Below are 47,659 nucleotides of genomic sequence, written 5' to 3' on the forward strand. Positions count from 1 at the left end.
TCTCTAAGGTAGGTTGCTCACGTGTTACTCACCCGTCCGCCACTAAGATATCCTAAGTAAACTTAAAATATCTCCGTTCGACTTGCATGTGTTAAGCGTGCCGCCAGCGTTCGTCCTGAGCCAGGATCAAACTCTTTATTAAAGTTGTATATATCAGAATGTTTCCATTCTAAAATATCTGATCCAGTTCATAACGCTTGCGTTATTACTTCAAAGTGTTTTTTAGTCTTTTCTTGACTTTTCTTCTTTTACAAAGAAATCTCAAGGGTCGTTACTTTTTCTTATTCGCATTGTTCAATTTTCAAGATGCTGTTCCATACTCTCTCTTCCGAGACAGCTTTAATATTATATCACTTTCTCAACTGTTTGTCAAGTGCTTTTTTGAATTTTTTCAAAAAAGTTTTTTGTGATATCCGTCATTCGATCGTACTCCCGTGCTGTATCACCAGTCTTATCGTTTGTCTCTCGTCCGACAGCTTTTATATTATAACACTCTTTTTCACCTTTGTCAACTAAAAGAATATGAGGCTTTCTCTTAATATTTTAGTCATAATTGCCAATCAGGTTCCGAGCTTCCCCAGCCAGAACCACCTTATCGAGAAAAGCACCGCCAGAGCTACCATAACTCCAACTACTATAAGGTTCTTTTTTATCTGCTCGGCGAAGTCGAAGTTCTTTGGATTTTTCGGATCGTAGATTATTGTATGCTTCGAGCCGATCTTAAATGGCTCTGAAAAGCCCGCTTTGTCCTCGAATTCGTAGACCTTATCGCCGTTTCCGAAGCGCATTTTATGAATGTAGTCGTTCTGTCGCTTTTCGCGGACAGAAATGACCTCCGCTTCTGTCTCAATACCGTTCTTTTTCAGCAGCAGGAGCTTTCCAAGATAGATAAGTCCAACTATGGCGATAATAATTCCTATGCTTGCCCATATTATGTATTTCATGTTTCACCTCATATTATTCAAAAAATCCTCTGTCCTCGACATATCCCTCAGCCTTTTCCGGATAAACGCTTTCAGCATATCTGTATATTTCCATAAGCTCTATTTGCTCCATATTTCCGCTCATAAAATTTATAATGTCATTCTTGTCTATTATTTTCCTGAATACATATTTTTCATCGTAGTCATCGACCTTATAGTAAAATCTCAGAGTAAATACACTTCTCGGACCGCCTCGTGCAATAAGTTCATCTATGGAATAAGAAAACCTGTCGATCTTCTTCAGATCGATCTTCCACATATAAAAAGCATATCTGCATCTGATAACAGTTCCCTTGCCAAATTCTACTATTGTTCCTCTTGTAAGAAGCCATATCATTATAGCCCCTCCGACAATAAAGCCTATAAGTTCGCCTGCGTCACCCCATTTGCGCATACACACTACTGGGATTATAAAAAATAGACCTAATGAAATAACCTGTATTAATACAGGTGCATCATTTATTCTCATCTTTTTCATAGTGATATCCCCCATATCATTTCGAAAAAAGCGGACAGTTCCCCAACTGCCTCCTCAAAATATCGTATCCTAACAGAACGCCGAGGACGGCTTTCCCTACAATCATATTACTTCCGATTTGTCCGAAAAGCGGACACCGAAATTATGCATTAAAAAGGGCGGATAATATCCGCCCTTACATATGTACATTAACGGCTTAGTTTGCCATGAGCTTTACCATTACTGCCTTCTGAGCGTGGAGACGGTTCTCAGCTTCCTCGAAGATCTCGTTTGCATGAGCCTCGAATACCTTCTCTGTGATCTCCTCCTCACGGTGTGCAGGGAGACAGTGAAGCACCATAGCGTCTGCATTTGCCTGGGTCATGAGCTCGTCGTTTATCTGATAGCCTGCGAATGCCTTCTTACGCTTCTCAGCTTCGCCCTCCTGACCCATAGAAGCCCATACGTCAGTTATAAGTACGTCTGCGCCCTTTGCTGCCTGCATAGGTGAATTTGTCATCTCGAACTTGTCACCGTATGTCTTTGCAAAGTCGAGTATCTCCTTTGGCGGCTGATAATCGTCAGGGCATGCGATAGCAACGCTCATGCCGACTTTAAGGCAGCCTACGATAAGTGAGTTTGCCATGTTGTTTCCGTCGCCGATAAAGCACATTTTAAGTCCGTCAAAGCTGCCCTTGAACTCGCGGATAGTCATAAGGTCAGCAAGAACCTGACAAGGGTGACAGAAGTCTGTAAGACCGTTGATTATCGGGATAGAACCGTACTCTGCAAGGTCCTCGACTTCCTTCTGCTCAAAGGTACGTATCATTATACCGTCAAGGTAACGTGAGAGAACTCTCGCTGTATCCTGTACAGGCTCTCCGCGTCCGATCTGGAGATCGTTTGAGGAGAGGAACAGCGGATAACCGCCCAGCTGGTACATACCTGTCTCAAAGGATACACGGGTACGTGTGGAAGCCTTCTGGAATATCATACCAAGAGTCTTGCCCTTGAGGTGTGGGTGTGGGATACCGTGCTTGAGCTCGTACTTGAGCTGGTCTGCAAGGTTAAGTATTTCTATGATCTCCTCTGTGCTGAGATCGAGCATTTTAAGTAAGTGTTTCATATTTATATCCTTTCCATATTTTGTCATGACTTGTTCATTTCGCCGAACGCCTTGTCTATAGCCAGCGCAAACAGCGGTATATAGTCATCAAAAGCGGTATTCTCGATTTCTATGTGATACTGAAGCTCTCCTGTTACTCCCATAAGGGTCTGTATCTCTCCAACGTGCTTTCCGTCAAGGATTATTTCAAAATTCTTTCTGTCCTTGCTTGCCAGATCAAAACGCATCTGCTTATTCTTTACCTTGATAGTCGGGTCAAGAAATAAGGAGGTACACTCCATTGTCATAAACACATTGTCATTCAGGATTATGGTAAAAGTTGGTCTTTTTGAGTCACCTGTCTGAACGAGAGTATAGAGGTTGTAATTGCTTGTATCCATCAAGTTATAACGCGAGCTGAAGCTTTTCTTCTTTATGGTATAGAGAAGCTTTCCATTTTTATCTTCGACGGTATATTTAGTACCATTGCCAACTAACTGCAACTCCATAATCATTCCTCCAGTATCTCTATCAGAATTTTCAGTCCGTCCTTCAGCTCATCGTAAGATATTGTAAGCGGAGGAAGAAGTCTTACCTTTTCCTTGGCTGTGAGCACAAGAAGCCCCCTTTCAAGAGCCTTCTGTGCAACGTCATGGGCATCTTTGTTTTTAAGCGTAATGCCGACCATAAGACCGATACCGCTGAGTGCTGCTACCTCGCTGCACTTCTTTAACTCGTTTCTGATAAAGTTACCCTTTTCTGTAACCTCATCAAGAAATCCGCTGCTCTCTATCCTGTCAAGCACTGCAAGACCGCCTGCACAGGCAATAGGGTTTCCGCCGAAAGTAGAGCCGTGAGTACCTGCTGTCAGGACTCCGCTGCACTTTTCGTTAACGAGGCAAGCGCCCATAGGCACGCCGCCTGCGATACCCTTTGCAAGAGTTGTGATATCAGCCTTTCTGCCGTAGTGGTCGCCTGCAAGGAACTTGCCTGTACGGCCTACGCCTGTCTGTACCTCATCGGCGATAACTAGTATATCCTTTGGAGCACAAAGCTCGTATACAGCGTCTACGAACTCCTTATCGAGAGCCAGTACGCCGCCCTCGCCCTGAACATATTCCATCATAACTGCGCAGACAGTTTTATCCTCAAGCTTTGACTTGAGGTCGCTGATATCATTTGCGGTCACATTTACGAAGCCTTCAACGAACGGAAAGAAGTAGTTATGGAAAACGTCCTGTCCCGTAGCGGAAAGTGTTGCGATAGTTCTGCCGTGGAAGGAATTCACAAGGGTGATTATTGTATGTCTGCCCTTGCCGTATTTATCGAAGCTGTACTTCCTTGCCACCTTTATGGCGCACTCATTTGCCTCTGCGCCGCTGTTGCAGAAGAACACTGACTTATAGCCTGATATTTCGCAGAGCTTGTCGGCGAAATCAGCCTGTACCTTAGTATAGTAGTAGTTTGAGCTGTGCTGGAGAGTCCTTACCTGAGCGCATACTGCGTCAGCCCACTTTTCATCACAGTAACCCAGTGAATTTGTTCCGATGCCGCTTCCGAAATCAATGTATTCCATACCGTTTTCGTCCTTGCAGCGTCTGCCGTTTCCCTTTTCCATAACGAGCGGGTAACGTCCATAGGATTGCATAACATGGGAATTAAATTTATCTATGGTATTCATATAATATCCTCCTTGGTGCAGACTGCCCTGGACAAAATTCATAAATTTTCAGACACACTATTATTATAACGCTGAAAGGCAGTCAAAATCAATCTTTCCGAAAGTAATATTAGTAAATTTTTTGTATACAAGTAAATTATTTTACGAGAAGAAACTCTATCAAGTAAACTGAGTGCCTATTCCTTCATTGGAGAGTATCTCAATGAGGATAGAATGAGGAACTCTTCCGTCGATGATAACGGTCTTGCTTACGCCGCGTCTGACAGCTTCTACACAGCAGTCTATCTTAGGTATCATGCCGCCTGAGATGATGCCCTGTCTCTTGAGGAAAGGCACCTCGCTGACATTTACCTCGGGGATAAGTGTTGACGGGTCGTCCTTATCGCGGAGAAGTCCTGCGATATCTGTCATAAGGATAAGATTTTCCGCACCAAGCTCGGCAGCAATTCTTGCTGCGGCTGTATCTGCGTTTATATTGTATGTATTACCCTCCTCGTCTGTTGCAACAGTAGCGATAACAGGGATATTTCCGTTAGCTAAAGCGTCTGTGATAGGCTTTGTGTTTACCTTTGTTATCTCGCCTACCCAGCCTAAGTCCTGACCGTCGTCGGTCTTTTTCTTTTCAGCCATGAGCATTTCGCCGTCGATACCGCAAAGACCTACTGCGCTGCCCTTGTGCTGAGCGAGAAGCTGTACCAGTTCCTTGTTTACCTTGCCGGAAAGCACCATTTTTACAACGTCAACGGTTGCATCATCGGTATATCTCAGACCATTTACAAATCTGCTCTCGATATTGAGCTTTTTGAGCATATCACTTATCTCTGGACCGCCGCCGTGTACCAGTACTACCTTTACGCCTACAAGCGAAAGGAGAACGATATCTGTCATTACAGCGTCCTTGAGGTCCTTGTTGGTCATAGCGTTTCCGCCGTATTTTATAACAAGTATCTTGTTATTGTACTTCTGTATGTACGGCAGAGCGTCAATAAGTACCTGCGATTTGTCATTGTTTGAGATCTTTTCCATTTTTCCTTACTTCCTTTTTATTTTAAACTTGATTATGATTTGCTTCATATTCTCAGGGGCATTATATTGTGAAGCAACTATCTCTCCGTCATCGTTTAAGCGGTAATTATCGCCGATGTATTCCCATTCTTCTTTTTTCTTCCAAACACAGCTTCACCTATTTATTCATAAGAGCACCGTGAATGGCGTCTTCAATTATCCTTGCAACTCTTTTCGTATCGGAAATATTATACATACCGACTATATTACTGTTCTTGTTGCTTCTGCCACGAATGGGATTTGTAAGCACTAGCGTTATATAGCCCTTTCCGTTATTAGCGCCGGGGATAGCATTTACCCTCTTTATGTTTTCGAGAGGAACTGATAACTGTTCGGAGTTGTATATAATTATTACTCTTTTATCCGTAACGCCGTATAATCCTACTGTTGAACCCGACATCATGCTAATGCTTATTACGAGCATTATAATTCCGACAACAGAAAGAACAACCGTACACATCAAGATCAATGATATCACCAGCATTATTCCGCCTGCCGCGGCTGAATTGTTTTTGGCCTTTTGGGCAGGATCTTTTCCGCCGGTCCATAAAAGATGCTCATTGGGCATAAGGAGCGGTTCAAAGCGGCTTTCGAGACTGACATAATTATCATATGGATGCTGTTCCCTGTCAGCGTCAGCATAAGTCTGTTCGTGATCGTGGTCACAATCCCTGACATTGGTAATATCATCGTAGGTCTGCTCGTGGCTGTGATCGCACTCACGGACATCTGTGATATCCTCGTAAGTCTGTTCATGGTCATGATCGCACTCGCTTCGGTATTCCTCCGACGGTGCTATATAGTCATCGTCATATTTCGCAGAATACTTTTCATTATATGCGTCATAGTCCTCATCTCTTCTTCTGCCGAACATTTCCTCACCCCCTGTATATCAGAAACCCTGCTCGCGTTCGATCTCTCTTGCTTTTTTATAGGCGTTTGTAGTATCCTTCTGAGCCTTTATGATCTCTGCTACTTTTTCGCAGTCCTGTACATCATAGATTGTCTGAGATGTTACTTTATACTCACGCTGGTGATGAGGACGGTTGAGCAAATGAGTAAAACAGAGAGAAATATTTCCTGTATCACTGTCCTTTTTCTTTTCCACGGAAATAAAGGAAATATTGTGATATCTTATTTCTTTGTACTTTGTAGCCTTGAATATGAATATTCTTTTATCGGTAAACAAATATGTGGCTGAGCGTTCAATATAATTAAACAGAGCAACCATTCCGAAGATGATAAATACTAAACCGTATAAAAAATCCACAAGCTTGTCATGTTGTATCTTCAATACATACGAACCCGCAATAATGAATACCAATGACAAAACCACAGGGATAATACCTTGCGGCAAATGAAACTTTTTCTTATCAGGCACCTGACTCCACAGTATATGCTCGCCTTCATCAAGATAAGCATCATAGTCTATATCGGTGCTGAAGTCATTTCTTACGGACATATCATATCTCCTGATAAAGAGCTTTTTTATCAGCTTCTGTAGTCGCCGTTTATCTTTACGTAATCGTATGTAAGGTCACAGCCCCATGCGATAGCCTTGCCCTGACCTTCTCCGAGAGAGATGAGTATCTTTATCTCCTCTTCCTGAAGTATCTTCTTTGCAAGCACTTCAGAGAACTCTATAACATTGCCCTTGCGTCCAAGCGGGATAACTCCGCCTGCGGAAGCCATTTCGATATCGACCTTTCTGATGTCGAAATCAGCATCTGCATAACCAAGAGCGCAGAATATTCTTCCTGCATTTGCGTCCTCACCGAATATCATAGCCTTGATAAGGCTTGAACCGATAACAGACTTTGCTACCTTCTCGGCTATATCGTCATTCTCTGCACCTCTTACAGCGCACTCCACAAGCTTTGTAGCACCCTCGCCGTCACGAGCCATCATTCTTGCAAGGTTCATCATAATGGTGTAAAGAGCGTGCTTGAACTTCTCATAGTTCTCGTCCTCTGTTGTAACAGGAGTATTTCCTGCCTCGCCCGATGCCATGATGCATACCATATCGTTTGTGGAAGTATCACCGTCAACGCTTGCTCTGTTAAGAGTTACCTTTACGATATCGCTGAGGGCGTGCTGTATCATCTCTGCCGAGATATCAGCGTCAGTTGTGAGGAAAGTAAGGGTAGTTGCCATATTCGGGTGTATCATACCGCTTCCCTTGAGCATACCGCCCATAGTGCAGTTCTTTCCGCCCATTTCAAATTTTACGGCAATTTCCTTTTCCTGTGTATCTGTAGTCATTATAGCTTCGAGGGCACGCTTGTTTCCGTCATAGGTAAGACCGTCCTTCAGTTCGCCCATAGCGTTTGCGATAGGCTCGATAGGAAGTACCTGACCGATAACGCCTGTAGAAGCTACGATAACATCATTTTCATCTATACCAAGAGCCTCTGCTGCAAGCTGACACATCTTTGTTGCCTTCTCAACACCGTCAGGGTTGCAGGTATTTGCGTTTACCGAGTTTACGATAACAGCTCTTGCCTTTCCGTCCTTTATATGCTCCTTTGTTACAAGGATAGGAGCTCCCTTGACCTTGTTCGTTGTATACACGGCAGCTGCCTGACACTCCTTATCAGCAACGATAAGTGCAAGGTCGTTTTTCTTCTTAGCTGTAGGAACAGCATTGTTTGCAGCAGCATTTGCTGCGTCCATTTCACCAAGGGGCTTGTGTGCAAGACCGCACTGTACGCCGTTTGCCCTAAATCCCTTTGCAGCGCATACGCCGCCTTCTACAAATGTAACTCCCTGTAATTCTACAAGCTTCATGTAGTTGCCTCCTTAAATTTCCGTGAGAATTTATTGATTATACTTATATGCTTTTTAATATTTTAACCGAACCTATGGCACTTGGCTGTGAGACCTGCTTTTCATTAACAGGTCTCTTGCCGAGCCAAGTATAAAAAAGTTTCAGATTGTTTTCGTTGTTAATTATTGTAAATGTTGAACACGAGTTGTTCTTAAAATATTTCCCCTGCAAATATATCGTCTTTCAAATTATCCTTTATCGATTTCAAACTTGTATCATTCGCAAACTTTATATTAATACCATTCTCTTTTTTGACCGCTAATTGTCAAACAAACTTAAACCTTATCCTCAATCAAATACTTCTTCGTAAATTGCTTTCCTGTTCTTTCTTGCTTCTCTGAATGATTCTACTATATCATTAATGCCTTTTTTGTAATTTTCTCTGTTATCGTAAGCTTCCTGAACCGCTTTTCTCAATACATCAGGAGTTATCTCTATCTCATTCTTATTCAGGAACAATCCTGCATTTAATCTTTGTACTGTTCTTGCAACATCAAACTGGTCATATTTCTGCGGTATCAGAACTAAAGGAACACCGTTTGTAAGACCCTCTGTAGTTGAATTAAGTCCTGCATGGGAGATGAATACATCTACCTCAGGTAAGAGCTGTGTCTGAGGAACGTAATTGTAAATACTGAAGTTCTTTGGTATCTCCTTGAAGTATTCCTTGATATTGACGAATTTTCCGACGGATACTATCACCTGATATTCCTCTGAATCCTTAAAGGCTTCGATACAGTGGTGATAGAACTCAAGATCCTTGCCAAAGACCGTTCCAAGCGAAATGTAAAGTAATTTTTTGTCTTTATCCTTCCGGAAGTCAAAGTGTTCATCAACAACTCTTTTTTCGATATGCGGTCCTATGAAATACGAGGTCTCGTCAAGGTCCTCAGGCCGTATATGGAAGAATTTTGAAGTAAGCACCAGCTTTTTGAACTTATTCGGTGTGATATGAAGTCCAACAAAATCATGGAGATTGATGTTGTATTTCATATTGGTCTCCATAAGTCCCATCATTCTGCCCTGCGTAAGATCAAGCTTTTCATCGGTATAGACGAACGCTGTATAGATCCTTACGAATTTTGAAAGGTCAAACTTCAGTATCTTATTCATTTCCTCGATATCGAAGAACGAATCGAAAACGTAGTAATCATAATCCGTCTTGTCCTTCGGCAACAAGGTGAGAAGAACGTCGATCGCCTTTCCGAACATGAATGCATTGATCGCAAACGGCGGAGCATATGGCGGCAATCGCTTCGCTATCTCGCTGACATCTGCCGAATACACCACCTTTTTAACAGGAACATCTTCCAATCTCGCAGCAAATTCGTCCATTACGTAACAGGTAACATCATGTCCCATTTCCGCAAGCTCTCTTACGATCTCGACACTTCCCGTAAAATGGCCATGCAATATGCCGTTTACGACCAATATCTTTTTTGGCTTTTTTTCACTCATTCTGCCATCCCCCCTCCCCTGTTTAATTTCGGTTTCTGCAATTCTACTATCCTCATGTAGTATCCTCCTTGATTTTTTGAGCGAATTTTGCAATCACGCTCATATATTCTTCTTTCTCCTCATTGGAACCGAACTTGTGGCACTTAGCCATAAGCCCTGCTTTTTCAAGCACAGGTGCCATCTGAGTGTAAAAAAGCTTGAGATATTTTTCCTTCCCCTTATAAAGGTTGAACATAAGCTGTCCTTCAAACATTTCCCCTGTGAACGGATCGTCGCTCAGCATCTCTATTGCTCTCTTTATTGCGATGCGTGAGCATATTTTCTGTCTGAGCATACGGCTTACGTCCGCAACGCTCAGCTGATCCTTTGTCTTTTCCATAATTGTGTTGAACCACTCATCAACTGTATAGTCGATACCGTCGTCCTCGATGAGATCATACTCATAGATTTCTTTCAGTGTCTTGCTCATTTGTTCATTCCCCCCGAAATGATTTGTTTCATGGTTATTGCTCATACTAATCCTGTCGTTTCCTCTATGTTCATCATTATGTTAAGGCACTGTACAGCAGCACCGCTTGCTCCCTTTCCAAGATTATCAAGACGGGAACAGAGAAGTATCTGCTCATCATTGCCGAACACAAACACCTGTAATTTATTCTGTCCGCTGAGTGTGTTTGAAGCCAGGAAGAAGGCTTTCTGCTCGTCAGCCGACATAAGAGGCATTACCTCTACCAATTTTGCACCCTCATAGTGCTTTGCATACATCTCATGCACCTGTGCTGCTGTGACCTTCTTATCAAGCATTCTTGTCTGGATCGGTACACTTACTACCATTCCGCTGAAATAGTCACATACCATAGGGTTGAACATGGGAGTATATGTAAGCCCCGATACAGCCTTCATCTCAGGCAGATGCTTGTGCTGCTGAGAGAGCGCGTACTGACGGGGACTGTTGAATTCAAAGGGCTTGTCCTCGCCCTCATATACTGCGATAGCCTTTTTGCCTGCTCCGCTGTAGCCCGAAGTAGCATATGCGAAAACAGGGAAATCAGCAGGTATTATACCGTTGCTTACCAGCGGATAAACTATTGAAGCAAATCCGCTTGCGTAACAGCCGGGAACTGCGACTCTGTTTGATGTACGTATCTTTTCCCTGTGGGCAGGTGAAAGCTCTGGGAAACCGTAAGCCCAGTCGGGATTTGTACGGTGAGCTGTGGAAGCGTCGATTATACGCACATGGTCGTTGTCCTTGTCGATAAATGATACAGCCTCGATAGATGCCGCATCAGGCAGACAAAGGAAAACATAGTCCGCGCTATTGATAAGGCGGGCACGCTCGGCAGGGTCTTTTCTCAGTTCCTCGCTGATCTTCATTATCTCAAGGTCTTTTCTGTCCTTGAAACGCTCCTGTATTTTAAGACCTGTCGTACCTTCCTGACCGTCTATGTAGATTTTTACTGACATTGTTTATACCTCCGTTACAGCCGTTAGCCCTTAGCCCTTAGCCTTTAGCGAACGTATCAGCGAGTTAAGCATTTTACCCACTTCATCGCATATCATAAGAGCTTTCTAAGTCTCTTCGGCAGTAATATAATGTAATCGCTCACAAATTAGTATCTGTGTTTCAAGATCAAATTTTGAGCCTCTTGTAACCACAAGAAAATAAATATATTCTTTATCTGTATCTCTTCCTCTTCCTTCGGCTATATTTGAAGGAATAGATACAGCGGCTCTTCTCATTTGATCGGACAATGCATATTTTTCATGCTGTGGTAAACGCCCAATCAATGAGTAAGTATATTCAGCAAGATCCATAGCTCGTTGCCACATCTTTAATTCACGCTATCCCTGCATATTAAGCTCCTTTCGGCTAATGCCTAACGGCTAACGGCTAATGGCTATTTATTTTTTCTTTTATTTACTTTGCGCTCATACTTCGCGCGTTTGGGGTCTTCAAAGTCTGATCTGTCCTCAATAAACGAGTGCCATATGCTTATTGCAAGCGTTATCGCAACTATCACTGCAAACCATATTATATGCGTCTTCGGCATGACTGCTATCCAAAGTCCCATAACAAGCTCGCCGATGACCCATGTCACACCCATGAGTATAGTCAGACCTATGATAAAGGTTATGTCCTTTTTCTTCATATCAAAGGTCCAGAGCCTTTTCTGCAAGCTTTATCTGCTCTCTTACGGCATCAGGTGAAGGACCGCCCTCCGACTTTCTCTCGCGGACGCAGGTCTCAAGGCTTATAGCCTCGTATACGTCATTATCAAAGAGATCGGTCATCTTCTTGTATTCCTCTATAGGAAGTGTTTCGAGAGTAAGTCCCTCCTCTATGCACTGTGCCACGAGAGTGCCTGTTATCTTATATGCGTCACGGAAAGGCATACCCTTCTTAACGAGGTAGTCAGCACAGTCCGTAGCGTTTATAAATCCTCTTGCAGCGGCGTTTCTCATATTATTTTTAAGAACACGCATAGTTGCAAGCATAGGAGTAAATGTCTTTACGCAGAGCTTTACATTGTCAACTGCGTCGAATATAGCTTCCTTGTCCTCCTGCATATCCTTGTTGTATGCAAGCGGTATGCCCTTCATCATAGTGAGGAGAGTTACAAGGTCGCCGTTGACTCTGCCTGTCTTTCCGCGGATAAGCTCGGTAACATCGGGGTTCTTCTTCTGCGGCATGATGGACGAGCCTGTTGCAAAGGCGTCATCGAGCTCAACGAACTTGAATTCCCATGAGCACCAGAGGATTATTTCCTCGGAAAATCTTGAAAGGTGAGTCATAAGTATTGAAAGCGCAGAGCAGAGCTCTATGCAGTAATCACGGTCTGAAACGCCGTCAAGGCTGTTAGGCATGGGAGCTGTGAAGCCGAGAAGGTCTGAGGTCTGCTGACGGTTTGTCTTATAGGTAGTACCTGCAAGAGCACCGCTTCCGAGAGGACAGTAGTTCATTCTCTTGCTTGTGTCCTTTAATCTTTCCATATCACGGAGAAGCATCCACACATAAGCTAAAAGGTGATGTGCAAATGTGATAGGCTGTGCTCTCTGGAGATGAGTATAACCTGGCATTATGGTCTCGGTATGCTCTCTTGCCATATTGAGAAGTGTAACGGCAAGCTCCTTTACAAGTGAATATATATCAGCTATCTCGTCGCGGAGATAGAGTCTAAGGTCAACAGCTACCTGATCGTTTCTTGAACGGCTTGTGTGAAGTCTCTTGCCCACATCGCCAAGACGCTTTGTGAGCTCGGCTTCGATGAACATATGGATATCCTCTGCATTAGGGTCAAGCTCGATGACTCCGTCAGAGATATCGTTGCTTATCTTGCAAAGCTCGCCTACTATGAGCTTGCTGTCAGCCTTTGAAATTATACCGCAGTCGCCGAGCATAGTTGCATGAGCGATGCTTCCGCGTATATCCTGTTCGTACATTCTGCCGTCGAATGAAATTGAAGAATTGAAAGCGTTTACGCCCTCATCTACCTGCTTGGAAAATCTTCCTGCCCACATCATATCTGCCATAATAATCTCTCCTATAATTCAGTACATATCCTATGATTCCTGATATATTATTTCTCACTGTTCTTTATGAATTCAGCTGTGTCGTCCATTACCTGCTTATTGAAGTGTCCGTCCTCGTCATCGAAGAAATGTCCGAGGCCCTCATAAAGCTTGAATGTGCAGTTTGCCTTGCCGTCGAGGTATTCCTTCCACAGTGGGAAGTCCTTATCGGGATATACCTGTATATCGGCATCGCCCTGTAAGAAGAGCATAGGTATATCGAGACTCTTTACAGTTTCGCCTACCTTCAGCTCCCTGAGAGAGTTATAGTACTTATAGCCCCAGCCCAAAAGGAAAGCACTCTCGTCATTGCCCTCCTTCATCACAGCCGCATCATCAAGTGACTTCTGAACCGAATTCTTGGCTGCATCGCCGGAGGCTTCTTCCTTCTGAGCGGTAAGCTGGTCGATAATGACCTCAACAAGGTCTCTCGGAGTTCCAGCAAGCGAGATTATACCCTTTACGTCGCTGTTTTTCTGAGCTATAGTCGGAGCAAGACAGCCGCCGAGACTGTGTCCCATTACATATATGCTGCTTACCTTGCCCTCGTCCACATATGACTTTGCAAGCTTTACAGCTGCATCTGCATCATCGAGGACTTCATCCTGTATAGTATAGTTTCCGTCGCCCTGAAGCTCGGGGATCTGGAAAAATCTCTTGTTGTATCTGAGAGTTGCGATACCTCTCTCAGCAAGACCGTGTGCAAGCTCGTTGAAGGTAGCAAGCTCGCCGATGCCCTCGTTCATGTTGTGCTGACCCGAACCCTGGATAAGTATTACCAGCGGAGGCTTTTCAGCGTTCTTGGGCATTGTGAGCATACCGTTGAGCTCATGCTCGCCTACGGTCACGATAGTCTCTGCGAATGTGGCTGTTACCTGCGGCTCGATCTCATTATCCTGAGGATACATGAACATGATGCCATCGATACCGCCCTCGCTGTTGAATGCAAGGAGAAAATCGAAGTCGGTCTTTTCAAAGTCGATAGGTGTAATGACAACTGTCATTCCCTGCTCTGATTCTACCCTTGATTCCTTTACATTTAAAATTTTTCCGCCTTCGTCCTTTATGTTCTGCCAGCCCTCGATCAGCATTTCCTCTGTGAGCTGATCCTTGAGGTCCTTTGAAAACAGATCGCAGGCTGTCTTGAAATTGTCATTTGCGATATCATCAAGTATCTTTCTTGAAAGCTCTATCAGTTCTTCTTCACTTGCCGCACTGCCGCTGCCTTCTGTTGCAGTCTCGGTGGTTTCTGCTGCTGTAGTTGTAACTGCTTCTGTTGTGTCATTTTTCTCGGAAGTCTTTTTCTCTCCGCAGCCTGCAAGAAGGGACATAGCCGCTATTACTGCAAGCACGCTTTTTAGTTTTCTCATATCTGCCATGTTAGTTATTTCCTCCGTGTGTTTTTATCATTAAAGTACATCAATAATGCTTTTTATCTTTCATATCACGGTATTCCTCAAAGACTTCGAGACATTCCGCACGGTCAAGCTCCGCGGAGAAGTTATGCTCGCCCTCATAAAAGACCTTGTCTCTGAATCCGATTTTGTCTGTATCTGCTATATTGCAGCCGAAATACACCTTTCGGATATTCGCCCAGAGGATAGCTCCGCGGCACATGGGACAAGGCTCTGCGGTAGTATAAAGCTCGCAGCCCGTAAGATCGTAGGTGCCGAGGTTCTGACAGGCATTGCGTATAGCCATTACCTCGCCGTGGCAGGTAGGGTCGCTGCGCTTTATTACTTCATTATGACCTTTTCCGACGACTTCGCCGTCTCTGACGATCACACAGCCGAATGGTCCGCCGTGACCCGAATTTATCCCCAGCCTCGCCTCTTCAATGGCGATCTTCATAAATTTATCCATAATCAACCTTATTTCGGGCGGATATTATCTGCCCCTACAGCGTTATTGTCGCTTTTTTTGCATTTTCTTACGATAGCAGCGGTGTTTTCGGCAAAAGATACGCAAATACCGATCAGGGTCAGCAAAAATATCAAACCTTCCTTGCCGCTGCTGTTAAGCGAAAAAACTATTGCCACAAGAATTATTGCTATTCCTAAATTGCCTTTCATGACTTTATTATCCTTATATTGGTGCGTATATTGTCGCAAAGCTTATATTTCGATGTATTTATTTCTGTAAAACAAGTCCTCGCGGACGGTGAAGCCCATATGCTCCCAGAACTGATTGCCGTTTTCGTTATGTGTGAACACTACAAGGAGCACCTTCTGTATGCCCTCTTTTTTAAGAGCCTCCATAGCACTTTCCACTAACATTCTGCCGATGCCCTGTCCGCGTCGGTCAGGAGCTACAACAACATGGTGAAAGATACCGCGTCTGCCGTCATGACCTGCGAGGATAGTACCGATTATCTTGCCGTTTTCCTCTGCAACGAAGCTGGTTTCAGGATTGCGCTTCAGATATTTTGCGAAACCCTCGGGGCTGTCGTCCACGGGATTTGTGCCCTCATGCTCTTTCCAGCACTCAGCTACTCCGTCCCAGTCGTTGACGGTCATAACTCTTACCTTTACCATGTTACCCTCATTTCTTAGAGTGAGTAGTAAGTAGTAAATAGTGCAGCGCGGCAAAGCCGCTTCTATTCGCTACCCACTACTTACTACTCGCTTATTTAAAATCGTAACAGGCAGGAGATAGGCTCCCCTGCCTGAAACTACTGCTTATTCTTATGTCAAGAATGAATTACTTGTTGTTTCTCTTCTTGTCAAGCTGAGCTCTAACCTTTATCGGGAGACCGAAGAGGTTGATGAAGCCTGCTGCGTCAGCCTGATTGTAAACCTCATCCTCATCGAATGTAGCAACTTCCTCATCGTAGAGTGTGTATGGTGAAGTTACGCCTGCGTTGATGATGTTGCCCTTGTAGAGCTTGAGCTTTACGTCACCTGTAACTCTCTCCTGTGTCTTGTCAACGAAAGCTGTGAGAGCTTCGCGGAGAGGTGTGTACCACTGACCATTGTATACGATATCAGCGAACTTGATGCCGAGATACTGCTTGATACGTGCAGTTTCCTTATCAAGTGTGATCGTTTCGAGAACCTCGTGTGCGTGATAAAGGATAGCACCGCCGGGAGTCTCGTAAACGCCTCTTGACTTCATACCAACGAGACGGTTCTCAACGAGGTCTGCAAGACCGATACCGTTCTCGCCGCCGAGCTTGTTGAGAGCTGATACCATTTCAACGCCGTTGAGCTTCTTGCCGTCAAGCATTGTAGGAACGCCCTTCTCGAAATGAATTGTGATGTATGTTGGCTTGTCAGGAGCGTCGATAGGTGATACGCCCATTTCAAGGAAGCCCTTCTTCTCGTACTGCGGCTCGTTTGCAGGATCCTCAAGATCAAGACCCTCGTGTGAAAGGTGCCAGATGTTCTTGTCCTTTGAGTAGTTTGTCTCTCTGTTGATCTTCAGAGGAATGTTATGAGCCTCAGCGTAGTCGATCTCTTCGTCACGGCTCTTGATGTCCCATTCTCTCCAAGGAGCGATGATAGCCATTTCAGGAGCAAATGCCTTGATAGCGAGCTCGAATCTTACCTGATCGTTGCCCTTACCTGTACAGCCGTGGCAGATAGCGTCTGCACCCTCTTCGAGAGCGATCTCAGCGATACGCTTTGCAATGATAGGACGTGCAAAGGAAGTACCGAGCATATATCTGTTCTCGTAGATAGCACCGGCCTGTACTGTAGGATAAACGTAATCCTGAATGAACTCTTCCTTCAGGTCAGCTATGATGAGCTTTGAAGCACCTGTCTTGATAGCCTTCTCCTCAAGTCCGTCAAGCTCTGTGCCCTGTCCTACGTCACCTGAAACTGCGATAACTTCACAGTTATTGTAATTTTCCTTGAGCCACGGAATGATGATAGAAGTATCGAGTCCGCCTGAATATGCCAGAACTACCTTCTTGATATCCTTTTTGTTTGCCATTGTAATTACCTCCTGAATATAAACGCTTAAACTTAGCGTGGATTTGCAATATAGATATATTATACTACATAGCAAAATAATGTCAAGTATATTTGCATAAATATTCATTATTTTCAAAAATATTCACAATTATCCGCATATTATGCACTCGCAGCACCGTTTTTTCAATTGGTCGGGCTAATCAGCCCCCTATTATCCGCAGAGTGAAAAAGCTTTGTTAAATGTCATCGGGTTTTGTACGAATTTACGATTTTTACGAGAAAGCCGCAAAATAGCTTGATATTTTTTACCTTTATGTTTATAATGATAAATACATATTGCTCTGCAAAAATAATAAAGATACAGGCAGAGCTTACCGAGATTTATGGAGGTTAACATAATGGCTGATAAAAACGGTACAAAGATAACTATACTTGGCGCAGGCAATGTCGGCGCTTCTGTTGCTTATACATTCGCTGTAGCAGGCACTTGTTCCGATATCGTTCTCGTTGATATCAACAAGGCTAAGGCAAAGGGCGAGGCTATGGATATCCGTCAGGGTGTTTCATTCGGTGAGAACGTTGAGGTATTCGACGGCGGCTATGAGGACGCTAAGGGCTCTGATATCGTAGTCGTTACACTTGGTCTTGCAAGAAAGCCCGGTCAGACACGTCTTGACCTTGCTCAGACAAACGTAAACATCATCAAGGAAGTTATGCCTCAGGTAGCTAAGTATGCTCCCGATGCAATCTACGTAGTTGTCAGCAATCCTGTTGATATCCTTACATACACTATCCTGAAGTGTACAGGCCTCAAGCCAAATCAGGTAATAGGTTCGGGTACAGCTCTTGATACTTCAAGACTTCGTTCCATAATCGCTGACCATGTAGGTCTCAGCCCTAACAGTATCCACGCTTACGTATTCGGTGAGCACGGCGATTCTTCGTTCATTCCGTGGTCTATAATGAATATCGCAGGCGTTCCTGTTGATGAATACTGCGCAGACCAGGATCACGCAGACCTCGATGAGGACGAGATAATCGACGAGGTACGCAAGGCAGGGGCAGAGGTCATCAAGAGAAAGGGTGCTACATTCTATGCTATCGCAATGAGCGTTAACAAGATCTGTGACACTGTTCTCCGTGACTCAAAGAATATCATAACGGTTTCAACAATGATAAACGACAGATACGGTATCAACGACGTATGCCTCAGTCTCCCATGTGTTATCGGAAGCAACGGTATCGAGAGAGAAGTCTCACCAAAGCTCAACGATAAGGAGATCGAGAAGCTTCAGGCGAGTGCAAAGGCTCTCAGAAGCGTTATTGACCAGATCCAGTTCTGAGGAACCGCAAAATAAGCATTTACGCGGAGAACTCTTTGTTCTCCGCTTTTTTGAAATAATCAAACCGAAAGGACGCATAAATTATGAATTACGCAGAAGAATCCCTTAAAAAGCACTATGAATGGCAGGGTAAGATAGAGGTTATCTGCCGTGCTCCCCTCGAAACAAGAGACGATCTTTCACTGGCTTATACTCCGGGCGTTGCACAGCCTTGCCTCGAAATACAGAAGGACGTTGACAAGAGCTATGAGCTTACACGCCGTTCAAACCTTGTTGCTGTAGTTACAGACGGTACAGCTGTTCTCGGTCTCGGTGATATCGGTCCTGAGGCAGGTATGCCTGTTATGGAAGGCAAATGCGCTCTCTTCAAGGCTTTCGGCGATGTTGACGCAGTTCCGCTCTGTGTTCGTTCAAAGGAAGTTGACGATATCGTTAATACAGTTCGTTTACTTGCAGGCTCATTCGGCGGCGTAAACTTAGAGGACATCTCTGCTCCACGCTGCTTCGAGATTGAGAAGAAGCTGAAGGAATGCTGCGATATCCCGATATTCCACGATGACCAGCACGGTACAGCTGTTGTTACTCTCGCAGCTATGCTCAACGCTCTCAAGGTAGTAGGCAAGAAGCTCGACGAGATCAGAGTAGTTACAAGCGGTGCAGGCGCAGCAGGTATCGCTATCATCAAGCTCCTCATCTCTATGGGTCTTAAAGACGTTGTTCTCTGCGACAGAAACGGTGCTATCTACAAGGGCAGACCTGAGGGTATGAACCCGATGAAGGACGAAATGGCTGAGATCACAAACCAGCAGATGAGAAAGGGCAGCCTCGAAGAAGTTATCAAGGGCGCAGATGTATTTATCGGCGTTTCAGCTCCGGGCTGCGTAACTCCGGAAATGGTAAAGTCTATGGCTGACAAGCCTATCCTCTTCCCAATGGCTAACCCGACTCCTGAGATCATGCCTGACCTCGCTAAGGAAGCAGGCGCAGCTGTTGTTGGTACAGGCAGAAGCGACTTCCCGAACCAGATCAACAATGTTCTCGCATTCCCAGGTATATTCCGCGGTGCTCTCGATGTTCGCGCAAGCGATATCAACGACGCTATGAAGATAGCTGCTGCTAAGGCTATCGCTTCATTTGTTACAGATGACAAGCTCAGCGCAGATTACATTATCCCAAGTGCTCTGGACAAATCTGTTGCTCAGGCTGTTGCAAAGGCTGTTGCTCAGGCTGCTAAGGAAACAGGCGTTGCAAGACTTTAATGTAAAAATCACAGTATTGATTTGTGCATTGTGCTAAATCTCTAAAAATTTTCCAAAAAATATTGATTTATTTAATCAAGAGTGTTATAATGGAGCCGTACAGCTTTTGCTTTGCGGCTCTTTTAATTTGAGAGTCCGTAAGTGAAGGCTGACAGTTATTAAGTACTTTAACCGTTAGCTTCACTACAAAATTTATGATATAAGGAGAAAAACATTATGAAAAAATTTTCTATATTATTCCTGATCGCTTTGATTGGAACGATTGCAAGCGTTTTAACACTTATTATCGCAATAGCTACACAGAGTTTCTTACTGGCACAGATAGTCTTTGGCATAGCTTGTGTATTCTGCGTAGCAACAGCCTTAACTTCAAATAAACAGATCAAAAAACACTAAATCATTATAAAAAAAGCTTTCAGCTATGAATAGTCCAAAATGTTGAAAATAATAAAAAAATATTTAACGATGCCCGGACATTCAATGACACCCCTGAGAAGCTAACGGTTCGTGGGCGGCGTAAAGCCGCCCTTTTTTTAGTTATAGCAGATACAGAGGAACAAGTTTTTTTGCTCGCAAATATTGCCATTTTGAGCATTGTGTGATATAATTGAGCCGTGGAGCTTTTCGCTCTGCGGCTTTTCATATAATTCCCAAACCCTAAGGAGAATAATTCTATGAAACAACCAATCACCTTTATTTTTTTCGTTGCACTTATCGGAACTATTGCCTGCGGTATCTCTTTCGGAATTGCTCTTACCAAAAAGGATAATATGATATCTCAGATCGCTTTAGGCACAGCTTGTATGTTCTGTCTCACAACAGCTGCAACAACAGCTAAAAAACTCAAAAAGAAATAATATGCCCCTAATACTGAACGGAGGTCTTACTATGAAATGCCCTGAATGTGGAAAAGAATGTCGCAAAGGAACTATCGAAGCCAAAGACAGCGGAAGCATAACTCAGCTGTTTACATCGCTGCTCTGGTGTCCCGAAGATGAAAACGGCAAAAAGCTCAGAAAAGAAACTATAGATCTCAAGCTCCGCGGCGAAGGCTGGTACTGCGATGAGTGTATGAAGGTCTTTGCTGCCTTTGATGAAAAATGATATCTCAGGAACATAAAACGGAAGAATATACTGTCCGCCCCATAGGTCATGTACGGAACCATGTCCGTGACAAAAAAGACGTTTCATGGGGCGACGATACCTCGTGCATCGAGCTTGAAGAAGAATATTTTTCGGGACTTGCAGGGCTTCAGGATTTTTCTCACGCTATAATTCTGTTTTACCTCGATAAGGCTGTATACATCAAGGAAAAACACTTGCAGCGCAGACCTCAGAACCGCGATGATATGCCTTTGGTCGGTATTTTTTCTCAGCGCGGCAAGGATCGTCCAAATCATATCGGCATTACGGCTGTGGAGATAGTTTCGGTATCGGAAAAGACTCTCACAGTAAAGGGACTGGACGCTGTTGACGGTACTCCCGTCCTCGATATAAAGCCATATTATCCCGTTTACGACAGGAAAGACGCGGAAGTCCCTGAATGGGTAGACCGACTTATGGAACACTACTTTTAAAGGTTGAGCGTGTCTCTGCAATGCCTTTCTATAATAGGGTTTAAATCAGCCCTTTTTCAACGGAAAACCATTGATTATTGAAAAAAATATTTTTCGGTTCTGCGTTTTGCATATATGAACGCGCGTTTTTTTGTGCGTTTTGTAAAACGGGTGATTTTATGGGACGTTGAAAACGCTGTCCCCTACTAAACAAAACGGGCGGATAATATCCGCCCCTACATATGGTGGGGGCGAGATTTGCGGGCGACGGAACGTCGCCCCTACACGGTAAAATGTGTTTTCGCAATAATTACGGATTACACGAAATGGGACGTCGAGGACGCCGTCCCCTACAAAAAAGGAATGATAAATATGAGTTTAAATGACACACCCTCCTCGGAGAGAGTCCACATCGGCTTCTTCGGTCGGAGAAATGCAGGTAAATCCAGCGTGGTAAACGCTGTCACAGGTCAGGAGCTTTCAGTGGTCTCCGATGTTAAGGGTACTACCACAGACCCCGTCACAAAGGCTATGGAGCTTCTCCCGCTCGGTCCTGTAGTCATAATTGATACCCCGGGATTTGACGATGAGGGTACTCTCGGAGAAATGAGAGTCCGCAAAACAAAACAGATACTCAACCGCACAGACCTTGCCGTGCTAATCGTTGACGGCTCTGTCGGACTTGCCGATACCGAGCGTCAGTTGATAAGCATATTCGGTGAAAAGGATATACCCTTCCTTACCGTGTACAACAAGGCAGATATAGCCGAAAAACGGGTCTGTCAGGACAATGAGATAGAAGTCAGCGCTCTTACGGGGGAGAATATATACGAACTCAAAGAACGCATTGCCGCCCTTGCGAAGCTGCCCTCAGCAGAAAAGCGCATAGTGGGCGACCTGCTGAGCCCGAACGATATGACCGTGCTTGTTACGCCTATCGACGCTGCTGCACCTAAAGGCCGCATGATACTGCCGCAGGTGCAGACTCTCCGCGATATACTCGATGCGGACGCTATGGCTGTGTTCACAAAGGAGCATCAGCTTGCGGAAACTCTCAGAAAGCTCAGTTCTCCGCCGAAAATGGTCATCACAGACAGTCAGGCTTTCGCTGTGGTCAGTAGGATAGTTCCCGAAAATGTTCCTCTTACCTCGTTTTCGATACTCATGGCGCGTTACAAGGGCTTCCTTGAAACTGCCGTAAAGGGCGCAGCTGCCATAAAGGAGCTTAAAGACGGTGATACCGTCCTTATTTCCGAGGGCTGCACTCATCACCGTCAATGCGGAGATATCGGCAGCGTAAAGCTGCCCGCCCTGCTGAAAAAATATACGGGCAAGACCGTGGATATCGAACTGAGCTCGGGCAGAGAATTCCCTGAAGATCTGTCGAAATACAGCCTTGTGATACACTGCGGCGGCTGTATGCTGGGCGAGCGCGAAATGACCTATCGCCGCAAGTCCGCAGAGGATCAGAACGTTCCGTTCACAAATTACGGCATTGCCCTTGCACTTATGAACGGCATACTCAAACGCAGTCTCGGATTATTCCCGGACCTTGCCAAGGAAATAGAATGAAAGCCCGTCTGACGTATATCATCGTTACATCTGTGACAATAGCAGAAATTATCATATTCCAACAACTGAAAAAGAGGAAAACAAATGACTGAAAAAAACTCCCGACACCTCGGCTCAATTGACGGTCTGAAGGGCATAGGCGCCTGCATTATCGCCTTTTTCTGGCACTATCAGAACTTCAGCCCTCAGAACGGCTCGCCCTTTTTCTCGGTATTTCCCGTGTCCTATAAATACGGTTCTTTCATGGTGGAGCTGTTCTTTATGCTCTCGGGCTTCGGAATGATGCTGGGCTATTCGGAAAGGATAATCTCACGCAGCATAAGCTTCCGCGAATTCATAGTAAAACGTCTGAAAAGAATATATCCGCCTTTTCTGTTCTTTACCCTTTTGACTGTGATACTTGAGCTGGCATACTACTACAGATGCGGAACTACTTTCAAATATGGGAATTTCGACATTCAGCACCTGATATATAATCTCCTGATGATGCAGGAAGGCTTCTTCGGTACGGAGTGGTCGTTCAATGCTCCTGCATGGTGTATAAGCATCTGTATGCTGTGCTATCTGCTGTTCTATCTCATACTCTGCCGCGTGAAAAAAGAAAGCCACGCCTGCTATGTATTCTTTGCAGCTGCTCTCATCGGCACTGCCCTCACTATCTCGGGTGCGAAATACCCGCTGTGGAACGAGCTCGTGGGTATCGGTGTTTCCTGCTTCTTCATAGGTGCTCTGCTGTGCGTTGTCTACAAAAACAGAGAGAAATTCCGATATCAGCGGCTTGGATATCTTTGTCTGGGATTTATTATAATGTGCTACCTTGTACTGCGCTTCAAGCCCGAATTTATGGGCGATTTCCGCACAGTTTCAATAACAGGCGCTGCTCCCGCACTCATACTCTCGGTGCTGTTCGTGCCGTGGCTGAGCCTTATACTCGGCATACGTCCGCTTACATATCTTGGCAGCCTGTCCATTGTGATATACCTTGTGCATTTCCCTGTACAGTGCACCATAAAAAACATTGACGAATATGCAGGCCTCGGACTTGATTACTCCACAAAGGCTGTATGGCTGAGCTATGCAGCGGCTGTACTCATATCAGCCGTGCTGTACAAGCTTGCTGCGGCAAATGCTGTTGAAAAGGCTGTAGCGGGCTTTTTCAGGAAAAAGGACTCAAAGACCAAAGCATAAGCAAAAAATCTCCCGATAACATATAATGAAATGAAGTTGTATAAACTCAGCCACTAAGGCAATAATACAGATATCAGCTTACATTCATTATATATCGGGAGATTATTATTATGTCAGTCAGAAGAGGAGAAATATACTACGCCGACCTCAGTCCTGTTGTGGGCTCTGAACAGGGCGGCATAAGACCTGTACTTATAGTTCAGAACGATGTGGGAAACAAGCATAGCCCCACGGTGATAGCCGCTGCTATAACCAGTCAGCGGGATAAAAGCCGCCTGCCTACTCATATCGAAGTTCAGGCGGATAAATGCGGACTCGCAAAGGACAGCATTGTCCTGCTGGAACAGATACGCACTATCGACAAACGCCGCCTTAAAGACAAAATGGGCGAGCTCGACCTCAATTCCATGAACAAGGTGGACACAGCCCTTTCCATCAGCTTCGGGCTGGAGATTTAGTCAATAGCCGTTAGTATTCTTATCGAAATCGCCGTCCCCTACATTATGAGAGAGCTGACAAGGGGTATCGCAAAGCTGAAGCCCAATGCTGTAAGGAGCTGCGCTATGTTCGGTGTTACAGTGCTGAATACCATTTGCAGCTGTGGTATCATCACTGCTGCTGCAAGTACGGCTACGGACAGTACCACAGCTCCCACAAGCTTCATATTGCCAAAGGGATTCATGCGGAATACAGACCTGCGCTCGGAACGGCACTCGAATACGTGTACGAGCTGGGATACCACAAGTGTGATAAGTGCAGCGGTGCGGCAGGCTTCCAGTGAGCCGCCCATACGCATTACAGCAGTGAAGCTCGCAAGGGTGGAAAGTCCGATGAATACGCCCCTTATGACTATCTTCCACATAAGTCCCCCTGCGAAAAAGCCCTCGCCCGAACGCCGCGGCGGACGGCTCATAATATCGCTTTCAGGCGGCTCCATACCAAGTGCTACCGCAGGAAGTCCGTCTGTTACAAGGTTCACAAGGAGTATCTGCACGGGCAGCAGTATTATGGGCATTCCCATGACTATGCCCAGAAACATGGTCAGGACCTCGCCTATATTGCAGGACAGCAGATACCGCACGAACTTACGTATATTTGCATATACGCACCGCCCCTGTTCAACTGCGTTAACAAGTGTGGCAAGGTTGTCGTCCATGAGTATCACATCTGCTGCCTGCTTTGTTACGTCAGTTCCCGTAACTCCCATAGCTACGCCTACATCAGCCTCCTTGACCGCAGGAGCATCGTTTACTCCGTCCCCTGTCATGGTGACTATCTCTCCGCGGCGCTTGAAGCTCTTGACTATGCGCAGCTTATGTACGGGCTCAACACGGGCAAATACCGTATATTTTCCGATATTCCGGTCAAGCTCATCGTCTGTGAGCTTATCCAGCTCTGCACCTGTTATAGCCATGCCGCCTTTAAGCAGTCCTGCTTTTTTCGCAACTGCTACGGCGGTTTTTTTGTGGTCGCCCGTTATCATAACTGTTTTCACGGAGGCAGAAGCACACTTGCGTATTGCTGTTTTCGCCTCCTCACGGGGAGGGTCGGTCATGCCTGCAAAGCCCAAGAACATGAGGTTCCCGCGGTCAGGCTCAAAGCTTTCCGAGGTGCAGACCACAAGTGCAAGAACTCTCAGAGCCTTGTCGGACATTTCCCCGACCTTTTCTTCAAGCTGCCTGCGGACAGCAGCCGTCATAGGTGCTGCATTGCCGCTTTCGTCCATATATTGCGAACATCTCGGCAGAAGGACTTCCTCCGCGCCCTTGAAATATATGCGCTTTTCGCTGCCGCATACACAGTGTACAGCCATGAAACGCGTCTCGCTGTCAAAGGGGTATTCCTCAATAATCCGTGAAGCGTCCGAAAGCGACTCCCTTGTTATGCCTGCCTTTGCAGCGGCAATGAGCAGGGCAGCTTCCGTAGGGTCGCCTGTTACGCTCCATTCACCCTTCCCTGCAAGAACTCCTCTGTTGCGGCTTTTAGGTGCTTCCTGCACTCTTATCTCAGCCGTTGAGCACAGGACTCCGCATCGCAGAGCTTCTGTGAGAGACTTCTCGGTAATGGGATTTACTGCGATATTATCCCCCTTTGTGACCGCTCCGCTGACTCTGTAGCCCATGCCGCTGAAGCTGTAATCCTCCGATACCGTGGAAAGCTCCGTTACGGTCATTCTGTTTTCGGTGATAGTTCCCGTTTTATCGGAGCATATCACAGACGTACAGCCGAGAGTCTCGACACTGTGGAGCTTATTCACAAGAGCCTTCTGCTTCAGCATACGATTTACCGCAAGTGCAAGGGCAATAGTCACCGTTGCAGGCAGTCCCTCGGGAATTGCGGCTATGGCTATGGTTATTCCCGTCATAAGCATATCAAAAACGTTTTCGCCCCTGAGTACTCCTGCTGCAAAAACTGCTGCGCACACCACAAGGCATATTATGGCTACCGCTTTTCCAAGCTCTGCAAGACGTTTTTGCAGGGGAGTTGCTTCGCTGTCGATATCCGTGAGCATTTCCGAAATCCTGCCCATTTGCGTACTTTTTCCCGTTGCTATGACCTCTGCGCGGCAGGTCCCCTTTGTTGCGGAAGCTCCGCAGTAGACTATATTGGATTTGTTCAGTGAATTGTCCCTGTCAGCGGTATCACCTGCCACCTTGCCTACTGCCGTAGACTCGCCCGTAAGTATTGACTCGTCGGTGAAAAAGCCTGCCGCCTTCAGCACAACTGCGTCCGCAGGGATACGGTCTCCTGCTTCAAGCTCGATGATATCCCCTGTTACAAGCTTAGCTGCGTCTATTTCTTTAAGCCTTCCGTCACGCCAGCACTTTGCCGTGGGAGATGTCATGGAACGCAGAGCTTCGAGAGTATGCTCCGTGCGGTACTCCTGTACAAAGCCGAGTATCGCGTTCAGGAGCACGATGAGTATTATCGTCACCGCATCGGATATCTCTCCCAGCAGTACCGATACCACCGTCGCCGCAAGAAGTATCATCACCATTATGTCCTTGAACTGCCCTAAAAATATCTTCATAGGACCCGTTTTCCTGCTTTCGCCGAAAACATTGCCGCCCTCAGCAAGCAGCCTTTCGGCTGCTTCTTTTTCAGTAAGACCCATACCTTCACCCTTTCACATACCTTTGTCCTTACAGGATATGCTCGGTGTGGGACAAATATGACCTATTTCAACGGTCGGTGCGGTCGGTGTCGGCAGAAATGAAAAGGGCGCACAATGTGCGCCTCAGCTTATCGAAAAAGTGGTTTTACCAATGAAGGGGATTCCAAAGGGACTGTGTTCCTTTGGCAGAGTCCAGAGGCAGCGCCTCTGGTGGGGCATGGGGCAAAGCCCCATACATAGCCTCAAAGCGCTTCGCAAAGGGTGAATCAAAAAACAGTCCGGTGGACTGTTTTTTGAGAGGGAACGCCTTGCAAGTGAAGGCGTTCCCTTAATAAAATAGGTTTTATTCTGTAAATATCTCATCGTAAGCATACCAGTAAAGCGTATCAAGGGTATCCTTTTTGCCTGCGCTTCCGCCGTAGCCGTTAATGGAATAACGACGTGGGTTACTCGTGCCGTAGGGATAGGTACCTATGCGGACGGAGTGGTTTGTCCAGCTCTTTGCAGCGGCGGCGTACTCAACAGAGCCGTTTCTTATAATGACAAAGTATTCTACCTCGTCTGCGCTGCTGTAGTAAGTCTTCATACGCTGTCTGAAGTCTCCTGCATCAAATGGAACGGCTGCATCGGACTCGGGGTCGGAACTTACGATATAGAGTCCCTTTATGTTCTTTTCCTCCTCGTTGAGCTCCGCAAGAACGTGGTCGGCAGCTTTGCGTATATCGTTCGCATAGTTGTTTGCATCTATCTGTGCAGCTTTTACCCTGTAGCCCTGTACAGCAGGCACTAAAATCGCAGTTGTGACCATGATTATGAATATAACAGGTATTATTATCGCCCATATCCATGCGTTGCTCTTTTTTTCGGGCGGATATGAGATGTACTGATAGGGATACGGATCATATGGCGGAGGATAGTTTGAAGGCGGCTGCATACCGTTATTGGGATATTGTCCGTATTGCTGCGGATATCCGTTTATATAGGGCTGCTGAGCATTGCTGCTGCCCTGCATAGGCGGCGACGATGTACAGCTGCATTTTTCGCCTTCTGCAAGCTGTCTGCCGCATTGTGTGCAGTATGGCATGATATCACTCCTTTAAATGTAGTTAAGTGTTTTCAGTATGAACAGCCAGCCTGTCAGCGTAAACGCGCTGCAAAGAGTCGTAAGCATAACGGCAAAGGCTGTTACAGTTCCCTTATGACCAAGATTTTTTGCCATTACAAAACAGCTTCCCGTAGTCGCACTGCCAAGCATTACCAGTATAGCTATAAGCTTTTCGCCGCGGAAACCCAGCTTTACTGCCACAGGCAGGAATATCGAGCAGAACAGCACAAGCTTGATAAAGGCTATGCCTGCGGTCACGGGCAGTTTTCCCTTTGCTTCGCCGAACTTCACAGAAGCTCCCAGAGCTATGAGCGACAGAGGAGTTGCCATATTTCCCAGATAGGTCACGGATTTGCTGAGTATGACGGGCTGAGGTATTTTTAGCAGCGACCATGCTATACCGACGATTATTCCGAGGATTATGGGATTTGTGGCTATGCTTTTCAGTGTATTCAGTGCAAGCGCTTTTTTGCCCCTGCTCTTATCCTTATCGGGAGATGTCACGGCAAGAGTCGTAACGGCTATGATATTGTAAAGCGGAACTGTTCCTACTATCATCAGAGCCGCCATAGTCGAATGACCGTAGATATTATTTACGAAGGCAATTCCGAGTATCGCGGCACTGCTTCGGTAGGAAGCCTGTATTATCTCGCCGCGCTCCGACTTTTCCTTTGTCATGAGCGAGTAAAGCACCGCTATGCCTACACTCAGCAAGGTAACGCACATACAGAACAGTACGAAGCCGCCGTTCCATACCGAGCGAAAATCCGCAGTTGACAGATCCATGAACAGCAGTGCGGGAAGAAGTGTGCGGAATACGAATTTATTTATCTGCGCCGTTGAGTGGTCGTCAAGCAGCTTTACCCTATGCACGAACCAGCCGAATACCATCATAAGAAATACAGGAACAGTGGCATTAAGGCTGAATATGAGATTTTTCAGAAACAAAAATTATCACTACCTTATTGTGAGCGTCCGAGTCAATGGACTTTTTTACCTTTTATGTTTTGTCTCATTCATTATAGCATATTTTCGCATTATGTGCAATATCAGGCAGCCGAAGTCAACTCAAACAGGGACTTATATTTTCCGCACGGAAAATATAAAAGCCTATTAACGCAGCAGATATGTCCGACATTTTGAATATTTGCGTTTTTTTGTCACATAATAGCTCCGAAACGGAGGTATCATCATGGCAAAACGTATCGACAGAGGAGTTTTTCAGACAGAAACTCCCGTAAAAATAAAAAGCTATGCAGCTGTTGTGGGCGAAAAAGAGGGACAGGGACCTCTCGGCAGCTGCTTCGATAAGGTAGTCTCAGACAGCCATTTCGGCAAGGCTACGTGGGAACAGGCGGAAAGCCGCTTCCAGCTTGAAGCTGTGGGACTTGCCCTGAGAAAGGCTCAGCTTACAGAAAATGACCTTGACGTTATATGTGCAGGCGACCTCATCAATCAGTGCATAGGCTCGGCTTACAGCATGAGAGAGCTTGCTGTCCCGTTTCTCGGGCTATACGGTGCCTGCTCCACTATGGCTGAAGGTCTCCTCATCGCTTCTGTCCTTACAGACTGCGGTCTTGCAGAAAATGCTGCGGCTGTTACCTCTTCTCATTTTTCAACGGCAGAAAGGCAGTTCCGCTTTCCCCTGTCCTACGGCGGTCAGCGTACTCCCACAGCTCAGTGGACCTGTACTGCTTCGGGTGCAGTCATTCTTTCCCGTGACAGCGGCACTGCAAGTATTGTCGGAGGGTGTGTAGGCAGGATAGCTGACCTCAATATCTGCGATATAAACAATATGGGAAGTGCAATGGCTCCTGCTGCCGCAGATACTATTTCTCGCTATCTCTCGGCAACTGATACTTCTCCTGCGGATTATGACTTCATAGTTACAGGTGATCTGGGACTCGTGGGAAGTAAGCTCCTCCTCGATATCCTTATGAAGCAGGGCATTGATATCTCTGCTCAGCACCGTGACTGCGGCGCAATGATATTCGATCCCGAGTCTCAGGATACACACTGCGGCGGCTCGGGCTGCGGCTGCGGAGCAAGCGTGCTCTGCGGAAATTTCCTGCCTATGCTCGAACGTGACGAGATTCACAGTATTCTATTTGCGGCTACAGGCGCTCTTATGTCGCCTATGTCAATGCAGCAGGGAGAAAGTATACCTGCTATCTCACATTTGATCCATATCAGAAAGGATAGATAATATGCTCTGGGATATATTAAAGGCTTTTCTTGTCGGCGGTGCTGTATGCGCCGTGGGACAGCTCCTCATAGACTTCACTAAACTCACACCTGCAAGAATACTCACGGGCTTCGTTGTAGCAGGTGTCATCCTCTCCGCTATCGGACTCTACAAGCCCTTTGCCGACTTCGCAGGCGCAGGTGCTACAGTACCTATCACGGGCTTTGGTCATCTCCTTGCCGAGGGCATAAGAAAAACCATCGAAAACGATGGTCTCCTCGGTATATTCACAGGCGGTCTTACCGCGGCAGCAGGCGGTGTGACTGCTGCACTTCTGTTCGGTCTGACTGCTTCTTTTTTGTTCAAGCAAAGGGATAAGTCCTGAATCGGCTATTTTATGAGAGTTCCGTGATAGTGACATTCGTATATCACTTCTCCTCTGTACGCTATCACCTCATAGCCCTGAAACCATTCAAAATCGCCCTTTACCGTGCTTTTGTACGTGTAATCGCCGTCCCTGTACTCGCAGGGACCGCGGAAAGGCTTGTCAGCAGGCACCTGCAAAAGCGCTTCCTTCAGAAAATCACCGCTGAATGGCTCTCCTATGACCTGCCCTGCGTAATTCATGCTCCAATAAGGCTTTCCGCTTATCCAGACAGCCTCCTCCCCGGCAAACTGAGCTCCGCCAAGATAGGTGTCGATATATCTCAGCTCACCCTCGCTGTATTCCAGATCATGAGACTCCGGTCGGCTCGGAACAGTTTCTGCACCCTTCCCTGCATACGTCGCCCTTTTCGCCCTCATAAGAAACTCTATTACTTCGTCTTTCTCCATTTTCCTTCCTCCCGCATCAGCTTTTCATGCTTTATTTTATCATATATTTAAACCCTTGTCAATGCTGCTGTTGTAAATTGTGCTCTCTTAAGCTGTAAGCAAATACACTTATTTGTACAAGTCTACAAATAAATATTTTTTTTCGCCTTTATGCTTGACTTTTACCCGTTTTTATAATATAATAATTTAGTCGCAGGTGACGGCACTAATTTATATGGCGGCATAGCTCAGTTGGCTAGAGTACTCGGTTCATACCCGATTGGTCGTTGGTTCGAATCCTACTGCCGCTACCATTATGGCCCGTTGGTCAAGAGGTTAAGACATCGCCCTTTCACGGCGGAATCATGGGTTCAATTCCCGTACGGGTCATCCTTACAAAGGCTCCTAAATGACGATATATCGTTGTTTAGGAGTTCTTTTTTTACCCTGATACGGCTTCTGTCCTTTATTTGTCCTTTATAAGGTCTTAGACCGTCCTTTGCCAGTATCGGGCTTTTTGAAGTCAAGAACCGAAGCTATCGCTTCACTTGCCCTTGCTTGAGCCTGATTGAATACATGACAGTAGATAGAAGTCGTAGTTGTTATCGTTGAGTGACCTAACGCTCCTGACACAGCTGCTGCGTCCACACCCTTGTTAATAAGAGCCGAAGCATAGAAGTGTCGCAGGGAATGTATGTCACAGAATCGGAAATTGTTTTCCTCACAGAATTCTCTGAGCCAGAAATATGGTGTATTGTTGTTCATCGGCTCTCCATTCCACTTAACGAATAAACGATCATAATCTATCCACTTCGTACCAAGAGTAATACGCTCCTCGTCCTGTTCTGCCTTGTATTCACGCAACAGATCCATTACGTTCTGAGGAAATTTCAGTGAACGCTGAGACTTTTTTGTTTTGGTTGTATCAGTGTAAATACCCTTGGAAGCGGTATAATTGCTTGTTCTGCGGACACTAATAACACAATTGTCCCAGTCTATGTCCTTCCATTCAAGTCCAAGCATTTCCCCGCGTCTGAATCCGCTGTATATTGCCAGAGTGACGAAAACGCGGTATTTCAGCGGCGCGTTCTCGAGGATCTGAAAGAGCTTTTCAACTTCTTCAAGAGTGTAGATATCTTTCTCCTTCTTCTCTCCCTTTGGAACAGTTACACGCCTGCAGGGATTATCAATAAGCATTTCCATCTTTAATGCATAACTAAATACATCGCTGATGAAGCTCAGGTGGTGAACCGCTGTCTTTCTCGACAGCGGTTTTCCGTTTTTAAGGCTCTTTCCGTTAAGTGCCAGATCGTTGATGAACTGTTGGATATGACGGCTCGTGACCTTATCAAGCCTGAGATGACCGATTGCAGGATAAACTCTTACAGTGAGCTGCTTCATACGCTCATATGACGTATTTCTGAGGTTGAGCTTTGCATATTCCTCGAACCACTGCTCGGCAAAGTCCTGAAACTTCACATTTGCCGTAACCTGTCCTTTCATACATTTATCCTCAAACAGGATAGCTTGCCTCTGAAGTTCCTTTTCAAGCTGAATCTTACTCATTCCGTCCACAGGCTTCCAAGACATAGTCTGAATAACCTGATTGCCTGATGTGTCATATCCGCAGGAAACTCTTATCTGATAGGTGTTTCCTCTTTTTCTTATAGTAGCCATAAAATATTCTCCTTTGATATCATAAGTTATGGCATACTCCTGTATGCCGTTATTATAACACTTCTGCGCTTTAAAGTCAAGACAGGATACACAAAGAGCGACTATCTTATAACAAGATAGCTTATTTGCCCATTGCGTTAAAATATGTAATGAAGTCAGCTTTATTAATAAGTATTTTTCTGTTTTTACCTACTCCTGTACGAATTGACTTTACCTTTCCCTGCTTTACCATCTGGCGGACAGTATGCTCGGACAGTCCATCGATCATATCAGCGCATTCCTTGATAGTAAGCAGCTCGACTTTCTGCGGAGCTGCTACATTATCTGCGTTTGATGTATCAGCTGCATCTTTCTTAATGCTTTCTTGAAGAGCAACCAGCTCATCAAAAATATTGTCAATTATCTCTTTAGTTGAATTACTCATAATGATAACCCTCTTTCTTTTTCAATAAAGTATATATCCAAGTATGCAATCTTGTGTGTTTAATGATTTTCTGCAACCTTGCAAGATTGCAGTTTTTTCTATTTCAAACAGTATTGCATTCTTCCTTGCTTAACTGCCAATACCACTTATCATTCCTTTTTACGGATTTAACTCTTAAGTTTTTCTTTGCTTCATTCAAAGTTCTCTCAGAAATGTCCCTTATTTGTGCTTTGAATAGCAATTGCTTCTGCGGTATTGCAGCACCTTCGGACAATTCGTCCTTCAAGAGCTTTTCTGCCTGTTCTACCTTTGAAACGCTGCTTGTCCCATTAAGCAAATCATCAACGGATATGTCATATTTGCCTATAAATCGGAATCCTGTTTCTTTGTTTAATTCAAAGGCAATCGGTTCTCCCTCAGGAGCGAGACTGCTCTTGACCTGTGCCATAACTCTAATTGTAGGATTATCCTTTATCCTTCCGACAAGAAGTACACTTCTCGCAGATGCAGGGATATCTATCGAACCTAAGCTTCTGTATGAGGATTTCATTCCCATTGCCTTGTTCAAGTGTCCCACAAGAACGATCGCACAGTCATATTTGCGTGCAACGTCTGCAATATGCTTCATAATAGGTCTGATCTCGTTCGCCCTGTGCATATCTACATTCGCTCCAATATATGCCTGCAGCGGATCAAGTATTACCAATCTGGCTTGAGTACGAAGTATCGCCTGTTCTAACCTTTCATCTGTCAGGGACAGCTCAACTTTACTTTCATCAATAACTGTTATCCTGCTGTAATCGGCATTTGCAGCGACTAATCTCGGCTTAACAGTATCACTGAGTCCGTCTTCCGCTGTCTGATAAATAATATTTATTGGTTCAGCTGCGTTATAACTCTCAGGCAACTCTTGCCCTTTTGAAAGCATTGCTGCAAGATTTAATACAAGCGTTGTTTTTCCTTCGCCGGGATCGCCTTGTATTATAGTGATCTTACCGTATGGTATGTACGGATACCAAAGCCATTCAACTTCTGTAGCTTCAACATCAGCCATATTAATCAATTCTAATTCAACATTATTATCCATAGTAATAATTCTCCTTGCTCATATTTGCCACAATGTGGCAGCGTGGAATTACTCTCCACACAGGAACTCTTTACTCAAAGCTATATCACATCCTTGAAAAAAATATGAAGAATCAGAAAACGCGTTAATTCTATCTTCTCGTCAAAAGTTATAGGTTCTTGTAACGTCTCGTAACTTTTGATGTGAACATTGTGACATATGCGCGAACCTATGTCAATATGTTCCTATCAACAAAAACACCATACCTATCAACTACGAAAAATTTTTTGGAATCACTTGACAAATAAAGGGAAATGTGATACCATTTTGTTGATAGGTTTCATATTAAACCACTCAAAAAGGAGCTCAATATGGCACATATTTATGATAATACAGTTTTATTATATCGGATTTTATCAGAAGAAAGACGAGTAGAGTTTATCAATGTAATAAATGAAAAAAATACATTGAACTCTCTAACCGCAAAAGACATTGTAAGTATTGATTTTGATGAATTGCTTAGAGAAACAAAAGACTTCCATAAATATTACTCTCAAATAAAAACTATTCTTTTAAATCAAATCAAAGAAGTTAATTATAGTGCTTTTGATATCCCACAAAAAATTATTGCACTTGATAATTATAATAACAGTTCAAATTTTATAACAACATACTATTTAAATAAGTTTAGAAGTCTTTTACCTGCTGAAAGTTCTTTCATATATAATCGAACGGTATTAAAGAACAAACAAAAAGCGAAATCCAAAATAAGAATAGAAAAAATGATTCAGAATATAGAAACGGTTACAGATCCAGAGTTTTTTTCGCATTTTAGTAGTATATCAAATCACGAACTAATAAAGGAATCTGATTTTATAATACGAGAAAGAAGTGAATATGAATATAGCTCCAGGGCTGTTATATATTTCGATAATGTTCCTACCTTATTTAATGTTGCGGATACTTCACTCATCAATTTTTATTATGATTTTAGTTACGAACTTTATAAATCTGAGATGTCTATTGGAGTATGCGAATTCTGTCATAACGAATTTTTGGGCAGTAAAGGTATAAGGTACTGCAGCAATCCTCAATGCCAAAAAACATACTTTAAAATCGTCAAAAATCAGAATGAAAAAATAAGACGTAATTCTCCTTATGTAAAACCAATCACAACTATTGACAATTATATTTCGACAAATAAAAGCATTTTCTTAAAGAAAGTCAATAAAGATCCAAAGATGAAGTTGAAATTTGAAAAGGTAGAAAAAAAAGTAAAGGAAGATATTCGAGACGAAATAAAACGACGAAAAATAAATGGACTACCTCCAAATGATGATTCTTTAGATGGATTTATAAAAAACCAAAAGGAGACAATTCTTCATCTTATTTGGAAACTTCTTAAAGAGTACGATAACAATAATTCTTAATTACTATTAAGCCCAGCGTGAAAGGAGATCAAAAATGGAGAATCAAAAAAGCAACCGCAAACCTTTTACAGAATTGTACCTGACCAAGAATCAGATTGAAGGTATGATGTATGTACTTGACAGTTATCTTAATGCTGACAAGTATCATAAGTTTGGTCAGTATGCAGACAGAATGAAACAAAAAATTCTTAATCACGGCAGAACATTCATCAACAGCGATGAAGAAATGGTATCATTATTGATGTATGAAACAGATATGATTATATTGCTCAAGCTGTTCTCTACATACATTTCTGCGGTACAGGAAATACCAAAAGATTATTTTTCAGAAATAGTCGAGGCTCAAAAAGCAAGAGCAATTGAATCTTTAAATCATTAAAAAGGGTTTGGGATATTCCCAAATAAGCGGAGCAAAAAAATGAACTGCCTACTGAAGTTTTCAGAGAAAAATAATGTGTTTTCTCTGAAAAAACAGCAGGCAGTTTTATCAAGTCAAGGAAGAATTCCTTGCCCAAAGTTGCATTTATTGCAACGCTCTGTTCTGTATGAAAATAATCTTCTGATTATTTGCGTACGGAACAGATATTGGGTAGCAACACCCATGTGTACCAAAGGAGTATTTCCTTACAGGAATTGCTCAAAAATTATTCAATCTTCATTGAAAAAAGAAACAGGGAGGGATATGAGTGAAAGGATTTAGCATTAGTTTTACTCTCGGAAAAGCAAGCTCAGTTCACGGCGGCAATGTCGATCATAATAACAGAGATTTCATAGCTAAGAATGTTGATCCGACTAAGACCGACAACAATATTCTATACAAAGCTCAGGATATTGAAACAGCTTATCACGAACTTTTTGATGCCGCAGTTGCTGAGTATAATTCAAAAAAGTCACGCCCAAGCAGACGTATTAATGATTATTATGAGCACATAAAAAATGGACGACGTGAAGAAACCTACTATGAAACTATCGTTCAGTTTGGCAGCGTACAAGACGCACCCTGCGGAAGTGAACGTGGTGAAGTTGCAAAGAAAATGCTCGACGATTATATGAAAGGATTTCAAAAACGTAATCCAAATCTTCATGTATTCAATGCTATCCTGCACATGGATGAAGCAAGTCCTCACATTCATATCGACTTCATTCCCTTTTATACACAAGGCAGAACCAACGGTCTGAGCAAAGGTGTTTCAATGAAGGCAGCTTTGATAGAGCAAGGGTATAAATCAAACGGAAAGATGACTAATCATTTGATTGAGTGGGAAAATTCTGAACGCAAAGTTATGGAAACAATTATAAATTCCTACGGTTATGAGCGTGAAGAAATGAATGCCAAATACAAACATCTCTCTGTAGAAGATTACAAAATAAAACAAGATGAAAATACAATACGTACTTCATTGAAAAGAAATCATTATGTTTCTTCCGATGATATCTCCCAAGAAAAAATGCGTAGTTTAATGTTTAAACTATCATCTGCTGATAAAAAAATCGCTGCGCTTGAAAAAGAAAAAAGCTCTCCGAACAAATCATTTTTCTACTCCAATCCTGACAAGCAAGCATTCATTCAATCCAAAATGGACGCAGCTAATATTCCTTATGTTGAAACTGAAAACGGCTTTGATGCTCAGGAATGTTATGTCAAACAAATAAGAGAATGGGAGAAAATTTTCAAGCCTTCTTCAAAATCTTTTCGGGAACAGCTCATCGATGAGATCGATAAACTGCTCATGCGCTGCAGCGATGTAGATGAACTATATAAGAAACTTGAAGCCGATGGTTTTGCTGTTAAGCTCGGAAGATATATCTCTGTAAGACCGCCGAAGGCAGAAAGGTTCATTCGATTAAAATCTCTCGGAGAGGAATATAATGAACGCGCATTACAGAACAGGATACAGCAAAGCCACAAATTTGAAGTCAAACTCAACGAAAATATTGATAAGGCAGAGGCTGATAACCTGCCTTCATTAAAAATACTGAAAACGATGCGGTTCTATACAGTAACATTCAAAAAAGGACTGCTGCCATGTCATAAGAAGCACAAACAGCTGCCATTTTCATGGTTAAATGATGAGGAGCTCGACAGGTTGCTGCTTCTGAACAGGAAAATAAACGCAGGAGAGACTATTGAGTCCATGAAAAAGGAGTTTGAGCTCAAAGAGCTTGAATTGAAAGAAAAGAATGCTGCTGCCGAGGAAGCTCTGAAGCGTTATCAGCGGCTTGCAAGGGCTGAGGAAGCCTTTTTGGTGCTGTATGAAGGAAAGGAATCTTCTTTTATTTCAATAAAGCAAGCAGAACAGTACCGTGAAGCCTATCCCAATATTACCGAGAGCAACTATGTTGAGGTATTTAAATTTACAGAACAGGCTAAGAGTGATTCCGACGCTGCCAAGAGTATTGTACAGGAAGCAGAACAGGAGCTGCGTTCTCTCGGCGGTGCTATCGCCATTGCAGCAAAGGTTCAGGCTGGCACTTACGTTCAGGAGCTTGTCTGCACGGAAAACATTCACCGCAATGCGGATATTCTGCCTAATGGGGTATTTCAGCTATAGAATTAATATTGGCAAGGAGCTTGATTTCCATAGAACGTTATCCTTAACGGCTTTGTCAAGAAATTTATTTCTTTGCAATAGTTCTTTTAGAATTTGCCAAGTACGTGTTTTTAGAAAAAGGACCTTTGTATGTTTCTTCATCTAAGAAACCAAGAATAACTTTTATACTTTCTTTATCGTTAGGTAATTTGATTTTTCTGTTTTCAACATCAATTTTAATATCAACTTTGGAAGCAAGTGATTTTATTTGCGATGCAGAATAATTCTCTAATACTCTTGAGTCGTTTATCATGGCTATTTTTCGCCTAATCCAAGTATCAGCCATTGATTTAAATGATGCAGCATCTTCAATCAATAAATTCTCATTTGTTACAAATGAAGCCACTTCTTGATCGGTTGCAGAACGATAATATCCACTAAGATCAAATATCTGGCGTGCAAAATAGAAGGAAACAAATTGCAATTCATTTGCCGTATAAAAGCAATCAATACTATCCGCTATACTAATTCCATATCTTTTTTCTTGTGAGAACGTATTTTCACTTAAAAACAGATTAAACCATTTGGGTGAAATATATTGTTCTTTACGAAATCGCTGAAATGCTATATTGAACTTTTCAGAATCATCTGATTCTATTCGTTCACCAATAAAAACAGCTTTGATTTCTGGAAATATACCATTCTCTTTCTGAAGGCTCTTTACGCCAATTGGATCTCGAATAGCATCCATTATTTCAGGTGGAAGTTGAAAGTTTTCAATTGTTAGGAATTCACCTGTAAGAGGTTTATAACTACCATCAAATACCACCTTAGTTTTTTCATTAAGCAATTCATCATGTGCATTAGAAAAGCTAATACACAGCTCTTGTTGCGTAGTTGCATCCATTTCTAAGCGATAAACAAAGTCTTCATTCTTGTCGGCTCTAATTACCATAGCAACACAGTTATCAAACATTTTTATTTCCCCCTATCCAACAATAAATAATCAAACATTTGCCCGACTACTTTAATATCTTGTTTTCTTCGTAATTTTCGCTTGCTTAATAACAAATATCCAGAAATACCATTTTCCGCACTAATTTGATAAAAGTGATAGCCCACTATAAATAATAGCAGATTTGGTGGATTATCATTAAAAAACGGAAGAAGGCAAAGTAGTATAATGGCAATTACAGCACATACTATGATATTAAAATCTTCAAAAGCCAAATTGCCAAACGGTAAAAGATATGAGATAACATACCCAACTAACCAACCATCATTTGGAGATATATCACTAACTCTAATCGGCATTGATGACATATTCTTTTTTCCATAGATAAACATAATAATGAATAAAACAGATATCAATGCTCCTATACCGATAATAGATAAAGGAATAATATAATCATCTTTCTTAATATACCATGTAATTGCAAATGTACAAAACAAAGGTACTGCCATAGAAAGATTATAGATTATTTTTGAAAGAGTATTCAACATTTATGATCTCCTTTCATTATATTATTCGTTTTCATTAATTCTTTACGCTAACTCTCCATTACCTTAAACAAATGGAATTTTAAGCATATCTTTTTTTACTCTTTTCACGCGAGGCATAGGACGCTCATCTGTTTGGGCCGAGGGTATAACAACAGGCTCAGGGATAAGCAGCTCAATGTTGCTACCAAGCTCAAGAGCTTTCATAAGCTTAATCAAATTCAAAAGTCCGATATCATTTCCATTTTCAAATCTGACTATAGTGCCAACCGAAACTTTAGACTTCTCTGCCAACTCTGCCATAGTCATAGGATAATTGATCCTATATTGCTTAAATCGGTATGAGAGTTCCTCGGAGATCAATCTTTCCTGCATTTGAGATTCAATCTTCATTCAGTTGCCCCTTTCAAACAATTAGTTAAACATAGTATACAATACAATAGCGAAAAATGCAATATTAGTTAAACGAATTTTTCAGAATTTACATTAAGTTAGCATAATTTAACGATTATTTTTCAAATCTCCAACAAAAGCTTGACATCATCACATTAAAGTGCTAAAATATTGATATAGAAAGATCTTTCTTCAAATCGAATCGACTCATTCCATTCCCGAAAGGAGCGTCAAGTATGGAGAAAAACAAGGATAAAATTGTAATCGGTCAATATGGTCGCATGAAAGAACTGTACCTCAAGTACAACAAACCGAAGGAATACCGCAGAATGGTCAAGGAGGATGAATTGAATTCTTTCTTGCACAAAATCGATATAATTGCCTCAGAAATGGAAGAAGACCTTGCCGTGAGACTTGCCAAGGGAAGCGGTTTGACCGAGGAAATAAAGAATACAGATCCAGAAAGATGGATCGGACTCATGAACAATTTCCGTATGTGTGCAAGAGAAATGGTTATCAAGGATATTATCGAAGAATAGCCATGTGTTACGAAAAGAGGTAAAATATGAAACGACAAGAAGTTGAATTAGCACTTGCAGGCAGAGCGTATTTAATAATTCACGGCGTTGAATATGAAAATGTGGGTGGTAGCGGTGATGAAGGCTTTTGCTTCGTTCCAGTAAAACATGACGGCTGGTCTGTATTAAAATATGATCAGTTGCTTAATAGTGATTATACTATCAGAATAAAGGATATGTATAAAATGCAGGACTTAGGCAACGTAACAGCTCACGAATACTGCATAAATTCTCATGGATACAACTTTTATTGTCTTATAGGCAATCGTATAACTGGTGGTTTTATTTCAATTATGAACTGGGGCATTATTGCAGATTTTGAACCTGATTCCAGTTTTTATAACCGCACAAGTCTTGAAGGAGCCTTTGACGGAAACAAATTGATAGAACAGTATTTCTCAAAAGAAGAGCAAGAGGATATATGCGCTGATATAGCAGATAATTTAACGCCTTTGTTCTTTGAATAATATTTAGGAGGACTTATTATGGCAAAATATGCTTATCCTGCAATTTTTAAAGCTGAAAAAAGCGGCTACTCCGTATCGTTCCCTGACATTTCAGGCTGTTTTACTCAAGGCGATACTCTTGAAGAAGCTAAAGATAATTCCAAAGACGCATTATGTCTTATGCTATACGATATTGAAGAGAAAGGAGAAGCTATACCTGAAGTATCTAAATTGAAAGAAATACAGGCAAAATGTAAAGATATTGCCTGTATTATAAACTGTGATACTTCCGAATATAGAAGCCACTTTAAAAAACTTGGTCTTCATTAAAGTTGGGGCAAAATGATTAGGACTGTGATATAATCACAGTCCTTTTTTCCTTCAATATAGCATTCATTATCTTTGTATTAGCTATTTTCCCAATAAACTAATTGATTTTTGTCAACTTTTATGTTATAATAATATGGGTATTTATAATGAAACGAGGATTATTATGTTTGATATATGGAACAGGAGATATACAGGTAGTAAATATAAGCTCTCCTCTTGGATAAATGAGCTGATATCTGAGAACTGTAATGGCAGCTCATTTTGTGATATTTTTGCAGGAACAGGCATTATTTCATATACTATGCTTGACAAGATGAAGAAAATCTACATTAATGATTTCCTTTACTCAAATGAAGTAATATATAAAGCATTTTTTGAGCCTGCTGCCTATGACAAGAAGATAATAGCTGAATATTGTAGTCGTTTTCAGGCTTTAACTGCGGATAGCATTGATGATAACTATATCTCCGAAAACTTTGGCGGAAAATTCTTTTCTTATTCGGATGCAAAAAAAATCGGATATATAAGGGAGATTATCGAAGCTGATAGAAATAGATTATCTAAAAAAGAGTTTTCTATACTGCTTGCATCACTGTTATATTCAGCAGATAAAAGTGCCAATACCGTAGGTCACTACGATGCGTATATAAAAGGACATAGTATTCCTGATACATTTACATTTGAGCTTATAACCCCATATAAAACAAAGAAGTCACAAATAGCTATTTCAAGAGAGGATTCTAACGAGTTTGCTCATAAACTAAAATGTGATATAGTTTATATCGATCCTCCATACAATTCAAGACAGTACAGCCGTTTTTATCATGTTCTGGAAAACATCACCTGTTGGCGAAAACCTGAACTTCATGGCGTGGCATTAAAGCCTGATCCTGAAAACATGAGCGATTACTGTCGCAACAAAGCAAAAATAGTATTCAAGGAGCTTATTGACAGCCTTGATTGCAAATATATCGTTGTTTCGTATAACAACACCTATGAATCAAAGAGCAGTTCTTCAAAGAATAAAATGACACTTGAAGATATTGAAGCTGCTTTATCTGCAAGAGGAGAAGTTCAGAGATTTGAAACATCACATAACTTCTTCAATGCAGGAAAAACCGATTTTAACGACCATAAAGAACTGATTTTTATTGTTAAAGTGAAGTGATTAATATGAAAACTCAGATAGCTACTTCTTTCAGAAGATCGCCCTTCTTCTATGTGGGAGATAAGTTCAAACTCGTTCCGCAGCTTAAAGAGCATTTCCCAACTGATATTGACAGGTTTATTGAACCTTTCTGCGGCGGTGGCAGTGTTTTCCTTAACGCCGAAGCTGAAAGCTATCTTGTTAATGATATAGACAACTATATGATAGCTCTACATAAACTATTATTTGATTACAGTAACGATGTTGACGGCTTCTGGAGCAAATTGACCGATATTATAAATGGCTACGGTCTTTCGGCATCTTTCCTAGGCAGGACTGTTCCTGACGAATATAAGATCAACTTTGTAAAAACTTACTATGCTAAGTATAATAAAGAAGCATATATGAAGCTCAGAGCTGATTTCAACAATGATAAGTCTGACCTGTTAAAGCTGTATGTTTTACTCATCTACGGATTTAACCGTATGCTGAGGTTTAATAACAACGGGGATTTTAACCTCCCCGTAGGAAATGTAGACTTCAATCAAAACGTTGTTAATGCTCTTAATGCGTATTTTGAATATGTATCTGAAAAGAATATAGAATTATTCAACATGGATTTTGAAGAATTCATTGCGGAAATAGAGCCAACAACCGATGATTTCATATACCTCGATCCGCCTTATCTTATTTCATTCAGTGAGTATAACAAGCTATGGAATCCTGAAACGGAGCGTCGTTTACTTGATGTTCTCGATGATCTTAATAGCAGACATATAAGATTTGCGGTTTCAAACATCATCAGACACAAGAATATGTATAACGAAATTTTTGATACCTGGGCAAAAAAATACAATGTAATCGATATTACAAGCAATTATATTAGTTTCCATGATAATACGCAGAAAGGCTCTTATGAAGTATTAGTAACAAATTATTAAGGGGATATATGTTATGGCAGATGCAAGAAAACCGATAGCTTTTGACACTACTTTACGTAACCCATATAGAATACCTGATTTTATTTCTATATTTAAGCAGTATGAGGGCAAAATATTAACCAGCGAATTAATTATAAAGATAGAAGCTGAATTGATTCGCCAAAAGAAATTTGAACCTACTAAAAATACACTTGGAACTTACAAAAGAGAGTATAAAGGCAAGTTCTATTTTGAAGCCGATGATCAATCTGATGATGCAGCTGAGCGGGTGGCAAAATACTATAAAGAATGGGTTGAAGGCGAACCTGGAAGCGTTTCGATTGATAAAATAATATATCTCCTCAAGAACACTGTCACTGACCATAAAGATCATTGGGAAGGTGGTTGGGAAACCCGATTATGGACTCAATGCAAGTTTTTGAACGAACTCGGTCTTGTATATATGGAAAAAGGGCACATTATCAAAATTTCTCCTGCTGCAAATCTAATGCTTCATGGATATGATAGCGATGAAGATACTTCAAGTAATATACAGTCCGCTTATCTAAGTGTTTTCGCTAAATATCAAGTAAACAATCCCTTCAGAAATAATACAATCAAGGTCAACTTCTTCTCTTTGGTATTAAAAGTAATCAAATATTTAAAGGAAAAGTATGATCGCCCTGGAATTTTCTATCAGGATATATCGTTTATTATTGCTTGGGATAGTAATGACTATGTCCAATTGGCTGAATACATACAGGCATTTAGAAATAAATTTCGTTATAACAATGTTTCTGACGAGTTAGTGTACAGTTACGCTATGAACCTTCTTGATGAATCCACACCAAATAATATAATCGCAGAAGCTACAAAAGACTTTATTGATAAGAAAAGCAAGCATTACAAATTTACGCAATTAACTCGTGAAACCAGAGATGAAGTAATACGAAAACTGAGAATGACAAGATTGATTTCGTTTAGAGGGGCTGGTAGATTCATTGACTTTAACAACCTAGAAATAGACAAAATCAATCATATTATTGATTCATATACTCACAATATTTCTGAATTCGAGAGTGACGAAGCATATTTTGATTATATGGGTTCAATTGATAAGGCATTGGTATTTGAAGATGATAAAATTGATACCGCAGTTGCATTAACCGCAAAAGAAAAAGCTATTTCTGAGTTTGCTTCAAATCATGATTGGGAATACCTAAAATCTCAAATAAGCATTATATCAAACGGAACCGATACTAAAGATGCTTTATTGCGGTTTATAGATGTTCCCGTAAGGCTTGAATTTCTGTGTTCTGTGATTATAAAAAAGAAACTTCCTAAGGTAATGGTAATTGCTAATTACTTAGCTGATGATGAGGGAATTCCATACGGAACTGCCGGTGGACAACACGGCAACTGCGTCGGAACGGATATAGATGTATATGAAGATGATATTCATGCTATAATAGAGCCTACTGCAGCCACATCGAGATCGTTCCAGACTGAACACGAACTTCCTTCAATTAGAAATCATATATTTGGAAGTAAAGAAAAAGACGTAAATGAAGGTAATCCTTATAAAAAGTGGTTTGCGCTGTTTATTGCACCTAAACTAGTAAAAGATGTTGCTGATCAAGTAGCACTTATACGAGCAATCAATAATGTTGAGATTTACCCTTGGAATGCTGATGATTTTGTTGAGTATTCAGCGAATAATAACTTTGATAGCATTCAAGAGTACAAAATTATTCGTGACTACATGAAACCACAACAATTATAATCTTTATAAGGAAAAAGGAATGTTTCTGGATTTTACAGAAATACAGGAGTATGCCTATTTTGTCCTTTGTTTGTCCTTTACACGCCCCGAAAAGTTACGATAAAGGAAACTATAATAAAACGTATTAAAACTAAAAAACGCCGTAGATACGGTATAAAATCCATATCACGGCAAGTTAGAAAACTCGGAAAATTTAATTCAATTCCCGTACGGGTCACCATGTCTATTTTACAAAATAGATATTTCACAAAAAATCCCCGATTTTTCGGGGATTTTTTGCATTCTCAGGACCAAAAAATTTTTTCAATTTTCATAGATATATTTTCTGAAAAACTCCGATGTTACGGGAAGTGAACCCTTGAAATCATCATTTCAGACGATTTTGATTCCGTTTCGGCATAAAAACAACTTCAAAATCCGTTGTTTATTTTTAACGAAGTTTTGTCGAATTTCTTATGTATTATGCCAAGTTAATATTTACTATATAAGGCTGGACTTTTATGAGTCCAGCCTTTTTTTCGGCTTAATCCTTTTTCTGCGTTCATTATCAGCTTCTACAAAGCACTTCCAAGACTTATACCATAACTTGCACGGATTTTCAATACTTATACATTTAATACTTAATATTACATAAAACAGATCTTTTAATCTGAAAGGATGATATAAGTGGAAAAGCTATCAAGGCAGGCGATACAACGTTATAAAGATATGTACCCTCCTGGAACAGGTATATGTGTTGATAATATGCCAGATGATCCAAGACCGATATCTTCCGGAACTAAGGGTAAAGTTATAGCCGTCGATGATATAGGTACAATACACTGTGCTTTTGAAAACGGAAGACAGCTTGGGCTCATACCTGGTGTTGACAGTTTTCATGTTGTAAAAGAGGAACTATCCGAAACTCAAAATATTGAAGAAGAACCAGAATTACAAATGAATATGACATAACCTAAATACGCCGTATTGTTTGATCAATACGGCTTTTTTACATATATAAGGAAGGAGTTGTTGCCTACTGTCAATATCATTACAGTCAATGTTATAGCTGCGCTGGCCGAATTTATAAAGGAAATAGACGAGGAGATGAAAAATGCCTAATCATGTAACAAATGTAGTTTCCTTCTCTGGCGATAAAAGCCGAATTTCAGCAATGCTGAAGGAAATACAAAATGATGAACACGGCATAGGTTCGGTTGATTTTGAAAAAATACTGCCTATGCCTGATACCGTTTACAACGGCTCGCTTGGAATACGTGAAAGGGAGCTTTACGGCGAGAATAACTGGTATGACTGGCGAATTGGGAATTGGGGAACCAAATGGAATTCCTATGGATATACCGAAAATACCACCTTTCAAGGTGGTAAGATCATATTTCTTACGGCATGGTCTGCTCCACATCCAATACTGCAAAAGCTGTCAGAAATGTATCCTGATGTAAAAATGGAACATGAATGGGCTGATGAAGATATCGGCATGAACTGTGGGCGTTACGTTTATTACGATGGTGAGCGTGTAGAAGAATACTTCCCCGAAAGTCAAAAAGAATGCCTTGAATTCGCTGCAAAAGTAATGGATGTAAGTCTTGAAGAGGATTATGCCTTATATCTGAATGCCAGTGAAACAGGATATGTTAATATAGAATATGACGATGAATATGAGCTTGTTGAAATTGAGGATCTGCCTGCTTTATTCACAAATGAGCGCATGCTTCACCGATAAAGGAAACTGTTCCCAGAGAACTCTATGGTTTTCTTATGAAGCTGGATAGCCCAAAGGAGATAGTCAAGGTATTGAGACTGTATATTGATACCGGCGATGAATTATTGAAGCACCTGTCTTATGCTGATTCATATGATACGCTGTACGCCTGCGTTATCGGTAAAACAGTAAATAATGCGCCGATAGAAACATCGGTAAAGATAATACTGCCAGATCTTAAACGATACGATTCGCTGCTGAAAGGCGGTGATGCAGTATGAACAGCGTACAGAAAGAAACGATCAAGCTATATGCAAAGCAGCTCAGAGTGCCTACTTTCAATAACTATGATAAGGTAATCCGCCATCTTTCAGCTGATGACGGTTATGAGCAGTTCCTGATAGAACTGATGAAACAGGAACTTGCAGAGCGCTCGGTAACAGGTCAGAAACGCAGGATAAAAGCTGCGAAATTCCCGTCAATGAAAACACTTGACGAGTTTGATATGACAAGGCTTGAAAATGTCAGCGAAA

Annotated in this window: 54 protein-coding genes, 2 tRNA genes and 1 rRNA gene; 26 read left to right on the top strand and 31 right to left on the bottom strand. The window is 42.4% G+C overall.

Annotated features, from left to right (window positions below; genetic code table 11):
- The 21 genes from BUB28_RS15285 to BUB28_RS15385 form a co-directional block, all read right to left on the bottom strand.
- Positions 1–142: ribosomal RNA gene (locus tag BUB28_RS15285) — 16S ribosomal RNA — on the bottom strand; the annotation flags it as partial.
- Between the two features lie 418 nt (positions 143–560).
- The gene (locus BUB28_RS15290) at positions 561–944 is read right to left on the bottom strand and encodes a DUF3592 domain-containing protein (protein ID WP_072952392.1); all 384 of its coding nucleotides are present in this window, start codon (positions 942–944) and stop codon (positions 561–563) included.
- 13 nt (positions 945–957) lie between these two features.
- On the bottom strand, positions 958–1,461 hold the full coding sequence (locus tag BUB28_RS15295; protein WP_139277574.1) for a hypothetical protein: 504 nt from the start codon (positions 1,459–1,461) through the stop codon (positions 958–960).
- A gap of 196 nt (positions 1,462–1,657) precedes the next feature.
- On the bottom strand, positions 1,658–2,566 hold the full coding sequence (gene argF / locus BUB28_RS15300; RefSeq protein ID WP_072952441.1) for an ornithine carbamoyltransferase: 909 nt from the start codon (positions 2,564–2,566) through the stop codon (positions 1,658–1,660).
- 23 nt (positions 2,567–2,589) lie between these two features.
- Positions 2,590–3,054 carry an LURP-one-related family protein gene (locus BUB28_RS15305; RefSeq protein WP_072952394.1) on the bottom strand — a complete coding sequence of 155 codons (465 nt, stop codon included), beginning with the start codon at positions 3,052–3,054 and terminating at the stop codon, positions 2,590–2,592.
- Between the two features lie 2 nt (positions 3,055–3,056).
- A complete protein-coding gene (locus BUB28_RS15310; protein ID WP_081373564.1) occupies positions 3,057–4,226 on the bottom strand; it encodes an aspartate aminotransferase family protein in 1,170 nt (389 codons plus the stop codon).
- Between the two features lie 159 nt (positions 4,227–4,385).
- Complete coding sequence (gene argB, locus BUB28_RS15315; protein ID WP_072952395.1) at positions 4,386–5,252, bottom strand: acetylglutamate kinase; 867 nt, start codon at positions 5,250–5,252, stop codon at positions 4,386–4,388.
- A gap of 157 nt (positions 5,253–5,409) precedes the next feature.
- Positions 5,410–6,165 carry a hypothetical protein gene (locus BUB28_RS15320; protein ID WP_072952396.1) on the bottom strand — a complete coding sequence of 252 codons (756 nt, stop codon included), beginning with the start codon at positions 6,163–6,165 and terminating at the stop codon, positions 5,410–5,412.
- Positions 6,166–6,183: 18 nt separating this feature from the next.
- The gene (locus BUB28_RS15325) at positions 6,184–6,753 is read right to left on the bottom strand and encodes a PH domain-containing protein (RefSeq protein ID WP_072952397.1); all 570 of its coding nucleotides are present in this window, start codon (positions 6,751–6,753) and stop codon (positions 6,184–6,186) included.
- 29 nt (positions 6,754–6,782) lie between these two features.
- Complete coding sequence (argJ, locus tag BUB28_RS15330; protein WP_072952398.1) at positions 6,783–8,078, bottom strand: bifunctional glutamate N-acetyltransferase/amino-acid acetyltransferase ArgJ; 1,296 nt, start codon at positions 8,076–8,078, stop codon at positions 6,783–6,785.
- 328 nt (positions 8,079–8,406) lie between these two features.
- A complete protein-coding gene (locus tag BUB28_RS15335) occupies positions 8,407–9,576 on the bottom strand; it encodes a nucleotide disphospho-sugar-binding domain-containing protein (RefSeq protein ID WP_072952399.1) in 1,170 nt (389 codons plus the stop codon).
- Positions 9,577–9,628: 52 nt separating this feature from the next.
- Positions 9,629–10,045: a contact-dependent growth inhibition system immunity protein gene (locus BUB28_RS15340; protein ID WP_072952400.1), complete on the bottom strand. Its 417-nt coding sequence runs from the start codon at positions 10,043–10,045 to the stop codon at positions 9,629–9,631.
- A gap of 41 nt (positions 10,046–10,086) precedes the next feature.
- Positions 10,087–11,040 (bottom strand): N-acetyl-gamma-glutamyl-phosphate reductase, encoded by a 954-nt coding sequence (gene argC, locus BUB28_RS15345; protein ID WP_072952401.1) that lies wholly within the window; start codon positions 11,038–11,040, stop codon positions 10,087–10,089.
- Between the two features lie 105 nt (positions 11,041–11,145).
- A complete protein-coding gene (locus BUB28_RS15350) occupies positions 11,146–11,406 on the bottom strand; it encodes a four helix bundle protein (protein WP_072952402.1) in 261 nt (86 codons plus the stop codon).
- A gap of 68 nt (positions 11,407–11,474) precedes the next feature.
- Positions 11,475–11,726: a hypothetical protein gene (locus tag BUB28_RS15355; protein ID WP_072952403.1), complete on the bottom strand. Its 252-nt coding sequence runs from the start codon at positions 11,724–11,726 to the stop codon at positions 11,475–11,477.
- A 1-nt stretch (position 11,727) separates the two neighbouring features.
- Entirely contained in the window at positions 11,728–13,107 is a 1,380-nt protein-coding gene (gene argH, locus BUB28_RS15360) for an argininosuccinate lyase (RefSeq protein ID WP_072952404.1), read from the bottom strand.
- A 47-nt stretch (positions 13,108–13,154) separates the two neighbouring features.
- Positions 13,155–14,525, bottom strand: a complete 1,371-nt coding sequence (locus tag BUB28_RS15365) for a DUF3887 domain-containing protein (RefSeq protein WP_072952405.1) — start codon at positions 14,523–14,525, stop codon at positions 13,155–13,157.
- A 40-nt stretch (positions 14,526–14,565) separates the two neighbouring features.
- Entirely contained in the window at positions 14,566–15,009 is a 444-nt protein-coding gene (locus BUB28_RS15370) for a nucleoside deaminase (protein WP_072952406.1), read from the bottom strand.
- A gap of 8 nt (positions 15,010–15,017) precedes the next feature.
- Entirely contained in the window at positions 15,018–15,218 is a 201-nt protein-coding gene (locus BUB28_RS15375; protein ID WP_072952407.1) for a hypothetical protein, read from the bottom strand.
- A gap of 42 nt (positions 15,219–15,260) precedes the next feature.
- Positions 15,261–15,680: a GNAT family N-acetyltransferase gene (locus tag BUB28_RS15380; RefSeq protein WP_207647120.1), complete on the bottom strand. Its 420-nt coding sequence runs from the start codon at positions 15,678–15,680 to the stop codon at positions 15,261–15,263.
- Between the two features lie 166 nt (positions 15,681–15,846).
- Positions 15,847–17,082: an argininosuccinate synthase gene (locus BUB28_RS15385; RefSeq protein ID WP_072952408.1), complete on the bottom strand. Its 1,236-nt coding sequence runs from the start codon at positions 17,080–17,082 to the stop codon at positions 15,847–15,849.
- Between the two features lie 379 nt (positions 17,083–17,461).
- On the opposite strand from BUB28_RS15385, the gene BUB28_RS15390 reads away from it, so the two are divergent.
- The 9 genes from BUB28_RS15390 (at position 17,462) to BUB28_RS15430 (ending at position 24,439) form a co-directional block, all read left to right on the top strand.
- Positions 17,462–18,406, top strand: a complete 945-nt coding sequence (locus BUB28_RS15390; RefSeq protein WP_072952409.1) for an L-lactate dehydrogenase — start codon at positions 17,462–17,464, stop codon at positions 18,404–18,406.
- A gap of 83 nt (positions 18,407–18,489) precedes the next feature.
- Positions 18,490–19,665, top strand: coding sequence for an NAD(P)-dependent malic enzyme (locus tag BUB28_RS15395; RefSeq protein ID WP_072952410.1), 1,176 nt, complete (start codon positions 18,490–18,492; stop codon positions 19,663–19,665).
- A 216-nt stretch (positions 19,666–19,881) separates the two neighbouring features.
- On the top strand, positions 19,882–20,061 hold the full coding sequence (locus BUB28_RS15400; protein WP_072952411.1) for a hypothetical protein: 180 nt from the start codon (positions 19,882–19,884) through the stop codon (positions 20,059–20,061).
- 278 nt (positions 20,062–20,339) lie between these two features.
- Positions 20,340–20,522, top strand: coding sequence for a hypothetical protein (locus BUB28_RS15405; protein WP_072952412.1), 183 nt, complete (start codon positions 20,340–20,342; stop codon positions 20,520–20,522).
- A gap of 31 nt (positions 20,523–20,553) precedes the next feature.
- Positions 20,554–20,769, top strand: coding sequence for a PF20097 family protein (locus BUB28_RS15410; RefSeq protein WP_072952413.1), 216 nt, complete (start codon positions 20,554–20,556; stop codon positions 20,767–20,769).
- Positions 20,766–21,242, top strand: a complete 477-nt coding sequence (gene tsaA, locus BUB28_RS15415) for a tRNA (N6-threonylcarbamoyladenosine(37)-N6)-methyltransferase TrmO (RefSeq protein WP_072952414.1) — start codon at positions 20,766–20,768, stop codon at positions 21,240–21,242. Before BUB28_RS15410 ends, tsaA begins: the two co-directional genes overlap by 4 nt.
- Before the next feature lie 351 nt (positions 21,243–21,593).
- Complete coding sequence (gene hydF, locus BUB28_RS15420) at positions 21,594–22,793, top strand: [FeFe] hydrogenase H-cluster maturation GTPase HydF (protein WP_072952415.1); 1,200 nt, start codon at positions 21,594–21,596, stop codon at positions 22,791–22,793.
- Between the two features lie 84 nt (positions 22,794–22,877).
- On the top strand, positions 22,878–23,981 hold the full coding sequence (locus BUB28_RS15425; RefSeq protein ID WP_072952416.1) for an acyltransferase family protein: 1,104 nt from the start codon (positions 22,878–22,880) through the stop codon (positions 23,979–23,981).
- Positions 23,982–24,091: 110 nt separating this feature from the next.
- Entirely contained in the window at positions 24,092–24,439 is a 348-nt protein-coding gene (locus BUB28_RS15430) for a type II toxin-antitoxin system PemK/MazF family toxin (protein ID WP_072952417.1), read from the top strand.
- 38 nt (positions 24,440–24,477) lie between these two features.
- On the opposite strand, the gene BUB28_RS15435 is transcribed toward BUB28_RS15430, so the two are convergent.
- From BUB28_RS15435 to BUB28_RS15445, 3 genes are all read right to left on the bottom strand, one after another.
- Positions 24,478–27,096 (bottom strand): cation-translocating P-type ATPase, encoded by a 2,619-nt coding sequence (locus BUB28_RS15435; protein WP_072952418.1) that lies wholly within the window; start codon positions 27,094–27,096, stop codon positions 24,478–24,480.
- 343 nt (positions 27,097–27,439) lie between these two features.
- The gene (locus BUB28_RS15440; RefSeq protein WP_072952419.1) at positions 27,440–28,180 is read right to left on the bottom strand and encodes a hypothetical protein; all 741 of its coding nucleotides are present in this window, start codon (positions 28,178–28,180) and stop codon (positions 27,440–27,442) included.
- A 12-nt stretch (positions 28,181–28,192) separates the two neighbouring features.
- Entirely contained in the window at positions 28,193–29,149 is a 957-nt protein-coding gene (locus BUB28_RS15445; protein ID WP_347497399.1) for an AEC family transporter, read from the bottom strand.
- Positions 29,150–29,393: 244 nt separating this feature from the next.
- On the opposite strand from BUB28_RS15445, the gene BUB28_RS15450 reads away from it, so the two are divergent.
- Both BUB28_RS15450 and spoVAE read left to right on the top strand, forming a co-directional pair.
- The gene (locus tag BUB28_RS15450; protein WP_072952420.1) at positions 29,394–30,407 is read left to right on the top strand and encodes a stage V sporulation protein AD; all 1,014 of its coding nucleotides are present in this window, start codon (positions 29,394–29,396) and stop codon (positions 30,405–30,407) included.
- Position 30,408: 1 nt separating this feature from the next.
- Complete coding sequence (gene spoVAE, locus BUB28_RS15455; RefSeq protein WP_072952421.1) at positions 30,409–30,771, top strand: stage V sporulation protein AE; 363 nt, start codon at positions 30,409–30,411, stop codon at positions 30,769–30,771.
- Between the two features lie 5 nt (positions 30,772–30,776).
- Here the strand turns inward: spoVAE and BUB28_RS15460 are convergent, their stop codons facing one another.
- Complete coding sequence (locus tag BUB28_RS15460; RefSeq protein WP_072952422.1) at positions 30,777–31,220, bottom strand: DUF5680 domain-containing protein; 444 nt, start codon at positions 31,218–31,220, stop codon at positions 30,777–30,779.
- A gap of 216 nt (positions 31,221–31,436) precedes the next feature.
- Between BUB28_RS15460 and BUB28_RS15465 the strand changes: the two genes are divergently transcribed.
- Positions 31,437–31,513, top strand: a tRNA-Met gene (locus BUB28_RS15465).
- A 4-nt stretch (positions 31,514–31,517) separates the two neighbouring features.
- Positions 31,518–31,589 (top strand) — tRNA-Glu (locus BUB28_RS15470).
- A gap of 87 nt (positions 31,590–31,676) precedes the next feature.
- Here the strand turns inward: BUB28_RS15470 and BUB28_RS15475 are convergent.
- The 3 genes from BUB28_RS15475 to BUB28_RS15485 all read right to left on the bottom strand — a co-directional run bounded on the left by BUB28_RS15475 (position 31,677) and on the right by BUB28_RS15485 (position 34,387).
- On the bottom strand, positions 31,677–32,876 hold the full coding sequence (locus BUB28_RS15475) for a tyrosine-type recombinase/integrase (RefSeq protein WP_072952423.1): 1,200 nt from the start codon (positions 32,874–32,876) through the stop codon (positions 31,677–31,679).
- Between the two features lie 121 nt (positions 32,877–32,997).
- Positions 32,998–33,300 carry a helix-turn-helix domain-containing protein gene (locus BUB28_RS15480; protein WP_072952424.1) on the bottom strand — a complete coding sequence of 101 codons (303 nt, stop codon included), beginning with the start codon at positions 33,298–33,300 and terminating at the stop codon, positions 32,998–33,000.
- 103 nt (positions 33,301–33,403) lie between these two features.
- A complete protein-coding gene (locus tag BUB28_RS15485; protein ID WP_072952425.1) occupies positions 33,404–34,387 on the bottom strand; it encodes an AAA family ATPase in 984 nt (327 codons plus the stop codon).
- Between the two features lie 350 nt (positions 34,388–34,737).
- Here BUB28_RS15485 and BUB28_RS15490 point away from each other — a divergent pair, with 350 nt between their 5' ends.
- The 3 genes from BUB28_RS15490 to BUB28_RS15505 all read left to right on the top strand — a co-directional run bounded on the left by BUB28_RS15490 (position 34,738) and on the right by BUB28_RS15505 (position 38,348).
- Positions 34,738–35,796 carry a hypothetical protein gene (locus BUB28_RS15490; RefSeq protein WP_072952426.1) on the top strand — a complete coding sequence of 353 codons (1,059 nt, stop codon included), beginning with the start codon at positions 34,738–34,740 and terminating at the stop codon, positions 35,794–35,796.
- 34 nt (positions 35,797–35,830) lie between these two features.
- Complete coding sequence (locus tag BUB28_RS15495) at positions 35,831–36,175, top strand: hypothetical protein (RefSeq protein WP_072952427.1); 345 nt, start codon at positions 35,831–35,833, stop codon at positions 36,173–36,175.
- A 307-nt stretch (positions 36,176–36,482) separates the two neighbouring features.
- Complete coding sequence (locus BUB28_RS15505) at positions 36,483–38,348, top strand: plasmid recombination protein (RefSeq protein ID WP_072952429.1); 1,866 nt, start codon at positions 36,483–36,485, stop codon at positions 38,346–38,348.
- A 64-nt stretch (positions 38,349–38,412) separates the two neighbouring features.
- On the opposite strand, the gene BUB28_RS15510 is transcribed toward BUB28_RS15505, so the two are convergent.
- The 3 genes from BUB28_RS15510 to BUB28_RS15520 form a co-directional block, all read right to left on the bottom strand.
- On the bottom strand, positions 38,413–39,303 hold the full coding sequence (locus BUB28_RS15510; RefSeq protein ID WP_072952430.1) for a Kiwa anti-phage protein KwaB-like domain-containing protein: 891 nt from the start codon (positions 39,301–39,303) through the stop codon (positions 38,413–38,415).
- Between the two features lie 2 nt (positions 39,304–39,305).
- Positions 39,306–39,830 carry a hypothetical protein gene (locus BUB28_RS15515; protein ID WP_072952431.1) on the bottom strand — a complete coding sequence of 175 codons (525 nt, stop codon included), beginning with the start codon at positions 39,828–39,830 and terminating at the stop codon, positions 39,306–39,308.
- Between the two features lie 63 nt (positions 39,831–39,893).
- On the bottom strand, positions 39,894–40,220 hold the full coding sequence (locus tag BUB28_RS15520; protein WP_072952432.1) for a helix-turn-helix domain-containing protein: 327 nt from the start codon (positions 40,218–40,220) through the stop codon (positions 39,894–39,896).
- 236 nt (positions 40,221–40,456) lie between these two features.
- Here BUB28_RS15520 and BUB28_RS15525 point away from each other — a divergent pair, with 236 nt between their 5' ends.
- The 10 genes from BUB28_RS15525 to BUB28_RS15570 all read left to right on the top strand — a co-directional run.
- Positions 40,457–40,759, top strand: coding sequence for a TnpV protein (locus BUB28_RS15525; protein ID WP_072952433.1), 303 nt, complete (start codon positions 40,457–40,459; stop codon positions 40,757–40,759).
- 26 nt (positions 40,760–40,785) lie between these two features.
- Complete coding sequence (locus tag BUB28_RS15530) at positions 40,786–41,265, top strand: hypothetical protein (protein ID WP_072952434.1); 480 nt, start codon at positions 40,786–40,788, stop codon at positions 41,263–41,265.
- A gap of 18 nt (positions 41,266–41,283) precedes the next feature.
- Positions 41,284–41,574 (top strand): type II toxin-antitoxin system HicB family antitoxin, encoded by a 291-nt coding sequence (locus tag BUB28_RS15535; RefSeq protein WP_072952435.1) that lies wholly within the window; start codon positions 41,284–41,286, stop codon positions 41,572–41,574.
- A 163-nt stretch (positions 41,575–41,737) separates the two neighbouring features.
- Positions 41,738–42,742, top strand: a complete 1,005-nt coding sequence (locus BUB28_RS15540) for a DNA adenine methylase (protein ID WP_072952436.1) — start codon at positions 41,738–41,740, stop codon at positions 42,740–42,742.
- A gap of 5 nt (positions 42,743–42,747) precedes the next feature.
- Positions 42,748–43,662, top strand: coding sequence for a DNA adenine methylase (locus tag BUB28_RS15545; RefSeq protein ID WP_072952437.1), 915 nt, complete (start codon positions 42,748–42,750; stop codon positions 43,660–43,662).
- 13 nt (positions 43,663–43,675) lie between these two features.
- Positions 43,676–45,424 (top strand): AlwI family type II restriction endonuclease, encoded by a 1,749-nt coding sequence (locus BUB28_RS15550; protein ID WP_072952438.1) that lies wholly within the window; start codon positions 43,676–43,678, stop codon positions 45,422–45,424.
- 666 nt (positions 45,425–46,090) lie between these two features.
- Positions 46,091–46,375 carry a DUF4314 domain-containing protein gene (locus BUB28_RS15555; protein WP_242940012.1) on the top strand — a complete coding sequence of 95 codons (285 nt, stop codon included), beginning with the start codon at positions 46,091–46,093 and terminating at the stop codon, positions 46,373–46,375.
- A gap of 142 nt (positions 46,376–46,517) precedes the next feature.
- Positions 46,518–47,147 carry a DUF1281 family ferredoxin-like fold protein gene (locus tag BUB28_RS15560; RefSeq protein ID WP_072952439.1) on the top strand — a complete coding sequence of 210 codons (630 nt, stop codon included), beginning with the start codon at positions 46,518–46,520 and terminating at the stop codon, positions 47,145–47,147.
- Between the two features lie 35 nt (positions 47,148–47,182).
- Complete coding sequence (locus tag BUB28_RS15565) at positions 47,183–47,407, top strand: hypothetical protein (RefSeq protein WP_072952440.1); 225 nt, start codon at positions 47,183–47,185, stop codon at positions 47,405–47,407.
- The coding region (locus BUB28_RS15570) for an ATP-binding protein (protein WP_242939985.1) at positions 47,404–47,659 on the top strand (256 nt) is incomplete at its 3' end. The genes BUB28_RS15565 and BUB28_RS15570, both read left to right, overlap by 4 nt.

Origin of the sequence: Ruminococcus flavefaciens, assembly GCF_900143025.1 — a bacterium.
GTDB classification, from domain to species: Bacteria; Bacillota; Clostridia; order Oscillospirales; family Ruminococcaceae; genus Ruminococcus; species Ruminococcus flavefaciens_I.

What these genes read in the sequence shown, in the direction of transcription:
- BUB28_RS15410 (WP_072952413.1), top strand. Translation starts at nt 20,554, where the DNA reads ATGAAATGCCCTGAATGTGGAAAAGAATGTCGCAAAGGAACTATCGAA.
- BUB28_RS15535 (WP_072952435.1), top strand. Translation starts at nt 41,284, where the DNA reads ATGGCAAAATATGCTTATCCTGCAATTTTTAAAGCTGAAAAAAGCGGC.
- hydF (WP_072952415.1), top strand. Translation starts at nt 21,594, where the DNA reads ATGAGTTTAAATGACACACCCTCCTCGGAGAGAGTCCACATCGGCTTC.
- BUB28_RS15435 (WP_072952418.1), bottom strand. Translation starts at nt 27,096, where the DNA reads ATGGGTCTTACTGAAAAAGAAGCAGCCGAAAGGCTGCTTGCTGAGGGC.
- BUB28_RS15395 (WP_072952410.1), top strand. Translation starts at nt 18,490, where the DNA reads ATGAATTACGCAGAAGAATCCCTTAAAAAGCACTATGAATGGCAGGGT.
- BUB28_RS15320 (WP_072952396.1), bottom strand. Translation starts at nt 6,165, where the DNA reads ATGTTCGGCAGAAGAAGAGATGAGGACTATGACGCATATAATGAAAAG.
- BUB28_RS15365 (WP_072952405.1), bottom strand. Translation starts at nt 14,525, where the DNA reads ATGGCAGATATGAGAAAACTAAAAAGCGTGCTTGCAGTAATAGCGGCT.
- BUB28_RS15325 (WP_072952397.1), bottom strand. Translation starts at nt 6,753, where the DNA reads ATGTCCGTAAGAAATGACTTCAGCACCGATATAGACTATGATGCTTAT.
- BUB28_RS15340 (WP_072952400.1), bottom strand. Translation starts at nt 10,045, where the DNA reads ATGAGCAAGACACTGAAAGAAATCTATGAGTATGATCTCATCGAGGAC.
- BUB28_RS15425 (WP_072952416.1), top strand. Translation starts at nt 22,878, where the DNA reads ATGACTGAAAAAAACTCCCGACACCTCGGCTCAATTGACGGTCTGAAG.
- BUB28_RS15385 (WP_072952408.1), bottom strand. Translation starts at nt 17,082, where the DNA reads ATGGCAAACAAAAAGGATATCAAGAAGGTAGTTCTGGCATATTCAGGC.
- BUB28_RS15350 (WP_072952402.1), bottom strand. Translation starts at nt 11,406, where the DNA reads ATGTGGCAACGAGCTATGGATCTTGCTGAATATACTTACTCATTGATT.
- BUB28_RS15560 (WP_072952439.1), top strand. Translation starts at nt 46,518, where the DNA reads ATGCCTAATCATGTAACAAATGTAGTTTCCTTCTCTGGCGATAAAAGC.
- BUB28_RS15335 (WP_072952399.1), bottom strand. Translation starts at nt 9,576, where the DNA reads ATGAGTGAAAAAAAGCCAAAAAAGATATTGGTCGTAAACGGCATATTG.
- BUB28_RS15530 (WP_072952434.1), top strand. Translation starts at nt 40,786, where the DNA reads ATGAAACGACAAGAAGTTGAATTAGCACTTGCAGGCAGAGCGTATTTA.
- BUB28_RS15540 (WP_072952436.1), top strand. Translation starts at nt 41,738, where the DNA reads ATGTTTGATATATGGAACAGGAGATATACAGGTAGTAAATATAAGCTC.
- BUB28_RS15290 (WP_072952392.1), bottom strand. Translation starts at nt 944, where the DNA reads ATGAAATACATAATATGGGCAAGCATAGGAATTATTATCGCCATAGTT.
- BUB28_RS15485 (WP_072952425.1), bottom strand. Translation starts at nt 34,387, where the DNA reads ATGGATAATAATGTTGAATTAGAATTGATTAATATGGCTGATGTTGAA.
- BUB28_RS15565 (WP_072952440.1), top strand. Translation starts at nt 47,183, where the DNA reads ATGAAGCTGGATAGCCCAAAGGAGATAGTCAAGGTATTGAGACTGTAT.
- BUB28_RS15405 (WP_072952412.1), top strand. Translation starts at nt 20,340, where the DNA reads ATGAAACAACCAATCACCTTTATTTTTTTCGTTGCACTTATCGGAACT.
- BUB28_RS15375 (WP_072952407.1), bottom strand. Translation starts at nt 15,218, where the DNA reads ATGAAAGGCAATTTAGGAATAGCAATAATTCTTGTGGCAATAGTTTTT.
- argF (WP_072952441.1), bottom strand. Translation starts at nt 2,566, where the DNA reads ATGAAACACTTACTTAAAATGCTCGATCTCAGCACAGAGGAGATCATA.
- BUB28_RS15495 (WP_072952427.1), top strand. Translation starts at nt 35,831, where the DNA reads ATGGAGAATCAAAAAAGCAACCGCAAACCTTTTACAGAATTGTACCTG.
- argC (WP_072952401.1), bottom strand. Translation starts at nt 11,040, where the DNA reads ATGTCAGTAAAAATCTACATAGACGGTCAGGAAGGTACGACAGGTCTT.
- tsaA (WP_072952414.1), top strand. Translation starts at nt 20,766, where the DNA reads ATGATATCTCAGGAACATAAAACGGAAGAATATACTGTCCGCCCCATA.
- BUB28_RS15475 (WP_072952423.1), bottom strand. Translation starts at nt 32,876, where the DNA reads ATGGCTACTATAAGAAAAAGAGGAAACACCTATCAGATAAGAGTTTCC.
- spoVAE (WP_072952421.1), top strand. Translation starts at nt 30,409, where the DNA reads ATGCTCTGGGATATATTAAAGGCTTTTCTTGTCGGCGGTGCTGTATGC.
- BUB28_RS15305 (WP_072952394.1), bottom strand. Translation starts at nt 3,054, where the DNA reads ATGGAGTTGCAGTTAGTTGGCAATGGTACTAAATATACCGTCGAAGAT.
- BUB28_RS15550 (WP_072952438.1), top strand. Translation starts at nt 43,676, where the DNA reads ATGGCAGATGCAAGAAAACCGATAGCTTTTGACACTACTTTACGTAAC.
- argH (WP_072952404.1), bottom strand. Translation starts at nt 13,107, where the DNA reads ATGGCAGATATGATGTGGGCAGGAAGATTTTCCAAGCAGGTAGATGAG.
- BUB28_RS15430 (WP_072952417.1), top strand. Translation starts at nt 24,092, where the DNA reads ATGTCAGTCAGAAGAGGAGAAATATACTACGCCGACCTCAGTCCTGTT.
- argB (WP_072952395.1), bottom strand. Translation starts at nt 5,252, where the DNA reads ATGGAAAAGATCTCAAACAATGACAAATCGCAGGTACTTATTGACGCT.
- BUB28_RS15295 (WP_139277574.1), bottom strand. Translation starts at nt 1,461, where the DNA reads ATGAAAAAGATGAGAATAAATGATGCACCTGTATTAATACAGGTTATT.
- BUB28_RS15490 (WP_072952426.1), top strand. Translation starts at nt 34,738, where the DNA reads ATGGCACATATTTATGATAATACAGTTTTATTATATCGGATTTTATCA.
- BUB28_RS15460 (WP_072952422.1), bottom strand. Translation starts at nt 31,220, where the DNA reads ATGGAGAAAGACGAAGTAATAGAGTTTCTTATGAGGGCGAAAAGGGCG.
- BUB28_RS15450 (WP_072952420.1), top strand. Translation starts at nt 29,394, where the DNA reads ATGGCAAAACGTATCGACAGAGGAGTTTTTCAGACAGAAACTCCCGTA.
- BUB28_RS15515 (WP_072952431.1), bottom strand. Translation starts at nt 39,830, where the DNA reads ATGTTGAATACTCTTTCAAAAATAATCTATAATCTTTCTATGGCAGTA.
- BUB28_RS15510 (WP_072952430.1), bottom strand. Translation starts at nt 39,303, where the DNA reads ATGTTTGATAACTGTGTTGCTATGGTAATTAGAGCCGACAAGAATGAA.
- BUB28_RS15310 (WP_081373564.1), bottom strand. Translation starts at nt 4,226, where the DNA reads ATGAATACCATAGATAAATTTAATTCCCATGTTATGCAATCCTATGGA.
- BUB28_RS15525 (WP_072952433.1), top strand. Translation starts at nt 40,457, where the DNA reads ATGGAGAAAAACAAGGATAAAATTGTAATCGGTCAATATGGTCGCATG.
- BUB28_RS15480 (WP_072952424.1), bottom strand. Translation starts at nt 33,300, where the DNA reads ATGAGTAATTCAACTAAAGAGATAATTGACAATATTTTTGATGAGCTG.
- BUB28_RS15400 (WP_072952411.1), top strand. Translation starts at nt 19,882, where the DNA reads ATGAAAAAATTTTCTATATTATTCCTGATCGCTTTGATTGGAACGATT.
- BUB28_RS15545 (WP_072952437.1), top strand. Translation starts at nt 42,748, where the DNA reads ATGAAAACTCAGATAGCTACTTCTTTCAGAAGATCGCCCTTCTTCTAT.
- argJ (WP_072952398.1), bottom strand. Translation starts at nt 8,078, where the DNA reads ATGAAGCTTGTAGAATTACAGGGAGTTACATTTGTAGAAGGCGGCGTA.
- BUB28_RS15370 (WP_072952406.1), bottom strand. Translation starts at nt 15,009, where the DNA reads ATGGATAAATTTATGAAGATCGCCATTGAAGAGGCGAGGCTGGGGATA.
- BUB28_RS15440 (WP_072952419.1), bottom strand. Translation starts at nt 28,180, where the DNA reads ATGCCATACTGCACACAATGCGGCAGACAGCTTGCAGAAGGCGAAAAA.
- BUB28_RS15520 (WP_072952432.1), bottom strand. Translation starts at nt 40,220, where the DNA reads ATGAAGATTGAATCTCAAATGCAGGAAAGATTGATCTCCGAGGAACTC.
- BUB28_RS15355 (WP_072952403.1), bottom strand. Translation starts at nt 11,726, where the DNA reads ATGAAGAAAAAGGACATAACCTTTATCATAGGTCTGACTATACTCATG.
- BUB28_RS15390 (WP_072952409.1), top strand. Translation starts at nt 17,462, where the DNA reads ATGGCTGATAAAAACGGTACAAAGATAACTATACTTGGCGCAGGCAAT.
- BUB28_RS15380 (WP_207647120.1), bottom strand. Translation starts at nt 15,680, where the DNA reads ATGGTAAAGGTAAGAGTTATGACCGTCAACGACTGGGACGGAGTAGCT.